We start from the raw sequence: 57,013 nt of genomic DNA on the forward strand, positions 1-57,013 counted from the left end.
GCTACGCCTTCTTCGACAAGTACTTCAAGAAGATCGGCGACTGCACCGGTCCCACCTCCTGCCCCGCCGGCACCGGCAAGGACAGCGCGCACTACCTGCTGTCCTGGTACTACGCCTGGGGCGGCGCCACCGACACCAGCGCCGGCTGGGCCTGGCGGATCGGCAGCAGCCACAACCACTTCGGCTACCAGAACCCGATGACGGCCCACGCCCTGACCACCGTCCCGGAGCTGAAGCCCAAGGGCTCCACCGCGGTGTCGGACTGGGAGAAGAGCCTCCAGCGCCAGGTCGAGTTCTACCGCTGGCTGCAGTCCGACGAGGGCGGCATCGCGGGCGGCGCGACCAACAGCTGGGAGGGCGACTACGGCACCCCGCCGGCCGGCACCCCCACCTTCTACGGCATGTTCTACGACGAGAAGCCCGTCTACCACGACCCGCCGTCCAACCAGTGGTTCGGCATGCAGGCCTGGTCGATGGAGCGCGTCGCCGAGCTCTACCACGAGACCGGCAACGCCACGGCCGGGGAGGTCCTGGACAAGTGGGTCCCGTGGGTCCTGTCCGAGGTGACCGTCAACCCCGACGGCAACTACCAGATCCCGTCGACGCTCCAGTGGTCGGGCAAGCCCGACACCTGGGACCCCGACAACCCCGGTGACAACTCGGACCTGCACGTGACGGTCAGCGACTACTCCACCGACGTCGGCGTCACCGCGGCCCTGGCCAAGACCCTGATGTACTACGCCGCCAAGTCCGGCGACGAGGAGGCCAGGAGCACCGCCAAGGCGCTGATGGACGCCATGTGGGACCACCACCAGGACGCCATGGGCATCGCGGTGGAGGAGACCCGGACCGACTTCGAGCGGTTCGAGAACCCGGTGTACGTCCCCGAGGGCTGGACCGGCACCATGCCCAACGGCGACAGGATCGACTCCGACTCCACCTTCCTGTCGATCCGCTCCTTCTACAGGGACGATCCGCAGTTCAACAAGGTGGAGAGCTACCTGAACGGCGGCGAGGCGCCGACGTTCACCTACCACCGCTTCTGGGCCCAGGCGGACGCCGCTCTCGCCCTGGCCACCTACGCGGACCTCTTCGGCGACGAGTAGCGGCCGAGGAGGGTGAAGCCGGCCCCCCGGTCCGGTCTGGTCGACGGCGGCCGCACCGGGGGGCTTCCAACCCGTACCACCGGCGGCACCGGTACGAGCGGTGCCGCCGGCCGGTGACGAGCCGGAGCGGTGGTCCGTCCGTCCCCGCCTCTCCACCGCCCGGCCGCACCACCCGATGGCCGCGGCCGTCCCGTGCCGGCACCCGGGATCGCACCCGGTGCCGGCACCCGGGACGGCCGCGGCCGCTTTCGGTGCTTCCCGCGGCCCTTCGCCGCCCCCTTCGCCGCCCCCTTCGCCGTCTCTCACCGCCTCACGCCCCTCCCGGCCCGGCGGAACCGGGAGGTGACCGTGTGCCAGACAGGCGGCCGACGGTGGCGCCTGCCGGGTGGTTTAGTCCATTCACCTGTACGGGGATTGTCGCCCGACGGGCCGTCCGGGACCGCAACCGGGCCCGTGGGCAGGCGGGTTCACGCGCCCGGACCCGGACGGTGCTACGCCGTTCGGCGGCCCCGGGCGCGGTCGTGAAGATGCGAGAAGGCTCCGGCTGACGTGTCCTCACATCTATGGCACCGCCGAATGGGAGGTCGAAGCGATGGCTGGACAGGGTGGACGTCGGCAGTGGACGCCGGACCGGCGCGGACTGGTGCTGCGCGGTGCGGCACTGGCGGCACTGGGAAGCGTCCCGTTCCTGGCGGGAAGGACAGGGGGAGCCGGGGGAGGGCGGCCGGGCGGCGACGCCGCCCCGGTGGCCTTCTCGGCCGGGCAGGAGACGGTTTCGGGTCGCTGGTCCCGGCCGGTGATGGGGGACTACCGGGTCTCGGCCGCCTACGGCATCCCCGGGAACTGGCAGGCGGGCCATCACACGGGCATCGACTTCGCGATGCCCGTCGGCACCCCCGTCTACGCGATCGGCGCCGGCTCCGTGGTCTTCGCCGGCGAGGCCGGCGCCTACGGGAAGGCGGTGACGGTCAGGATGGACGACGGCTACTACGCCCTCTACGCCCATCTGTCGCGGATCTCGGTGAACGGCGGGGAGCGGGTGAAGGCGGGCAGCCCGGTGGGCAGCTCGGGGGCCACGGGCCGGGTCACCGGCCCCCACCTCCACTTCGAGGTGCGCAGCAAACGCGGCTACGGCTCGGACGTCGACCCCGTCGCCTATCTCGCCCGGCGCGGAGTGCGGTTGCTGTGACCCCCGCCACGCCCCGGTGCGTGGGCCGGTCGTGTTCCCGTCGTGTTCCCGCGGCCCGGCGGACGACGAAGGCCCGGCCTGCTTCCGCAGACCGGGCCTTGATCGTTCAGGGTGAGTAACGGGACTCGAACCCGCGACATCCTGGACCACAACCAGGTGCTCTACCAGCTGAGCTATACCCACCATGACCGGCGCTCGTGGTGCTTTCCGCACCGGCCGATAAGAGTGTACAGGGTCGTGGACCCTGCCCGCGCACCATTGTCCCGTGTGGCACCGAGCGGCCCCGGGAGGAGCGACCGGGCGGCCCGCGGGGAGCGCCGGGGCGCCTCAGCCCGCGGCCGGCAGCACGTGCCGGGCCGCGATCCTCCGCGCCGTCTCCGAGTCCGGGCCGGGGCCGGGGACGAAGACCGCCTCGCGGTAGTAGCGCAGTTCCGCGATGGACTCCCTGATGTCCGCCAGCGCCCGGTGGTTGCCGCTCTTCTCCGGGCTGTTGTAGTACGCCTTCGGATACCAGCGCCGGGCCAGTTCCTTGACCGAGGAGACGTCGACGATCCGGTAGTGGAGGTAGTCCTCCAGCGTCGGCATGTCGCGCATCAGGAAGCCGCGGTCGGTCCCGACGGAGTTTCCGCACAGCGGGGCCCGTCCGGGCTCGGGGACGTACTTCCTGATGTACTCCAGGACCCGCTGTTCGGCGTCCTCCAGCGTGGTGCCCCCGGCCAGTTCGTCGAGAAGACCGGAGGCGGTGTGCATCTCGCGGACGACGTCGGGCATGGTGTCCAGCGCCTCGGCGGGCGGACGGATCACGATGTCCACCCCGTCACCGAGCACGTTCAGCTCCGAGTCGGTGACCAGCGCGGCCACCTCGACGAGAGCGTCTTCTGACAGCGAGAGCCCGGTCATCTCGCAGTCGATCCACACCATGCGATCGTTCATGCGCTCCAGCCTACGGGGCCCGGCCCGGTGTACGGCCCCGCTGGGAGGGCAGGCGGGGGGTGTAGGTGTCGGATTCCGGTTTGCCGTTTTCGCCCCGTGTGCCACGCTCCGTCCGGTCGGCGTGCTCTCCCCGGCTTCCCCGTTCCCCCTTGTCCCCTCTTTCCCCCCTGTCCGCTCTCTCTCCTCTCTCCGCGCGCACGGAGTGGGCCGCGCCGTGCGCGGTGGGCTCGGCCGAGACCTGGTCGGCGCGTGCCTCGGAGGCGCGCTCCCCGCCGCCCTCCGGTCTGCCGGTGCGCGCCCGGTAGGCCGCCCGGTACGCCGCCGGGGAGGCGCCGAGCTGCCGCCGGAAGTGGCCGCGCAGCGCGACCGGCGAGCGGAAGCCGCAGCGTCCGGCGACCTCGTCGACCGAGTAGTCGGAGGTCTCCAGCAGCCGCTGTGCCTGGAGCACCCGCTGGGTGATCAGCCACTGCAGCGGTGCGCTGCCGGTCAGCGAGCGGAACCGGCGGTCGAAGGTCCGCCGGCTCATGTAGGCCCGCGCGGCGAGCGTCTCCACGTCGAACTGCTCATGGAGGTGTTCCAGGGCCCAGGCCACGACCTCGGCGAGCGGGTCGGTGCCGATCTCCTCGGGTAAAGACCTGTCCAGGTAGCGCTCCTGACCGCCGTTGCCGCGCCGGGGCGGTACGACGAGGCGGCGGGCCAGGGCTCCCGCCGCCTCGGCGCCGTGGTCGGTGCGCACCACGTGCAGGCACAGGTCGATACCCGCCGCCGTGCCGGCGGAGGTGAGGATGTCCCCGTCGTCCACGAACAGCTCGCGCGGGTCGACGTGGACGGCCGGGTACCGCTTGGCCAGTGTCGGCGCGTACATCCAGTGCGTCGTCGCGGGGCGGCCGTCGAGCAGCCCCGCCGCGGCGAGCACGAACGCACCCGTGCACAGGCCTATGATCCGCGCCCCCTCCTCGTGCGCCCGCCGCAGGGCGTCGAGGGCCGCGGAGGGTGGCGGCTGGGTGATGGAACGCCAGGCGGGCACGACGATCGTGCCCGCCCGGGAGAGCGCCTCCAGGCCGTACGGAGCGGTCAACTCCAGGCCTCCCGTGGTACGCAGGGGTCCCTCTTCGCCCGCGCACACCAGAAGGCGGTAGCGGGGAACGCCGGCGTCCTGCCGGTCGATGCCGAAGACGGACAGCGGGATGGAGCTCTCGAAGATCGGGCCGCCGCCGAAGAGCAGTACGGCGACGATCTCGCGGCGGCGGCGCGCGGCCAGCTTGCGCGTCGTCCCAGGGCCGTGCGGTGGCTCCTGGCTCATGGAACTAAGCCCCCCTCAGTCGTCGCGTCCTTCCGGTCCTGCACGTTTCCCCCGCCGTGGTTAGCCAAGATCGAATCTACTGTGTCTGTCGAGGCTGACGGGACAAGTTCACCACTCGCCGCTATGTCGACATGACAACTTGGCGTGAAGCGTTCGATCACGAAGCGTTCCACTCGTCGGCGCCCCTGGGAAGAACGCCTTGCTCCGTGGCCGTCCGTCCGCGGGGTGCACTTGTTCGCCTCGATTCTCCCCGCCCTGGTGGGCGGTGCGGGGTCAGCCTCTGGCAAGTTGTGTACCACGGCTGGAAGTTGGCCGAAAAGCGCGGGGGTCCAGAAAGCGGCGACCGGGGTCCCGGGGGTGTGCGCCGCGCACCGGGGCGGATCAAAGGCGGTGTCTTCTGCTCCCGTGCGCCCCTGTGCGCCCCTGTTCCGGTACGGCCGCGGCGGTCCCGCCCCACCCCGCCCCGCCGCGGGCGCCGGGCGGTCACGGGCGGTCACGGGCAGTCACGGGTGGCCCCGGGCGGTCACGGAGAGGCACCGGGGCGGCACGGAGACGGCGCGGGGGGCCGCGTCGGCATTGCGCAACGCTTTCCGCTCCGGCATGCTGCACCGGCAGTGACCGCAGCCTCTGGGCAAGGGGGGAGTGCCGTCGTACCCTCAGGGGTATGGGCTGAGGAACATGCTTCCAGGACGTATTCCTAGGCACACGTGACGTAACCGATGGCTGGACACGAGATCCCCGACCCCGCGGACCGCAAGCGGCTCGCCGATCCGGAGGCGACACCCCGGGCGGCGGACGAGACGCGCCACTCCTGCGATCCGGCGTTCCGGCACGGGGTCGTGGTGGGATTCGACGGCTCGGTCTCCAGTGAGCGGGCCCTGGCCTACGCCATCGGCATGGCGAGGCGCTCCGACTCCGGGCTGATCATCGTCCATGTCGCCAACCGGCTTCCGACGACCGTGTGGGCGGGCTGCGAGCCGCCGGTCTTCGTCGACGTCCCCGACCACCGCACCGAGGTGCTGGGTCTGGAGCTGGCCTGCGCGGACCATCTGTCCGAGGTCCCCTGGATCCTCGTCGAGCGCGGCGGCGACATCTGCCACGAGCTGGAGGAGGTCGGCTGTGAGTACGAGGCCGACGCCATCGTCGTGGGCTCCACGCACGGCCTCGTCGGCCGGTTCTTCGGCTCGGTCGCGGGCCGCCTCGCCCGCCGCGCGCGGCGCCCGGTCGTCGTCATCCCGTAGCGGCCGCCCCGCCGTTTTCCCCAACTCGCCCCAGGTGGAGGCGAGTCGGTGAATTCCTCCTTGCCCGGAGGTGGATTGCGCGCTTGTGACGGGCATACAGACAGCATCGTGCCGCCGCGCGGGAAGTGACGGTCCCACGCCGGTGGCCCACCGCCGGCGTGATGGGCGACGCCGGCGCAGGGAGGCGGTCCCCTCGTGCGCCCGGTGGCACGCACGGGGGGACCGCCCGCTCCGCCGCCTACTCCACCGTCACGGACTTCGCCAGGTTGCGGGGCTTGTCGATGTCGCGCCCCAGGGCCAGGGCCGTGTGGTAGGCGAGGAGCTGGAGCGGGACGCCCAGCAGGATCGGATCCAGCTCCACCTCGTTGCGCGGCACCACGATCGTGTGCCCGGCCTTCTCCTGCCCGGAGTGCGCCACGGCCAGGATGCGGCCGCCGCGGGCCCGCACCTCCTCCAGCGTGGCGCGGTTCTTCTCCAGCAGCTCGTCCTCGGGCAGCACCGCCACGGTCGGCACGGCGGGCTCGATCAGGGCCAGCGGGCCGTGCTTGAGCTCGGAGGCCGGGTACGCCTCGGCGTGGATGTAGGAGACCTCCTTGAGCTTCAGGGACGCCTCGCGCGCCACCGGGTAGCCGCGCACCCGGCCGACGAACATCATCGACCTCGCGTCCGCGTACTCCTGCGCCAGCCTCGCGATCTCCCCCTCCTTCTCCAGGATCTCGGCGATCTGGCCGGGCAGCCTGCGCAGACCGTCGATGATCCGCCGGCCGTCGGCCACCGACAGGTCGCGGATGCGGCCGAGGTGGAGGGCGAGCAGCGCGAAGGCGACGGCGGTGTTGGTGAAGCACTTGGTGGACACCACGCACACCTCCGGCCCGGCGTGCACGTACACGCCGCCGTCGGTCTCGCGGGCGATGGCCGAGCCGACGACGTTGACCACGCCCAGCACCCGCGCGCCCTTGCGCCGCAGCTCCTGGACGGCGGCCAGGGTGTCGTAGGTCTCCCCGGACTGGCTGACGGCGATGTAGAGGGTGTCGGGGTCCACCACCGGGTTGCGGTAGCGGAACTCGCTGGCGGGCTCGGCGTCGGCGGGCACCCGGGCCAGCTCCTCGATCAGCTGGGCGCCGATCAGGCCCGCGTGGTACGCCGAGCCGCAGCCGAGGATCTTCACCCGGCGCACCCCGCGCGCCTCGCGGGCGTCGAGGTTGAGGCCGTCGAGGCGGACGGTGGCGAAGCGGTCGTCGATCCGGCCGCGCAGCACCCGGTCCACGGCGTCGGGCTGCTCGCAGATCTCCTTGTGCATATAGGTGTCGTGGCCGCCCATGTCGTACGACTGCGCCTCCCACTCCACCGTCGTGGGGACGGCGGAGGTGCGGCTGCCCTCGGTGGTGCAGGTGCGGTAGTCATCGGCCTTGACGGTGGCCATCTCGCCGTCCTCCAGGGTGACCACCTGGCGGGTGTGGGAGACCAGGGCGGCCACGTCGGAGGCGACGAACATCTCGTGCTCGCCGATGCCGAGCACCACCGGGGAGCCGTTGCGGGCCACGACGATGCGGTCGGGGAAGTCGGCGTGCAGGACGGCGATGCCGTAGGTGCCCTCGATGTGGCGCAGCGCCTCGCGGACCCGCTCCTCCAGCGTCGGGGCCTGCGAGCGGCCGACGAGGTGGGCGAGGACCTCGGTGTCGGTCTCGGAGGCGAACTCCACGCCCTCGGAGGCCAGCCTCGCGCGCAGCTCCTCGGCGTTGTCGACGATGCCGTTGTGGACGACGGCCACCCGGCCGGAGGCGTCCCGGTGCGGGTGGGCGTTCTCGTCGCTGGGGGCGCCGTGGGTGGCCCAGCGGGTGTGGGCGATGCCGGTGGTGCCCGCGAAGCGCTCGGGCAGGCGCGACTCCAGCTCGCGTACGCGGCCCTTGGCCTTGACCGTGCGCAGACCCGCGGCCCGGCCGGTGCCGCTGCCGTGGACGGCGATGCCGGCGGAGTCGTAGCCCCGGTACTCCAGGCGCTGGAGGCCCTCCAGCAGGAGCGGGGCGGCCTCGCGCCCGCCGATGTATCCCACGATTCCGCACATACGGGGTCCTCGGTTTCTCGGAAGGTTCTCGGATGGCTCGATTCGGGCGCCCGGTTCTCGGGCGCCCGGCTTCCGGGAGGCCGGGTCCCGGGAGGCCGTCAGCCGTAGACGATGCGGCGCAACTGCCGCAGGGAGAGTCCGGGCGGGGCCACCGCGCGGTGCGGCAGTTCGGCCGTGATCCGCTCGAAGATCTCCTGGTTCGCCATCCCCCGGGACCGCAGCTCGCGGTGACGGCGGCGCACGAACTCCTCGACGGTCTCGTCGAAGTACGCCAGGACGTCCAGGACCACCCGGGCCGCCTCGCCGCGCCGCAGCGGCGTGGAGCGCACGAGGTGGTCCACGAGGTCGTCATGGGCCGAGGGATGTTCGAGCACCCGTAGATACTGAGGCCCGCGCTCGCTCTTGTGCAAGAAATCTGCCCGATATCGGGCAGGGGTGGGCTGAAAGGGGGTGGACTCGACCCCGGGACGGTCCGAGCGCCGCCGGCCGGCCGCCGTCCAGCCGCCCTCCCGCCGACTTCCGCTGTCAGAAGCGGCGCAGCACGGCCTGCTTGGCCGCGGTGAACTCCTCCTCCGTGAGCACTCCCTCCCGGCGCAGCTCACCCAGCTCGCGCAGCCGTCGCAGCAGGGCGTCGTGATCGGTCCCTTCGAAACCGGGCTCTTTCCCGGACCCGGATCCGGACCCGGACCCGGACCCGGATCCGGACCCGGTCTCGGGGCGCGGGCCGCCCGAGGACGGCAGGGCGGGGGCGGACGCGGGGGCCGACGGGTGCGGCAGCCGGGCGGTGACGGCGGCGGCCAGCAGCACCGAGCTGACGTCCTTCGCCTGCCTGCCCCCCCACAGCACCAGGCAGTTGGGATCATGGTCGGGCTTGAGGACGGCGTGGGAGCCCTTGGGGCGGAAGCGCAGGAAGCCGTTCTCCAGCCCGACCGCCGGGGACCACTCCACACCCGCCAGTTCGTGCAGCGCGAGCGTCCGCGGTCCGGCGGAGGACTTGCTCCCCTCGGCCACCCAGTTCCAGTCGATCCGCACCAGGTCCCCGTCGAAGGAGGCCGTCCCGTCGGTGCCCTGCACGGTCAGCGGCACCGGCGGGCCGGGCAGCAGATAGCGGTCGCACGGCTCGGCGACGGGGACCTGCTCCAGCAGCAGGGCGTTGCGCAGCTCGTCCGTGAAGTACTCGGCGACGCCGACGCGGTCCGGCTCCACCTCGAGGCTGTACGGGTCGGCGGCGTCGGGCAGCCGTCCGCCGGCGGCCTGGAGGAGCGGATCGGCGCCGTGCCGCAGCCGCAGTCGCAGCCGCCCGGCCCTGCGGCCGGGCTCGTACGCGATCCCCGAGACCGCCTCCAGCGGCACCGCCACCTCGCCGAGCAGCCTCCGCAGCCTGTGCACGCTCTTGTGGTGCCCCGGCACGACGCGCACCGTGCCGCCGTCGAACGTCCAGTTCCCCGCGCGCTGGAGTATCTCGGTCATGCGGTGATTGTCCCAGCCGCCGCGGTGGACCCCGTCCCTTCCGTCCCGGTGCGCCGACCGCGGTGTCCGTCAGTCCCAGTAGAGGCCGCGCAGACGTGAGGTGATGATGGTCACCGGGGCGTCGTCGTCCGGATCGGTGGGGTAGTAGGCGGCCTCGAAGCGGAGCTTCTCGCTGCGCGCGATGCTGCCGGAGTGGTGGAAGTCGGCGAAGGTCTTCCCCGGGGTGCCGACGCGCTCGATGATCCCGGACTCCCAGCGGGTGCCGTCCGTGCGGAGGTGGTAGAAGCGGCCCTGGATCGTGGATCCGGCCGGCAGGGAGGCGGTGAGATGCGCCATCACCTGATAGCGCGTCGCGCCGGTCAGGATGTCGGTGCCCTTGATGTCGAGGGTCTGCCACCGCCTGGGGGCGAGCTGGATGTCACCGGTCCGGTATTCGCCGATCACCTTGGGCACGTCGTCCTCCTCACCCCGGTCCCAGCCGGGCCTGTGGTTCAGGCGCTCGCGCACGCGAGCGCGCATCGTGTTCATGGAGAAACCGCGCGGGTCGACCTTGCCGGGCTGCCACTCCAGGTGCCCGATCACGGACTCGGCCTTCCAGCCGTGGTGGCGGCAGAGCGCGGCCGCGGCGCGTTCGATGGCGTCCAGCTGGGCCGCGGGCCAGGGGTCGCGGCCGTCGCCGAGGTTCTCGCACTCGAAGCCGTAGAAGTGGCGGTTGCCGTCGGTGTTCGCCTCGTTGTCCGGGGGGAGGGGTCTTTCGGCGATGACGGCGCGCAGGACGTCGTCGTCACCGGCGCCGGCGTGGTTGGCGCGTCCGTGGCCGACCAGATGGACCCGCCCGTCCTTGGTGATCACCCCGTGACACAGCGGGCCCGGAAGCGTCGAGTAGCCCCTGCGGCAGATCTCGACCGTCCGGGCCGACCCGGAGGTCACGGTGTGGTGGACCATCACGCCGTGCACCGGCCCCCAGGGGCCCTTGTGGTTGCGGTTGTGAGTACGCCAACTGCCGACCTCGACGACCCTGAGCCCCTCTTTCCTGAGCGCGGACAGCAGGGCGCTCACACTGATGGGAGTAGCCATGTGTGTTCTCCCGACTACTGCGAGTGTGGGTGTGTGTTCTCTTTCATACCCATCTCGGCGCGGGAGTCCATCGGCCGCCCCATGATTGTTTGGACCACCCCGCCGTACGTGCGCGGGCAGCCCTCTCCGGGAACGCGACCATGGCAAGGAGGTTCGGCGACCGCTTCCGTCCGCGATTCGCGCCATCCGGGCGGAGGCTCCCGGAGTCGCCCGTGTCCGCCCGGAAAAACCCTTGCCGGTTAACCGGGTTGGGAAAAAGCCGGACCGGCGTTCGGGCGCCCCATAAGCTCTTGCGAGTGACGAACACGCCGCATCCCCGCAGGGCAGACCGGTGGCAGCGGAACGGTCTGGTCCGGCTGATCACCCACAGCGATCCCATAGCGCTGGTCGGCATATGCCTGTCCATCGCCCTGGACGTCAACGAGGTCGCGAGCGGAGTCGAGTCGCTGCTCGTCGGTCTGCTGGTCACCGTCCTCTCGCTGGTCCTGGACGCATCGGCCCGGGCCGAACGCCGTTTCCAGCTGCGGCGGGTGATCGGGGCCGCCGACTGGATCGCCGAGTCGGTGACGTCCACGGCCACCACCCTCCGGTGGATCCACGAGAGGTATCCCGGTACCGCGGTCGAGGACGAGACGCGGCGCCGGCTGCGGCGACTGGCCGAGGAACTCGAGCAGTTGGGCCAGGGCCGGGTCGAGCGGCCGAGGGACGACAGCGAGCACCTGCTGGCGGCCACCCGTGAATGCCGGGAGCGGATGGAGGCCGTGACCAACATCGTCGGCGAACCCGTGTGGTGGCGCAGTGACCTCGGTGTCGCCTACTGGCAGGCCAATCTGGACGCGCTGGACCGGGGCGTGCGCATCAGGCGGGTCTTCCTGGTCGACCGGCACACCGCCGAACTGGAGGAACTGCTGGAGTACCAGCGCCGGGCCGGGGTGGAAGTGGTGGTCAAGTACCAGGAAGGACAGACCGGGCAGCTCATCAACTATGTGGTGTGGGACGGCCTGCGAGCCTGGGAAGCCCGGATGGACGCCCGGGGGGAGATCATGGCGCAGCTGTTCACGCTCAACGGGCACGATGTGGAACGACTCCGGGACTCCTTCCGCCGGCTGGTGCCCACGGGGAGCTGAGCGTGCTCTCCCTCCTGGCGGCCGGCGCGGCCGTCACGCTCACGGTGTGGTCCGTCAGCATGATCCGCTCGGTGCGGTGGCGAGCGCTGGTCTACAGCCTGCCGATCCCCATCACGGTGGTGCTGCTCGTCAATCCGGTCCGGGTGGACGGAGGGCAGCTGCTCGGCGTCGTCGCACTGAACGTGTTCTTCGCCGTCATCGCCCTGCTCCACACGCGGTGGGGGTGGCACATCGCGCTCGCCGACCTCGCCGGGGTGCTCGTCTACATCGCACTGGGCAGGGCGATAGCGCTCTTCGGACCGGTGCCCCTGGCACCGGTCCTGGTGGTGGTGTGCGCGGCCTGGGCGGTGGCCGTCGTACTCCTGCCACCGGCCCCGGGCCCGGCTCCGGAGCCTCCCTCCCGCGCCGGGCCGCTGGTGAAGCTGGGCACCGCTGCGGGCGGTTCGATGGTGATGGTGGCGGCGGGCCAGTACCTCAAGGGGCTGGTCGTCACCTTTCCCTACTCGGGTGTCCTGACCGCGATCGAGACGCGCCACGATCTGGTCCGCTTCGCGCGGCACTTCACTCGCAACAGCATCAGTCTGGTCGCCTTCTTCACCGCCTACCAGATGGTGCAGCAGCAGGGCCGGCCCGCCGCGCTGGCGGCGGGCTGGCTGGTCCACGCGGTCTGCGTGCTCGGGCTGCACCTCAGGAGGCCGGGGGCACGGGCGCCGTCGGCCGGCGAGCCCTGACGGGAGATGTCTGCTCGTGCCGGCGCCGGCGCCCCGCCCGCTCAGGAGGCGGCGACGCCCAGCTCGCGGGCGATCAGCATCCGCTGGACCTCGCTGGTGCCCTCGCCGATCTCCAGGATCTTCGAGTCCCGCCACATACGGGCCACCGGGTACTCGTTCATGAAGCCGTAGCCGCCGTGGATCTGGGTGGCCTCGCGGGCGTTGGTGACCGCGATCTCCGAGGAGTACAGCTTGGCGATGGCCGCCTCCTTCTTGAACGGCTCGCCCGCCAGCAGCCGGGAGGCCGCGTCGCGCCAGGCGATACGGGCGGTGTGGGCGCGCATCTCCATGTCGGCCAGCTTGAACTGGATGGCCTGGTTGGCGCCGATGGGACGGCCGAAGGCATGGCGTTCCCCGGCGTACCGCACCGACTCGTCCACACAGCCCTGGGCCAGGCCGGTGGCCAGCGCGGAGATGGCGATGCGGCCCTCGTCCAGGATGCGCAGGAACTGGGCGTAGCCGCGGCCCTCCTCGCCCAGCAGGTTGGCGGCCGGGACCCGGACGTCGGAGAAGGACAGCTCGCGGGTGTCCGAGGCGTTCCAGCCGACCTTGGAGTAGGGCGCGGCGACGGTGAAGCCCGGGGTGCCGGAGGGGACGATGATCGAGGAGATCTCCGGGCGGCCGTCGGGCTTGCGGCCGGTGACGGCGGTGACGGTGACCAGGCCGGTGATGTCGGTGCCGGAGTTGGTGATGAAGCACTTGGTGCCGTTGATCACCCACTCGTCGCCGTCGCGCACGGCGGTGGTGCGGGTGCCGCCCGCGTCCGAGCCGCAGTCGGGCTCGGTCAGGCCGAAGGCGCCGAGCATCTCGCCCGAGCACAGCTTCGGCAGCCACTGGCGCTTCTGCTCCTCGGTGCCGAAGCGGTACACGGGCATGGCGCCCAGCGAGACGGCGGCCTCCAGGGTGATGGCGACCGAGGAGTCCACCCGGGCCAGCTCCTCCAGGGCCAGGCACAGGGCGAGGTAGTCGCCGCCCATGCCGCCGTATTCCTCGGGGAAGGGCAGACCGAACAGGCCCATACGGCCCATCTCGCGGACGATCTCGTAGGGGAACTCGTGGTTCTCGTAGAACTCCCCGATCTTCGGCGCGATGACGTCGTGCGCGAACTCCTCGACGGTGCGGCGCAGTTCCTCGTGCTCGGGGGAGAGGCGGTGGTCAAGGGACATGGGTGTCACTGCTCCTTGTGGGAGTCGCGGGAGTCGCGGGGGACCTGGGAGCCGGGGGTGTCCCGGCCTCCCCGGGAGGAGAGGGCGCGGACGGTGCGGGACGGGCTGGGCCGGCCCAGCCGCTCGGCCATCCACACGCTGGTGGCGGTGAGGCGGCCGAGGTCCACCCCGGTGTCGATGCCGAGGCCGTGCAGCATCCACACCAGGTCCTCGGTGGCGAGGTTGCCCGTGGCGCTCCTGGCGTACGGGCAGCCGCCGAGCCCGCCGGCGGAGGCGTCCACGGTGGTGACGCCGTGCCGGAGGGCGGCCAGGGTGTTGGACAGGGCCTGGCCGTAGGTGTCGTGGAAGTGGACGGCGAGGCGGCCGGTGGGCACGCCCGCGTCGTTCAGAGCCGTCAGCAGGGCGGTGACATGGCCGGGGGTGGCCACGCCGATGGTGTCGCCCAGGCTCAGCTCGTCGCAGCCGAGGTCGAGCAGGCGGCGGCAGACGCCGGCCACCTGGGCGATGGGCACCGGGCCCTCCCAGGGGTCGCCGAAGCACATCGACAGATAGCCGCGCACCCCGGCGCCCGCCTCCCTGGCGCGGGCGACCACCGGTTCGAACATCGCCAGGGCCTCGTCGACCGTGCGGTTGAGGTTGGCCCTGGCGAAGGACTCGGTGGCGCTGCCGAAGACGGCGATCTCACGGACGCCGAGGGCCAGCGCCCGCTCCAGGCCGCGCTCGTTGGGAACCAGCACCGGCAGCCGTACGGCGTCGGCCCCCGCCCGGTCGGCGAGATCGGCCACGGCCGGGAACAGCTCCTCGGCGTCGGCCAGTTGGGGCACCCACTTGGGATGGACGAAACTGGTCGCCTCGATGGTGCGCAGCCCGGCGCCGGCGAGCCGGCGGATGAACTCCGCCTTCACCTCGACGGGCACGGTCGAGGGCTCGTTCTGCAGCCCGTCGCGCGCGCCCACCTCGTGGATGCGGACGCGGTCCGGAAGCCCCTCGGCCGGAACGGCCATGGGCAGACCTTCGATCATCGCGCGGCCCCCTTCCCGGAGTTCCCGGGCTTCTCCGACTCATCCGACGGCGCGGAGTCCTTCGGCTCGACGACGGCGAGCACCTGGTCCATGGCGACCGTGCTGCCCGCGGTGACGTCCAGCTCGGTGACGACCCCGTCGTAAGGGGCGGCGATGACGTGCTCCATCTTCATCGCCTCCACCACCAGCAGGCTCTGACCGGCGGTGACCTCCTCGCCGACGGCCGCCTTGACGACGGTGACCGTGCCGGGCATCGGCGCGGTCAGCGCGTCGGCGCCGTGCGCTCCCGCGCCGCCCCGCAGGGCCGCCTCGACCGGGTCGTGGTCGGCCAGGTGCCAGCTCTGCCCGTCGCGGCCGAGCCAGCGGCTGCCGCCGAAGCGGGCGTGGGCGAAGGAGTGGGTCACCCCGTCCCAGGTCAGCAGCGCGCGGCCGGAGTCCTCACCGGAGCCCTCATCGAGATCCCCCTCGCCCTGCGACCGCAGGACGGCGCTCACCGGATCGGCGTCCCCGATACGGACCTCGGCGCCGTCGGCCCGCCCGCGCACCCGCACGGCCACCGGCTCGTGGCCCGGTATCCGCAGATGGTGGACCGTCCAGGCGGGCTCGCCGCCCAGCCGCCAGCCGGTCGGCGCGGAGAACGGGTCCGTCCAGCCGGACGGGCCGCCGTCGGCGGGGGAGGAGGCGGCGGGCTCCAGGGCGGCGTGCCGCAGCAGCGCCGCCGTCGCGTACACCTCGTCGGGCACGGCCGACGGCAGCAGCGAGGCGGCGTCGCGGTCCACCAGACCGGTGTCCAGCTCCCCGGAGACCACCGCCGGATGGGCCAGCAGGGCACGCAGAAAGGCGGTGTTGGTGTCCACGCCCAGCACGGTCGTCTCCGCCAGCGCCGAGCGCAGCCGCCGCAGCGCGGAGGCCCGGTCCGGGCCGTGGGCGATCACCTTGGCGAGCATCGGGTCGTAGACGGTGCCCACCTCGGTGCCCTGAGCGAGCCCGGAGTCCGTACGGAGGCCCTCGCCCGAGGGCTCCGACAGCAGATGGACGGTGCCGGCCGAGGGCAGGAAGTCCACCTTCTCTCCGGTGGCGCGCGCGGTCTCCGCGCAGATACGGGCCTCCACCGCGTGCCCTTCCAGGCGGACGTCCTCCTGGCCGAAGGCCAGCGGTTCGCCGGCCGCCACCCGGAGCTGCCACTCCACCAGGTCCAGGCCGGTGATCAGCTCCGTCACCGGGTGCTCGACCTGGAGGCGGGTGTTCATCTCCATGAAGAAGTGGGCGGCCGGATCGCCGCCGGGGACGATGAACTCCACCGTCCCCGCGCCCCGGTAGCCGCAGGAGCGGGCGGCGCGTACGGCCGCCTCGCCCATCGCGGCGCGGGTGGCCGGATCCAGCAGCGGGCTGGGCGCCTCCTCGATGATCTTCTGGTGGCGGCGCTGGAGGCTGCACTCGCGCTCGCCCAGGTGCACCACGGTGCCGTGGCCGTCGGCCAGGACCTGGATCTCGATGTGCCGGGGCCGGTCGATCCACCGCTCCACCAGCAGGGTGTCGTCGCCGAAGGCGCCGCGGGCCTCGCGCCGCGCGGCGGCGATCTCCTCGGCCAGCAGTGCCTCGTCGCGCACCAGCCGCATGCCCTTGCCGCCGCCTCCGGCCGAGGGCTTGAGCAGCACCGGAGTGCCGATCTCCAGGGCCGCGGCGGTCAGTTCGGCGTCGGTCAGACCGCTGCCGCTGCTGCCGGGCACCACCGGCACCCCGGCGGCCCGCACCGTCTCCTTGGCGCGGATCTTGTCGCCCATCAGCTCGATGGCGTCGGCGGGCGGGCCGACGAAGACCATCCCGGCCGCCTCCACCGCGCGGGCGAAGGCGGCGTTCTCGGCCAGGAAGCCGTAGCCGGGGTGTACCGCCTGGGCCCCCGTGCGCCGGGCGGCCTCCAGCAGCCTCCCGGCCGACAGATAGCTCTCGGAGGCCACCGCCGGGCCGATCCGCACCGCGGTGTCCGCCTCCCGCACATGGCGTGCGTCGGCGTCCGCGTCGCTGAAGACGGCGACCGAGCGCACGCCCAGCCGCCGCAGCGTGCGGATGACGCGGACGGCGATCTCGCCGCGGTTGGCGACCAGCACCGTGTCGAACATGGAACGCATCCCCCTCACATCCGGAAGACGCCGTAGCCGGGCGCCGCGGGGTCCTTCTCGGGCAGCGGCGCGTTCGCGCACGCGGTGAGCGCGAGGCCGAGCACCGTACGTGTCTCCAGCGGGTCGATCACACCGTCGTCCCACAGCCGCGCGGTGGCGTAGTAGGCGTTGCCCTGGGTCTCGTACTGCTCGCGGACGGGCGCCTTGAAGGCTTCCTCCTCCTGGGCGCTCCACTCCTCGCCGCGCGCCTCCAACTGGTCGCGCTTGACGGTGGCCAGCACCGAGGCGGCCTGCTCGCCGCCCATCACCGAGATCTTGGCGTTGGGCCACATCCACATGAAGCGCGGCGAGTACGCCCGGCCGCACATCGAGTAGTTGCCCGCGCCGTAGGAGCCGCCGACGACGACCGTCAGCTTGGGCACCCGGGTGCAGGCCACGGCCGTCACCATCTTGGCGCCGTGCTTGGCGATGCCGCCGGCCTCGTACTGCCGGCCCACCATGAAGCCGGAGATGTTCTGCAGGAACACCAGCGGTATGCCGCGCTGGTCGCACAGTTCGATGAAGTGCGCGCCCTTCTGGGCGGACTCGGCGAACAGGATGCCGTTGTTGGCGACGATCCCCACCGGGTGGCCGTGGATGCGGGCGAAGCCCGTCACCAGAGTCGTGCCGTACTCGGCCTTGAACTCCGCGAACCGGGAGCCGTCGACGGTGCGGGCGATGACCTCGCGCACGTCGTAGGGGGTGCGCGAGTCCACCGGGACCGCGCCGTAGAGCCCGGCCGGGTCGGCCTTCGGCTCCTCCACCGGCTCCACCGGCCACGGCAGCGGGCCGCGCCGGGGGAGGGTGGACACGATCTGCCGCACGATGCGCAGTGCGTGGGCGTCGTCCTCGGCGAGGTGGTCGGTCACCCCGGAGGTGCGCGAGTGGACCTCGCCGCCGCCCAGCTCCTCGGCCGTGACGACCTCGCCGGTGGCGGCCTTCACCAGCGGTGGACCGCCCAGGAAGATCGTGCCCTGGCCGCGCACGATGACGGCCTCGTCGCTCATAGCCGGCACGTACGCGCCGCCCGCCGTGCAGGAGCCGAGGACGGCGGCGATCTGCGGGATGCCCGCGCCGGACATCCGGGCCTGGTTGTAGAAGATCCGCCCGAAGTGCTCGCGGTCGGGGAAGACCTCGTCCTGCATGGGGAGGAAGGCGCCGCCCGAATCCACCAGGTACAGGCACGGCAGCCGGTTCTCCAGGGCCACCTCCTGCGCGCGCAGGTGCTTCTTGACCGTCATCGGGTAGTACGTGCCGCCCTTGACCGTGGCGTCGTTGGCGACGACCACCACCTCGCGGCCCGACACCCGCCCGATGCCGGCGATCACGCCGGCGGCCGGGGCCTGCCCGTCGTACATCCCGTCCGCCGCGAGCGGGGCCAGCTCCAGGAAGGGCGACCCCGGATCCAGCAGGGTGTCCACCCGGTCCCGCGGCAGCAGTTTGCCGCGCGCGGTGTGCCGCGCCCGGGCCCGCTCGCCGCCGCCCAGCCGTGCCGCGGCGAGCTTCTCGCGCAGCCGCGCGGCCAGCTCGCGGTGCGCGGCCTCGTTCGCCCTCGCCGCCTCTGACGCCGGATCCACGGCGCTGACCAGCGGAGGTGCCTGCTGCATGCCCTTCGAGCCCCCTTGCTCGGTTAGTGAGCGTTAACCTCGCCATCAGGTTAACGCCCGCTAACCCGGCTGTCTACAATTCCCCTATGACGACCAGGACCGACGCCCCCACCCGCCGAGAGCAGATCCTCGGCCAGGCCGCCCGCCTGTTCGCCGAGCGCGGGTTCCACGGCGTCGGCGTGGACGAGATAGGCGCGGCGGTCGGCATCAGCGGCCCCGGCCTCTACCGCCACTTCGCGGGCAAGGACGCGATGCTCGCGGAGTTGCTGGTGGGCATCAGCGAGCGGCTGTACTCCGGCGGGCGCAGGTGTCTGGCGGAGTCCGGCGAGGCGGGGCTCGGGCCGGGGGCGACGCTGGACGCGCTCATCGGCCGCCACATCGACTTCGCCCTCGACGACCGCGCCCTGATCACCCTCCACGACCGCGAGCTGGACCGGCTGCGCGACAGCGACCGCAAGCTGGTGCGCCAGCTCCAGCGCCAGTACGTGGAGCTGTGGGTGGGCGTCGTGCGCCAGGTGCACCCGGAGCTGCCGGAGAAGGAGGCCCGCGCCTCCGTCCACGCCGTCTTCGGCCTGCTGAACTCCACCCCCCACCTGAGCCGCCCCTCCTCCCTGCCGGACCGCGACGCGGCGGCCGCCCTCCTGCACCGGCTGGCCCGCGGCGCCTTCGCCGCCGCGGCGGCGGGCGAGGCCGGGGGCGGTGCGTACGGCGCCGAGGGCGCCCCGGCGGGCGGCGTGTACCGCGTGGACGGCGGTACGGCGGGCGCCGGGCCGCGCGCCGGGGGCTGAGCCCCGGCTCCCCGTCCCCCGGCCCACCCTCCGGGCCCCGCCCGCACCGTCCCCTCCCGTACCCGGTCCGCCCCGGGTACCCGCCCGCCTCCCCTCCCGTGCGTATGACACCGCCCACAGTGGCGGACAACCGCCGGAACACCTCTGGACAGCCGATTCGACCCTTCGGTAGCTTGCGTCTGAGCAAGCGCTTAGTTTTTCCGGCTAGTTTTCCGGCTCCAGGAGGCGATGACGTGCGTCGCACGGTGTTCAACGAGGACCACGAGGCGTTCCGCGAGACCATCCGCGACTTCATCGCCGCCGAGGTCGTGCCCCACTACGAGCAGTGGGAGAAGCAGGGCTACGTCCCCCGCGAGCTCTACCTCAAGCTCGGTGAGCTGGGCGTCTTCGGCATCGAGGTGCCCGAGGAGTACGGCGGCGCGGGCGAGACCAGCTTCAAGTACAGCGCCGTCATCTCCGAGGAGACCGCCCGTGCCGGCGTCAGCTTCGGCGGCTCCGGCGTCCACACCGCGCTGTGCCTGCCCTACCTGCTGAAGTACGCCGACGAGGAGCAGAAGAGGCGCTGGCTGCCGCCCTTCGTCACCGGCGAGATGATGACCGCCATCGCCATGACCGAGCCCGGCGCCGGCTCGGACCTGGCCGGTATGAAGACCACCGCGAAGCTGTCGGAGGACGGCACGCACTACATACTCAACGGCGCCAAGACCTTCATCACCGGCGGCGTCCAGGCCGACCGCGTCCTGGTCTGCTGCCGCACCGCCCCGCCCACCCCCGAGGACCGCCGCGGGGGCATCTCCATCCTGGTGGTGGACACCAAAAGCGAGGGCTACGCCGTCGGCCGCAACCTCGACAAGCTGGGCCTGAAGTCCTCCGACACCGCCGAGCTGTCCTTCACCGATGTCAAGGTCCCCGTCGAGGACCTGCTCGGCGAGGAGGGCAAGGCGTTCTCCTACCTCACCCACAACCTCCCGCAGGAGCGCCTGGGCATCGCCGTCGGCGCCTACGCCCAGTCCGCCGCCGCCGTCCGCTTCGCTCAGGAGTACGTCAGGGACCGCACGGTCTTCGGCAAGCCCGTGGCCTCCTTCCAGAACACCAAGTTCGTGCTCGCCGACTGCCAGGCGGACGTGGACGCCATGCAGGCGGTCGTGGACCGCGCGCTGGACGCCCTGGACGCCGGGGAGCTGACCCCCGCCGACGCCGCCTCCGTCAAGCTGTTCACCACCGAGACCGCCGCCAAGGTCATCGACAAGTGCCTCCAGCTGCACGGCGGTTACGGCTACATGCGGGAGTACCCGATCTCGCGCCTGTACGCAGACACCCGCGTCACCCGCATCTACGGGGGCACCAGCGAGGTCATGCGGTCCATCATCGCCAAGTCGATGGGCCTGTGAGCGGCCCGGCGCGAGACGGCCGGGCACGGAACCGCGCACGGAACCGAGTAGAGGAAACACCCTTTCCATGAGCGACAACGGCACGGACGGGGGCGCCGGCCAGGCACCCCCGTCCGCCCTGCTGGACCTGATCGGCCTGCTCGACCTGGAGCGGATCGACCGCGACATCTTCCGCGGCCAGAGCCGCCCGGCGGTCGTCCCCCGGGTCTTCGGCGGACAGGTGGCAGCGCAGGCGCTCGTCGCGGCCTTCCGCACCGTCCCCGACGACCGGCTCGCGCACTCGCTGCACGCCTACTTCCTGCGCCCCGGCGACCCGGCCGCGCCGATCGTCTACACGGCCGACCGCATCCGCGACGGGCGGTCCTTCACCACCCGCCGGGTCGTCGCCGTCCAGCACGGGCAGCCGATCTTCCACCTGTCGGCCTCCTTCCAGACGGATGAGGACGGGCTGGAGCACCAGGAGCCGATGCCGGCCGCCCCGGACCCGGAGACGCTGCCGAACTCCACCGACCTGCTGCCGCGCCACGCCCATCTGTTCAGCGACCCCGGCGTCGCCGACCGCCTCGCCGAGGCGCGGGCGGCCGTCGACCTGCGCTACGTCACCCAGCCGCCGTACGCGACGGCCGGGCAGCCGCGCGAGCCGCGCTCCCAGGTGTGGTTCCGCACGGCCGGCAAGCTCGACGGCGACCTCGACCGGCCGATGCTCCATCTCTGCCTGGCCGCCTACATCTCCGACATGAGCCTGCTGGAGCCCGTCCTGCTCGCCCACGGCCGCGGCGGCTGGACGGTCGGGGACGTGGTGGGCGCGAGCCTGGACCACGCGATGTGGTTCCACCGCCCCTTCCGGGTGGACGAGTGGCTGCTGTACGACCAGTCCAGCCCCACCTCCCAGGCCGGCCGCGGACTGGGCCACGGCCGGATCTTCACCGCCGACGGGCGGCTGGCGATCACGGTGATGCAGGAGGGCGTGGTGCGGGTTCCGCGCGGCTGAGGCCCGCGTGGCGGGGCGCCCGGCCGGTGCGGTGCTTCCGGGGCCGGGGAGCGTCTCCCGGATCCGTCCGTGAGATCGTCGTGCTCGTGACCGAATCCTGGGTGATCGATGACGGCGGCACCGCCCCCGTGTCGTCCGAGGTGGTGCTGGAGGCACTTCGGGCGAGGGTCGGCAGAGGCCGGCTGGAGACATGGCTGATCAGTTCGTCGGGACGATCGCTGGGCTTCGTGACGAACACCGAACGGGCGATGGTGACGCTACTCGAAGCAGAGGGTGACCCCGGCGAGCATGCCGTGGTGCCGGGAGCCGTGGGATCGAGCAAGGGGTTCGTTCTCTCCGACGGGCAGCACGACGAGTACCCGGACGAAGACACCGTGCCCATCGGTGAGGCGTTCAGGCTCGTGGAGCACATCGTCGGCACGGGAACCTGGCCCGCGGACGCGCGCTGGGTGGCCGATCGCTGAGGCGGCGGCCCCTCTCCGGTCCCGCTTCGCATCAGCGATCACTGATCGGACGGATGCGTCCGGTCAACTGGCCGGCCGATCGAAGGGGCGCGCTCTAGGAGGCGAACGTCCAGAAGAAGACGAGTGAGAGGAAGGCCGCGAGCCCGGTGCCCACGAAGAACCTGAGCACGTCGAACACGTCCACGAGGACCGGCCTGGACTCGCCGTTGACCACTCCCCGGTGCGCCGGGTTCCCGGGACTGTAGGCGACGAGCGCGGTCTCCCCCACCTTCAGCGGGAGGCGGGAAGCGGGAGCGGTGAACGCTTCGCGGCTGCGTCCTTCGGCGTCCTCGTACCGCACCACACCGAACACGCCGCCGTTGACCGTCCACTGGTAGCCGGTGCAGACGCCGACGGTCGTCTCACCGTGCCGCACTCCGTGCCGCTCCCGGACGATGAACACCAGACGCCGGACCCCGCCCTGCAGGAAGTACACGGACAGCGCAGCGGATATCGCACCCAGCAGAAAGAGCATCACCCGAACCTACCAACGGGCCTGAGGGCTTCGGAGTGCTCTTCCGCGGCGAATCCGGGGCCTTGTCGGGGAAGGGAAACCGCCCGATCGCGGCGACGGGGAAACCGCCGCGGTGATGCTCCGGACCGTGTGGGAGAACGGTGGCCGGGGAAGAGCGGGGCGGCTCCTCACCCGGCCGCGCGGGCTCCCGGGCGGAATACCGGCGCCGCCCGCCGCCGCGCTACGCGGGCGTCAGCCCCGCCGCCTCCAGCAGATAGGCGGTCATCGGCTCGTAGTAGCGCGGATTGATCACATGGTCGTCCAGGGGGACGGTGACCGCGAGGGTGCCCTCCGCCTCGCCGAGGAAGAGTGCCGGGTCGTTGCAGTCGGCGAAGCCGACCGTGGTGATGCCGCGCTGCGCCGCGCAGCCCGCCCAGCCGTGGTCGGCGAAGACCAGGTCCGGCAGCGGCTCGCCCTCGCGCCGGAGGGCGTCGAGGATCGCGGTCATCGGCTCGGGGGAGTGGGTGTGCCACAGCGTCGCCCCGCGCTCGTGCATCGCGATGTCCGCGAGCTGCACCACCACGCCCTGGTCCGCGATCAGCCCCAGCGGCACCCGTACGATCTCGCACCCGGCCAGCCGCAGCGCGTTCGCCACCTTGCTGTGCAGATCGATCAGCGCACCCGGATGGCCGGTGGCGAACAGCACCCGGTGGCCGGCCTCCGCGGCCTTGCGCAGCTCGACCGCCGCCCGGTCCAGGGCGGCCACCGTCAGCTCCGGGTCGATGGTGTCCTGGCCCTGGCGGTGCCCGGGATCGTCGACGACCCCGCAGCGCTCGGCCATCACCGCCAGCACGTCCTGCTCGTCGCTCCAGCGGTCGCCCAGCTCCAGGCCCAGCCAGTAGTGCCGGTCGCCGTTGGCGAGCCGGCGGTAGTGGTCCAGGTTGTTCTCGCGGGGAGTGGCGACGTCCCCGGCGATACGGGTGCGGACGAGGTGGTCGATCAGCTCGGAGCGGGAGGGGGCGGCGGTTATCGGCATGGGTGCATTGTCTCCCGAGGGGGCCCGCCGGGCGATCCGCTTGGGCCCGTGGCGCCCCGCCGTACAGCCGCCGCACCCGCACGGTGCCCCGCCGCACCCGCCGCCTGATGTACAGGCCGTCCAAAAGAGAGCGGGCGGCTGTCGGATCCGTACATGTCCGCCGGGGCGGGCCCCTGCCTACCCTCGGCCGCATGAGCAGCGACCAGCAGCAGCCCCGCGGACCCGTCGACTCCTCCCGTATCCCGCGCTTCGCGGGCCCGGCGACCTTCGCCCGCCTGCCCCGCCTGGACGAGGTGGGCCGCGCCGACGTCGCCGTCGTCGGGGTGCCCTTCGACTCGGGCGTCTCCTACCGGCCCGGCGCCCGCTTCGGCTCCAACGCCGTCCGCGAGGCCTCCCGCCTGCTGCGCCCCTACAACCCGGCCCAGGACGCCTCGCCCTTCGCGCTCGCCCAGGTCGCCGACGCGGGCGACATCGCCGCCAACCCCTTCGACATCCACGAGGCCGTCGAGACGGTGGAGCGGGCGGCCGGCGAACTGCTGGACACCGGCGCCCGGCTGATGACGCTCGGCGGCGACCACACCATCGCCCTGCCCCTGCTGCGCGCGGTGGCCCGCAAGCACGGCCCCGTCGCCCTGCTCCACTTCGACGCCCACCTGGACACCTGGGACACCTACTTCGGTGCCGAGTACACCCACGGCACGCCCTTCCGGCGCGCGGTGGAGGAGGGCGTCCTCGACACCTCCGCCCTCTCCCACGTCGGCACCCGCGGCCCGCTGTACGGCAAGAAGGACCTCACCGACGACGCCAAGATGGGCTTCGGCATCGTCACCTCCGCCGACGTGATGCGGCGCGGCGTGGACGAGGTCTCCGACCAGCTCCGCCAGCGCATCGGCGACCGCCCGCTGTACGTCTCCATCGACATCGACTGCCTCGACCCGGCCCACGCCCCCGGCACCGGCACCCCGGAGGCGGGCGGCATGACCTCCCGCGAACTGCTGGAGATCCTGCGCGGGCTGGCCTCCTGCAACCTGGTCTCGGCCGACGTGGTCGAGGTCGCCCCCGCCTACGACCACGCCGAGATCACCTCGGTGGCCGCCTCCCACACCGCCTACGAGCTGACGACGATCATGTCCCGGCAGATCGCGGCGGGCCGGGAGGGCCGGGCGTAGCGGCGGGCGTACGGTGTGACCTGCCCCGACCGTCGCATCGATCACCGGGTCAAGGGGACGGACACCGGCAGGTGTGGATAGCCTGACCGCGTGAGGTGGACGGCATGCTGCTGAGGTTCCGGGTCGCGAACGTGCGGTCCCTGCGAGACGAGCAGGAGCTGTCGTTCGTCGTGCCGCCGGACGGGGACACGGCCGGTGCCCGTGAGGTGGAGCTGGCCGACGGCACCCTCGCGGTGTACCCGCTCGTCGGAATCTTCGGGGCCAACGCATCGGGCAAGTCCAATGTGCTGGCCGCCATGGCGGACATGCGCAGCGCGGTCATGAACTCCTACGCCCGCTGGGCCTCCTACCAGGGCATCCCGCGCGAGGCGTTCGCGCTGGACCCCAGGAGTGGCGCCGAGCCGTCGTTCTTCGAGGTGGATGTCGTCATCGACGGTGTGCGCTGGACGTACGGTTTCGAGTTGGGCCGGGAGAGGATCGAGGCCGAGTGGGTGCACAGCTACCCGCGCGGTCGCCGCCAGGAGTGGATGGACCGTGACGCCTCCCGGCCCGAGGTCTACCGCTGGCCCGGTAACAGGGTGAGGGACCGTAACCACCTCGCCCAGCGCACCCGCCCCAACGCCCTGCTGCTGTCCACCGCCGGCACCGACAACCACCCTCAGCTCTCCCCGCTCTTCCACTGGTTCCGAAGGAACCTGTGGCAGGTCGGCCCGGAGACCGAGCACGAGCGTGACGCACGGCAGAGCTTCACCGCTCGTCGGCTCCTGGAAGGTCAGGGGGAACGCATCCGTGAACTGCTGCGCGTGGCCGACCTGGGTATCACCGGCGCCGAGGCCGAGTGGGGGAAGGCGGGCGAGGAGGTATCGCCGACCGTGCGGCTGCTGCACAGATCCGCCTCGGGGGAGAGCGTACCGTTCGAGTGGGAGCGGGAGTCCTACGGAACCCGCTCCTGGTTCGCGCTCCTCGGGCCCATGCTGCTGGCTCTGGACGAGGGCGCCGTCCTCCTCGTCGACGAACTGGACGCCAGCCTCCACCCCCGGTTCGCCGCCGAGGTCATCCGCGTCTTCCACGACCCGGACGCCAACCCGCGAGGCGCCCAGCTCGTCTTCACCTCGCATGACGCGACCGTGCTGAGCAGCCCCAGCGGTGAGCGGCTGTTGGAGCCCGGCCAGGTGTGGCTGACCGAGAAGGACGATGCGGGCGCCACTGAGCTCTATCCGCTCAGCGCCGTCTCGCCGGGCGAGCAGGAGGATCTGATGCGCTCCTATCTGGCCGGGGTGTTCGGTGGAGTCCCCTCCTTGATGGAGGGACAGATCGCCCGGCGTCTGATGACCATCCGGGGCAGCGGCGCGGAGGAGCGGGAACGGGTCTGATGGCGAAGACCAGAGGGAAGAGCTCCTTCGCGCCCGTCACGCGACGCGGCAGGGGGCGCAGCCGCGCGGTGTACGTCTTCACCGAGGGCAAGGTGACCGAGCCGGACTACATCAGGATCGTCCACAGGCACGGCACCCCGGCCGACCCCGCCCTCACCGTCGAGGTGCACATCGCCAACGCCAAGGACGACGGTTCGCGCCGGATGCCGATGGACCTGGTCGAGCGTGCCGTCGTCCTGCGGCGGGAGAAGCAGCGGGAAGACCGGAAGGCGGGCGTCAAGGGCAAGCTGAGCACGCAGGTCTGGTGCCTGTTCGACCACGACAACCATCCTGACGTGGAGGCCGCCCTGGCCCACGCGAAGAAGCACGGTCTTCCGGTCGCCTTCTCCCATCCCTGCTTCGAGGTCTGGCGCCTGCTGCACCACAAGGCCGTCAGCGGCACCTTCGGCGGAGTCTGCGGCGAGGCCGCCGAGCGGCTGCCGGGCGAGTTCCGGAATGCGCCGGGCGGAGGTAAGGCCGTTCTGGGTGAGCAGATCCTGAGCGGGTACGCGGAGGCCAGGAAGCGTGCCCTGACGATGAACGCCCAGCACGGCGACCACCTCCCGCTGCACAAGCGCGACCCGTACACGGACGTGTACGCGTTCGTGGAGGAGGGCCTGGGGGTCAGCTCGTACTGATCCCCGGCCCCCGGTCCGAAGCCGTACCGCCGGCTCTCCCGGTCACCGCAGGTCAGAAGTGCTTCCCGCGCTTTCCGGAATACCCCGGCCTCTCCTTCCGGAGGTGTGGGACCGGCCGCCCGCGCGGTGACCACGGGGGCCGCCGAGGCAGGCTTCGCAGGGCTTGGTGGGCGGCTGTGGTGTCAGTGCGCGGGAGAGGACGACGCCGGTGACGGCGACACCGGTGGTGAAGGCCAGCAGGCCGAGGAGCACGGCGCCCATCACGTCGTCCGGCCGGTGCGTGTGCCGCGCAGTTCGAACCACACGCTCTTGCCGGAGTGTTGCAGCCCGCCGTGCCACACCGTTCCCCAGGCGGCGGCGAGTTCCCGGACCAGGAGGAGGCCGCGGCCGTGCTCGGCCTCGGGCGGGACGCCGGCTCCAGGGGACGAGGGGGCGCCTGTGGTGTCGTCGTCCTGGACGGACACCCGGATCCGGTCTCCTCCGACCGTCGCCTCCAGGGTGAGCAGCGGCACCTTCGTGTGGAGGTGGACGTTCGAGACGACTTCGGAGACCAGTAGCCGGGCCGTCTCCGCCAGTGCCGAGTGGCCGCTGGCGTCGAGCAGTCCGGCCACCATGTCACGCGCGACCTTCACGGTCTCCGGGATGTTCGGGGCACGCAGCTCGTAAGTGCGGGCCCGCTGAAGCGCGTTGACGAGCACGGTGGCGGGTGTCGGGTCGGTCATGTTGCCCCCTGTGAACGGATACGGTCGCCGCTCGCGCTCGCCACCGTGGCTCTGTCGTCCCCCGAGCACGCCCGTGGACAGGCGCGTACGGACGACCGCACTGCGGATTTACCGGCATGCGTAGCGGTACGGGTACGGACAGTAGGGCGCAAGCTTGCTTCGGCGCAAGGTTGCCACCAAAAGTCACTCCGTCGAGTGGGGCTGTGGTACTGCTACGCAGAGACTCCGCCGAACCACGGAAGGACAGGCCGCTCATGCCCGCACGGGACAACCCCACCGTTCGACAGGTGCGCCTGGGCGCCGAGTTGCGCAAGCTGCGGGAGCGGGCAGGGAAGACAGCGCGCGAAGCGGCAGGCTTGCTCGGCACCGACCAGGGCAAGGTCAGTCACATCGAATCCGGGCGCATCGGTGTCAGCGAAGAGCGTGTTCGGAGACTCGCGTCCTACTACTCCTGTGGGGATGGCGAGTTGATCGATGCGCTGTGCGCCATCGCGCGTGAGCGCAGGGGGCGGCACTGGTGGGAAGAGTACAGGGGCATTCTTGCCCCTGGATTCCTGGATCTTGCGGAGCTTGAGTACCACGCCACCTGCCTGCGCTCGATGCAGACGGTTTCCCTTCCCGGGCTCTTCCAGACGGAGGACTACGCGAGGGCCTTGTTCAGCGGGGCGACTCCCAAGCTGCCGGCCAGTGAGATCGAGGCACGCGTCGAGCATCGCATGCGGCGGCGCATGATCTTCGAGCGTGATGGACCCCCGGTGGTCGTCGCGATCATTCACGAGGCTGCACTGCGCATGCGTTTCGGCGGTCGCCAAGTTGTGCGGGCGCAGCTGGAGAAGCTGTTGGAGGTTACCGAGTGGCCCAGCGTGACGGTGCGCGTCGTGCCGTTCACCAACGAGAGCTTCATCGAGGTCACGCAGCCGGTTCTCTACGCCAGCGGGGTGGTGCCTCAACTGGATACGTTGCAGATGGACACCCCGTTCGGTGGGCGGTACCTGCACGCCGAGGCCGTCCTGCACAGCTACCGGCAGTTGCTCGACATCGCGGAGGACGGTTCGCTCACCGCAGAGGAGTCGCGGCAGCTCATCCACCACATCGCGAGAGAACTGTGAGGCGCATAGGCGTGAGTGCACCGATCCAGTGGCAGAAGTCCTCCTTCTCCGGCGGCGGCGGGGAGAACTGCGTGGAGGTCGCGCGGCGGGGCGACGACGTGCTCATACGGGAGAGTGACGAGCCGGGGCTCGTCCTCGCCGCGAGCCGGGCGGACCTGGCCGCGTTCATCGCGGGGATCAAGGCCGGGGAGTTCGACCACTTCGCGCGCTGACCACCTCGCGCCGAGGGGTGCCGTCCGCAGGCACCCCTCGGCGCGGTGGTTCCACGGTGGCCGAGGCCCGCGCCGGACGTACGCCCGCCGGGCGGGGATCAGCGGGGCCTGAGGCCGTGCAGCAGGTGGTGGATCAGGTCGTCGGTCATGCCGAGGGCCTCGGCCGGGTCGAGCATGCCGCCCGCCGTGAAGCCGGCGATGCCGTGGAGGGCGGCGCCGGTGAAGAGGGTGAGGCGTTCCGGGTCGGCCTCGACGATCTCGCCGCGCCGCTGGGCGTCCGCGATCACCCGCTCGAAGGCGCCCACCGTCCGGTCGACCCCGGCGGCCATCTGCTCGGCGGCCCCGGGCTCGTGCTTGCGGGCGTACATGAGGGTCAGGAGTTCGGCGTTCTCGGCGGCGAAGGCGAGGTAGGCGCGGGCGAGGGCGGTCAGGCGGGGCTGGAGCGGGAGCGTGGGCTCGTCGGCGCCCTCCAGGGCTCTGCCCAGCCGGTCGTAGCCGGCCAGGGCCAGGGCGTCGAGCAGGGCCTGCTTGTCCTTGAAGTGGCGGCCGGGCGCGGCGTGGCTGACGCCGGTCTCGCGGGCCAGTTCGCGCAGGGACAGGGAGGCGACCCCCTTCTCCCGCAGGGTGCGCTCGGCGCTCTCCAGGAGGGCGGCGCGCAGGTCGCCGTGGTGGTAGGGGCGGCTCCGGGACATGCGGGCCATCGTATCCCGATGTTGACGGCGGCATCTTTGTTGTCGTTGCCATCATTGTTGTCATCGTCTACTTTGAAGTCATGGCAATCGACCAGAACAAGCGATGGAACACCGGCCTCCTCCCCGATCTCGCCGGCCGCACGGCCGTCGTCACGGGCGCCAACAGCGGCATCGGGCTCACCGCGGCGGACGCACTGGCCCGCGCGGGCGCGCACGTGGTGTTCGCCGTGCGGGACGTGGAGCGGGGGCGTGCGGCGGCGGCGACGGTGGACGGCAGCACGGAGGTGCTCCGCCTGGACCTGGCGGACCTGTCCTCCGTGCGCGGTTTCGCGGAGGGCTGGCAGGACCGCCCCCTGGACCTGCTGATCAACAACGCCGGTGTGATGATGATCCCGCGGCGGCACACGCGGGACGGCTTCGAGATGCAGTTCGGCACCAACCACCTCGGTCACTTCGCGCTGACGAACCTGCTTCTGCCGTACGTCACCGACCGCGTCGTCACACTGGCCTCCGCCGCGCACCGCTGGGGCGACGCGAGGATCCGGTTCGACGACCCGAACCTGGAGACGGGCTACTCCCCGCGAGGGGCCTACGCCCAGTCCAAGCTGGCGAACCTGCTGTTCACCCTGGAGCTCCAGCGCCGCCTGGCGGAGTCGGGTTCCCCGGTCCGCGCCCTGGCCGCCCATCCCGGGTACGCGGCCACCAACCTCCAGAGCCATGCGGCGAACCCCGTGGCCCGCGCCGTCATGCGGTTCGGCAACAGGTTCCTCGCCCAGGACGACAGGGCCGGCGCCCTGCCGACCCTGTACGCGGCGACGGCGGACCTGCCCGGCGCGAGCTACGTCGGCCCGGACGGGGTGATGGAGGCGCGGGGCGGGCCGACGCTGGTGGGGCGCAGCGCGGCGGCGAGCGATCCGGTGGCGGCGCGGCGGCTGTGGGAGCTGTCGGAGGAGATGACCGGGGTCGGCTTCCCGGCGGTGCCCGCAGGGCACTGAGGGGCATGCCCGGCCGGGCGTGTCCGGCCGGGCGGGGGTGGTCGCGGCGGTTATTGCGGCTGCAATCGCTTCCCGAGGTGGGGGCGCGGTGTGCCGCCGCGCGCTTTCCACCGGCTGTGACCCTCTGCTTTTCGGTCACGTTTGGAACGTTGCGTATCCGGACGTATGCACAGCGTTTCGAGACCCGCGAGGGCGATCGATCACAACGTCGCTGGTGATCGGTGTACCGGCCCTGTACCCCCGGGGGTTACGGCAGGCTACTCATTTAATACGCAACGTTACTCGAAATGATCGTCGAAGGTGCGTCCGGCGCCGCTACCCGACAGACTCACGTTCGCTATCCGTTACACCCCGACGGAAGGACGCGCCATGCGGAACGCGGTGAAGTGCGCCCTGGTGAGCGGCCTGCTGGCCGCGGGCACGCTCGCCCCGCTGTGCGGTGCGGCGCTCGCGGCGCCGGCGCCCCACGCGCCCTCGGCGCTGGTGCTCGCCGCCGTGCCGGAGCGCACGGGGGAGGCGGGCGGCGCGGGCGCGCCGGTCTGCGCCCCCGAGGACTCCGGAAGCGCCGAGGGCCCGGGGGACTCCGGGAACCGTTCCGCGCCGGAGATCCTCTGTGCGTGGCCGGACGGCGCGAAGGGGGACGGCGCGGAGGTGTTCGCCATCTGACCGAACCTTCCGGCGGAAACCGGGGTCCGCACCACCTGGGACCCCACTGAAGCGGCCGGTCGCCGTGCACGCCCCGGACAGGCGGCGCGAGCGGGCCGGCGGGCCTCGCGGTCACCTCCTCACCGCGGGGCGGGCCGATCGAGCGGACGGGCGGAGAGCCGGTCCTGTGGGGGGTGCTGGCACGCACCGCCCGTCCACGCCGCGGCCCACCAAGGGCGCGGTCCGGAGAGAATGCCTGGCTCTCCGGGCCGCGCCCCCTGTTGTTCACCGCTCGTCGCCGACGGGGCCGACGCGGTCCTCACCACCGGGGAACCGGTCCGTCTTCCCTCCAGCGGGATGAAATACGGTCGCACGCGCGTTGGTCCACTGGTGCAGTGGACACACAGGGCGACACACGGTCGCACACGGCGACGCACGGCCAGCGGGAGGTAACCGGAAGTGGCGGGTACGCAGGCGGGGGAGACCGGGGAGACCGGGAAAGCCGGAGACGCGGGGGAGGCCGAGGACGCGCGGCGGCCGGGCTGGGCACGGCGGCTGACCGCGTACTGCTGGCGCTACCGCCGCAACGTGCTGCTGTCGCTGGGCGCCTCGCTCGCCGGTATGGCCGTGATGGCGCTCGTCCCCCTGGTCACCAAGGTGGTCATCGACGACATCGTCATAGGCGGCGGGGGCGGGCTCGGCCTGTGGATCGGGCTGCTGGTCGCCGCCGCGGTGGCGGTGTACGGGCTGACGTACGTGCGCCGCTACTACGGCGGCAGACTCGCGCTCGACGTCCAGCACGACCTGCGCACCGAGATGTACGACTCCATCGCCCGCCTCGACGGGCGGCGGCAGGACGAGCTGTCCACCGGCCAGGTTGTCGGGCGCGGCACCAGCGACCTTCAGCTCATCCAGGGCCTGCTGTTCATGACGCCGATGATGATCGGCAACATCCTGCTCTTCGTCATCTCGCTGGTCGTGATGGTCTCGCTCTCGCCGCTGCTGACGCTGGTGGCGCTGGCCGTAGCGCCCGCCCTGACGTTCATCGCCCGGCGCAGCCGCGACCGGCTGTTCCCCGCGAGCTGGTACGCCCAGGCCCAGGCCGGCGCGGTGGCGGGCGTGGTGGACGGGGCCGTCGGCGGTGTGCGCGTGGTCAAGGGCTTCGGCCAGGAGGAGCAGGAGACCGGCAAGCTGCGCTCGGCCGGCCGCGAGCTGTTCGCCGCCCGGCTGCGCACGGTGAAGCTGAACGCGCGCTACACCCCCGCGCTGCAGGCCGTACCCGCCCTCGGCCAGGTCGCGATGCTCGCCTTCGGCGGCTGGATGGCCACCCGCGGCCAGATCACCCTGGGCACCTTCGTCGCCTTCTCCACCTACCTCGCCCAGCTCGTCGGGCCGGTGCGGATGCTGACCATGATGCTGACGGTCGGCCAGCAGGCGCGGGCGGGCGTCGAGCGCGTCCTGGAGCTGATCGACACCGAGCCGGCCATCCGCGAGAGCGAGGACGCCCGCGAGCTGCCCGCCGACGCCCCGGCCACCGTCGAGTTCGACCGCGTCGGCTTCGCCTACGACACCGGCCCCGACGCCCGGCCGGTGCTGGAGGACTTCTCGCTGAGCATCCGGCCCGGCGAGACCGTCGCCGTCGTCGGCACCTCCGGCAGCGGCAAGTCCACCGTCTCGCTGCTGCTGCCGCGCTTCTACGACGTGACCTCGGGCGCGGTGCGGGTCGGCGGCCACGACGTGCGCGAGCTGACCTCCGCCTCGCTGCGCGAGGCCATCGGCCTGGTGCCCGAGCACAGCTTCCTGTTCTCCGACACCGTCCGCGCCAACATCGCCTACGGCCACCCCGACGCCACCGACGAGCAGGTACGGGCCGCCGCGCGCGCCGCCCAGGCCGACGGCTTCGTCTCCGATCTGCCCGACGGCTACGACACAGCCGTCGGCGAGCAGGGACTGACCCTCTCCGGCGGTCAGCGCCAGCGCATCGCCCTGGCCCGCGCCATCCTGTCCGACCCCAGGCTGCTGGTGCTGGACGACGCGACCTCCGCCGTGGACGCCCGGGTGGAGCACGAGATCCACGAGGCGCTGCGCGGGGTGATGGCCGGCCGCACCACCCTGCTGATCGCCCACCGCCGCTCCACCCTCTCCCTGGCCGACCGCATCGCCGTGCTCGACGGCGGGCGGCTGGTGGACGCCGGCACCGACGCCGAGCTCCAGGAGCGCTGCGAGCTGTACCGCAGGCTGCTCAGCGACCCCGACGAGCTGGGCGGCGTCGAACGCGACCCGGCCGGGCAGGCCGCCGCGGCCCGGAAGGCGTCCGGTGAGGCGTCCGGTGAGGCGTCCGGGGATGTGGCGCGGGACGGCGGGTCCGACGGCCGGGTCGACGGCGTCACCCCCGACCTGTGGATCAGGGAGGGGGACCCGGAGGACACCTCCGCCACCACCCCCGGCGCGCCCGCCCCCGCCACCGGCGGGCCGGGCTTCGCGGGAGCCCTGGCCGGGGTCCCGGCCACCCCCGAGATGCTCGACAAGGTCGCCGCCCTGCCCCCGGCCGACGACACCCCCGGCATCGACGAGGAGCGCGCCGAGTCCGCCGAGTCCGCCTACGGGCTGCGGCACCTGCTGCGCGGCTTCCGCGGACCGCTGCTGCTGAGCCTGCTGCTGGTCGTGATCGACGCGGTCGCCGGACTGCTGCTGCCGGTCCTGGTGCGGCACGGCATCGACGAGGGCGTCCAGCGGGCGGCGCTCGGGGCGGTCTGGGCCGCCTCCGCGCTGGCGCTGGTCGTCGTCCTGGTGCAGTGGGCCGCGCAGACCGGTGAGACCCGGGCCATCGGCCGCACCGGCGAACGGATCCTCTACACCCTCCGCGTCAAGATCTTCGCCCAGCTCCAGCGCCTCGGGCTCGACTACTACGAGCGCGAGCTGACCGGGAAGATCATGACCCGAATGACCACCGACGTGGACGCCCTGACGACCTTCCTCCAGACCGGGCTGGTCCAGGCGATCGTCGCGGTGCTGACCTTCTTCGGCATCATGGTCGCCCTCGTCGTCATCGACGCGGGGCTGGCGCTGGTGGTCCTGGCGACCCTGCCGCCGCTGGTGATCGGCACGGTCTTCTTCCGCCGCCAGAGCATCAAGGCCTACGAGCTGGCGCGCGAGCGCGTCAGCGGAGTCAACGCCGCCCTCCAGGAGGGTGTCGCCGGTCTGCGGATCGTGCAGGCGTTCCGCCGCGAGGAGCGCGACGCGCGCCGCTTCGCCGAACTCAGCGACGGCTACCGTCAGGCGCGGGTGCGCGGCCAGTGGCTGATCTCGGTGTACTTCCCCTTCATCCAGTTCCTCGCCTCCCTGGCGACCGCCGCCGTGCTGATCGTCGGGGCGAACCGGGTGGGCGACGGCACGCTGACGGCGGGCGCGCTGGTGGCCTACCTGCTCTACATCGAGCTGTTCTTCGCCCCCGTGCAGCAGCTCTCGCAGGTCTTCGACGGCTACCAGCAGGCGGTCGTCTCCCTGGGCCGCGTCCAGGAGCTGCTGCGCGAGCGGACGACGACGCCGCTGCCGGACAGGCCGCGCGAGGTGGGCCCGCTGCGCGGCGAGATCGTCTTCGAGGACGTCGCCTTCCGGTACAACGCCGGCAGCGCCGGCAGCGACGGCAGCGACGGGAACGGGGACGCGAGCGGGACCGGGGAGGGCGGCGAGAACGCGCTGTCCGGCATCGACCTGAGGATCCCCGCCGGGCAGACGGTCGCCTTCGTCGGCGAGACGGGAGCGGGCAAGTCCACGCTGGTCAAGCTGGTCGCCCGGTTCTACGACCCGACCTCGGGCACCGTCCGGGTGGACGGAGTCGACCTGCGCGAACTGGACCTGGCCGGCTACCGCCACCGGCTCGGGGTGGTGCCGCAGGAGTCGTTCCTCTTCCCCGGCACGGTGCGCGACGCCATCGCCTACGGCCGTCCCGAGGCCACCGACGCCGAGGTGGAGGCCGCCGCGCGGGCGGTCGGCGCGCACGACATGATCGCCACGCTCTCCGGCGGCTATCTGCACCCGGTCGCCGAGAAGGGGCGCAACCTCTCGGCCGGGCAGCGGCAGCTGATCGCCCTGGCCCGCGCGGAGCTGGTGGGCCCGGACATCCTGCTGCTGGACGAGGCCACCGCGGCCCTGGACCTGGCCACCGAGGCGCTGGTCAACCAGGCCACCGACCGCCTGGCGGGCCGCCGCACCACCCTGGTCGTCGCCCACCGCCTCACCACGGCCGCCCGCGCGGACCGGGTGGTGGTCCTGGACCACGGCCGGGTGGTGGAGGACGGCACCCACGCGGAGCTGCTGGAGCGCGGCGGGCGGTACGCGGAGCTGTGGCGCACCTACGCGGGCGTGCCCGCGGGCGCGGGGGTGTGAGCGCGGGGTGTGAGCGCGCCGCCGAGCGCTCCACCGCCGCTGAGCACGCCCCTGCCGGAGTCTCCGGCGCGGGGGCGCGCTCAGCGGCGGTTGCGCGGGTGGTCGCGGGCCGTGCGCTCGTTGCCGCGCCGGTAGTTCCCCGTCCAGCGGGCCATCACCAGTTGCGGATCGTCCGATTCCGCCTCCACCAGGAAGCGCCGGGCGCGCTCACCGCGCAGAGTGGTGACCGGGCGGCCGTGGTGGGCGACGGTCACCGTGCCGTCGCCGTACACGTCACAGGAGAAACCTCTGGGTGCGGGCATGGGGCCGACCGTACGGGTCAGGGGCGGCAGAGCGCAGCCAGATATTCGTCCACCGTCTGCACCACCCCGCCCTCCAGCGGCTCGGAACCCTCCCTCCAGTGGACGGCGGCGATCTCCTCGCAGGGGGTGAACGGCGCCTGTGCGTCCGCCTCGGCGGTGAACAGGGCGCCGTACATCATCCGGCGCTCGGTGCCCGCACCGTGCCCGGCCCCGAGCACGGTGCGGGCGAAACCGGCGAACCGCAGCCGCTCCGGGGTCACCTCCTGGCCGGTCTCCTCGCGCAGTTCGCGCACCGCCGCCTGCCGGGGCGTCTCCCCGGTCTCGATCTTGCCGCCCGTTCTCTAGGCTACTCTCGGTTGTCGCTTCGTTACTCTTCTATTCCGGAGCCGCGCACGTGAACGTCCTGGAACACTGGACCGTCGACTTCTATGACTTCCACTCCCCGCCTCCCGACACGGAAGCCATGGGTCTCTCCGACTTCGGAGACCTGCACGCCCGCGCCGCCCGTAACGGAGCCCGGCACGGCTCCCCCGTCATCCTGTCGCCGTCGGGCCGTCCCGACTCCCGGATCAACCTCTTCTTCCGAGAGGGCCGCATGGCGACGTCCCAGCCCGGAACCTGGCGGCGCTACGCGTACACGCTCGTGGTGTGGCTGGACTTCCTGGACGCCATCGGCACTTCCTGGGACAGGGCCACGGTCCGGGACGTCGAGGCGTTCAAGGACTGGCGCATCACCGACGGCCGGAACTCGGAGCGGGTACGGCCGGCATCCTTCGACACCGACCGGGCCGGACTCAACAGCTTCTACGGCTGGGCAAGCTCCAGGTTCGGCATCACGAATCCGGTCACGACCGTACGCACCGACGACGAGGCAGCAACACGGCAGGCGTACAGCCGAGGGCGCCGTGATCCACTGCGTCCGGCCGGTTCAACCAGTCGCCAAGTGAAGTGGCTGCTCCGAGACGCATTGGAACAGTGGCGTGACATCGGGTTGCGCGGATACGGGTTCGACGGGCTGCGACGCGCGGGGCGGCAGACCGGTGGATTCAACGAGGACCGGGACACCGCCTTCGTCGACGGTCTTTACGGGACCGGGCTGCGGCTGCGCGAGTGGGCGAGCGTCCTCGATGTCGAGCTTCCCGGATCGGGCGGCGAGCGGATGGGGACGGCGTGGCTCGCGGCCAAGTGCGTCAAGGGCGGGCGCGAGGGCCGGACGTACTGGATTCCTCGGCAGGTGCTGCGGTCGGTCGAGGGATATCTGGACCCGCTGGAGGGTTCCCGGGCCGAGGTGATCAGCAGGGCGCAGCGGGAGAGACGGTACGACCGGCTCACCGGCGTACGCATCGTCACCGGCCACGATCCCCGCGCCCGCACGCTGCGCGTGGCCGCTGCGGACGGTCCGGAAGCGGTGGCCTTGGACGAGCTCGCGCCGGACGAACGCCGCCTGTTGTTCCGGCGGACGCCGCGGGGCCTGGAGCCGCTGTGGGTGTGGCTGTCGGTCAACGGCCTGCCGAAGAAGCCGCACAGTTGGGAGGACACCTTCGATGCCGCGAACCGGCGAGTGGCCGAGGCGTGGCTGCGCAGGACCGATCCCGGCGGCCGGCTGGGCGAGGAGCAGCGGGAGCAGGTGCGGCGCGAGTGTCCTTTGTGGATGACACCCCACATGTGCCGCCATTCCTTCGCCCTGAAGTGGTTCTCGATCCTCTCGCTCCTGGAGGAGCGCCGCCTGGAGGGCTTCTCCCCCGACGAGATCGAGGACTTCCGCGACCAGCTCGGCGACATCTGGTTGCAGCTGGCCGTGCTGCTCGGGCACCGGCATCCCGACACCACCCGGGAGTACTACCTGGAGCCCTTCACCGGCCTTCAGGTCTCGTACCTGATGGCGCTCCTGGACGACGACGAGCGGTCGGGAGTGGACACGCTGGTGCGGATCTTCGCGCGTCACGGCGGCTCGGTCGTGGGGCCGGTCATCGCGGCTGGGGCGCCACGGTGAGGGGCGGGCGCAGGGCGGCGCTTCCGCCGTCCGGCTGGGCTCCGCCCGAGCGACTGCCCGGCGGGGTGTCGGGTGCGGTGGTGCTGTTTCACGAGGAGAGCACCGGGCGGACCGTCCGGTTCGACTGTTCCGACCTGCCGGTGTCGGAGCCGGTACGGGACTGGCTGGTCCGGCGGCTGGCCGAGCGCGCGGGTGCCCGCAGCGGAGTGAAGCGCGCGAAGTCCTTTCGCACCGGCTACCAGGTCGTTCGGGACTTCGCTCGGTCCCTTGCGGAGTGCGAACCGTCGCCGGCGTACCCGTCGGACATCACGGCCGAGCACATCCGGGCCTTCGCGTCCCGCTACGAGGATCCGCAGACCCGTCGGACCTGCGTGACCCGCCTGCGGATCGCACTGCGCGGCTGCACGGAGCTCCCGGAACCGGCGCGGCGTGAGCTGTTCCAGACACGGTTGCCCGTGAAGCAGGCTTCCGTGCAGATCACGGCGTACTCCGAGGCCGAATGGCAGAAGATCATGACCGCGCTGCGGCGGGATGTCCGGCTGTGCCGGGACCGGATCCGGGGCGGTATGCGGCTCCTGGAACAGTTCCGCGCGGGCGAACTGGAAGTGGGCAGCGCTGAGGCCGAACTCGGCGGTCTGCTGGACAGCTTCGCGACGAGCGGTGATCTGCCACGCGCTCGTGACGGAGAGGGAACCGCCGAGGTCAAACGGCACGGCGGTGTGGTGTCGGTGATGCGCATGCTGTCGTTGTCCCAGCAGGAGGCCGGCGCCTTCGCCCTGCTTCTGGCCGCGCTGACCGCCGAGAACCTCGGCACGGTGGCGAAATGGCCCGCCGTGCACCGCCGGACGGACGGTGGGACAGGAGCCTCGTCCGTGGCCCTGGTGGAACAGCGCAAACCTCGCCGTGGCCCTGAACGGGAACACCGGGTGGCCGCCGTCGAGGACCTCCCCGCGTCCCTCAGCTCCGTCCTTGAGCAGGCATCCGGTGACGAGACGCTGTTCCACTCCCCGTTGCGGCTGTATGCCCTGTTGCTCGAACTGACCGCTCCCGCCCGGTGGATCACGGGCAGCACCGGGGCGTTCATCAACCGTCGCGCCAGCGACCGGGGCGGACAGGGCTCCTGCTGGTCGGACGAGATCCGGATCGAGCGGTGGGCCAGGTCCCGAGGCTTCCCGCCGGTCACCCGCGACGGCGAGAACGGACTACCGGGAATCGACGTACGCCGCATCCGTCAGACGGCACTGGAGATCCAGCGCCGCCCGGTGTCGCACAGCCGGAACACTCTGCGGGACCACTACCTCCGGCGCGGCGAGACGGTGCGCGAGCAGAGCCGGAAGGTGGTGGCCGAGGCGCTGGAGGAGCAGGTGGCGAAGGCCCGCACCGCGGCTGAGGTCGCTGTGCTCTCCCCTCGGCTGCTCTCGCTCGCCACCCAGGATCCGGACGCGGCGGCCACCGAGGCCGGGCTCGCTCCGGAGGTGCTGAAAAGCATGGCCTCCGGGGAACGGGACACCGGCGTTGTCGCCTGCCGAGACCATCGAGAGAGCCCTCATGCCCCAGTCGGCGAGGCCTGCCCTGCCTCGTTCCTGAACGGCTGCCTGAGCTGCGCCAACGCCCGTGCCCTGCCGCACCAATTGCCCGTACAGATCGCGTTGCACGACCGGCTGGCGGCGCTCCGACCGAACCTCGATCCCCAGACCTGGCAGGCCCGGTACGCGCTGCCCCTGGCGAGGCTGCGGAGCATCCTAGGCCACTACAGCGCCGCCGAGCAGACTGCCGCGCGCGCCGCCGTCACAGCCCGGCACGCGACTCTGATCGACACGCTCCTGAGTGGACGGACCGACCTGCGATGACCATCCTCGCGCACTCCTCCCCTATCCCTGCGGCCGTATCGGCGCCCTGGCCGGCCGACCATGCGGCCGTTCTTCGCAACCGGCCCGTCCGGCTCGGCACGGACACCGCCGGCCTTTCCCGCTTCGGCGACGACATCTGGCACATCCGTCCTGCTCATCCCGACCCGCACACCAAGGTCGGCAACATCAGCTTCCTTCCGTTTCCGGAGCCACTGCGACGCCAGTTCCGTGCAGTACTCCTGGCTGCCCTTGACCATCCCCAGCCGGTCGAGCCCGGCGGCCGACAGTCAGCGGCCGCGCTGATCGGAATCGGCTCGCTCCCCGTCCTCGCCGCAGACCTCCAGCTGTTCGCCCACTGGATGTCGGAGCGCTCACTCGCCCGTATCGCCGACGTGACCGAGCAGGACCTCGCCGAGTACCTCAGCCACGTGCTGCGCCTCGCCAAGTCGCCCGCGCGCAAGGCGGACGCCGTGTGCGCGGTACGCACCCTGTGGCTCTTCCGCGACCTGGTGCCCGAACCCTGCCGCCTGAACACCGAGTACCCCTGGAAGGACCTGACCGCCAATGCCCTTGTCGGTCTGAGGGCCGCGAAGGGGGAGAACAAGAGACCCCGCATCCAGGACGAAACGATGGAGCCACTCCTGGCCTGGGCTCTGCTGATGGTCGAGCAGATCGGTCCGGACATCTGCGCCGCGTGGCGCGAGTACACCGAGCTGAGACTGGGCGAGCATCCTTCTCAGGCGGCTTACTCCGGCCCCGTGGGTGATCGCCTGATCGCGTATGTGGACCACTGCCGCCGCACGGGAACGCCCCTTCCCGGGCTCCCTGGATCAAGCCCTCACCAGGTCAACTACAACCATGTCCAGCGCCTCGTCGGGTTGCCCTGCGAGGGAGGTCTGAGCACCGCACAGCAGCGCCTGATCTCAGAACAGCAGCTGCCCGTCGCGTCCGACAGTTTCGTGGGTACGATCACCGGTCGGATCCAGGGACGTCCCTGGCGGGACACTCCCCTCGCCGTCCACGAACTTCCCAGGTTGTGTCGGCTCCTGAGCGGCGCCCTGTTCATCGTGGTGTGCTACCTGTCCGGCATGAGGCCCGGGGAAGCGCTCTCCCTGCGCCGCGGCTGCCGGAGCACGGACGAGGCGACCGGGCAACTCCTCGTCAACGGTCGACGGGGCAAGGGCTACGACCGCTCCCCCGACGCGCCGGAGGCAGCCGAACCCCTGCGCCCCTGGGTCGTGGTCGCCCCCGTACACGACGCCATCGCTCTGCTCGAATCCCTGCACGACAAGCCCTACCTGTTTCCCGCCCAGCTCCACAACGGCACCCGTCGCGCCTCGGACGCCCGGGCACGCACCTGCGACTCGATCAACCGCGCCATCACCGACTTCGCGAGCTGGGTGAACGAGACCTTTCGCCGCGCCGACGGAACCGATCCGATTCCTGCAGACCCGGCAGGGAATCTCAACTCCAGCCGCTTCAGGCGCACCCTGGCCCGCTTCATCGTCCGCCGCCCGCGCGGCCTGATCGCTGCAGCCCTCCAGTACGGTCATGTGGACACCAAGGTGACGCTCAACTACGCGGGCGCGCCGGACACCGACTGGCTTCAGGACATCGCGGTCGAGAAGCTCGAACTCGTCCTGGAGCAGATCAGCGACGACGCCCAGCGGCTCGCGGCAGGCGAGCACGTCAGCGGGCCCTCCGCCGAGGAATACCGCCGTCGGGTCACCGGCTCGGCCGACTTCCCGGGCCGTACGGTCATCAGCCCCCGCAGCGCCGCGCGGCTCTTGGCCGGCACGGACCCCCAGGTGCACCACGGAGAGGGCATGACCTGCGTCTGGCGCCCCGAAACAGCCGCCTGCCGCGCCGCCCGCCTCGCCCAGGGCCTGCCCGAGCCGACTGGCCCGGACGAGAGCGAGTGCCGGTCCAGCTGCACCAATCTCGCGTTCACCGACCGGGACATCGCCCACCGCAAGCAGGCCCTCCGCGACTGGGAAGCGGCAGCGTCCGACCCGCTGGCGCCCCAGCCTTTGCGCGACAGGGCCGCGGCACAGGCCGAACGCATCACCTCGCTCATCCACCATCACGAGCAGAACCGCACCGAAGGAGCCCCGGCATGACCACCCGCCGCCCCCGCGACCTCAGCGCCGAACGCTCCGCGCTCCGAGCCGCGGCCGACCGCCTTCTGAAAGGCACCCCCCTGCACTCGGAGACCTGTCGTCTCACCGTCACCGAGCTACTTCGTGAGTCCGGCCTGCGCCGAGACGTCGTCTACGGCGACCACAAGGACCTTGCCGAGGAGTTCCAGGCCCGCGTACGAGCCCAACAGCGAACGCCTGCGATCTCACAGTCACTGGCTGACGAAAACGCCGAGCTGAAGCAGAAGCTGTCGGACACAGCAGCCGCCCTGGCGAAGGAACGCCAGATCACTGCGGCTCTACGCCGCCTCGTCGCCGAACTTGACCTGGAACTCAATGCCATGCGGGAAAATGCTGGTGCGGCCCGCGTCACCGCCCTGCCGCCCCGGCGACGGATGGGCCGTAACGGGTGAGCGCCGGCCCCGCTCCCCAGTTCGTCGGAGGGCCCACATGATTCCAGTCCTCCGTCAAGGCCAGGCTTACCGATATGGAGGGCATCGGCATGAGCTACATGTTGAATCTGTGGCGTCAGACGCTCGACGAGGTGGACGAGTCGGTCTGGCTGCGAACCGAGCTCAGCGTGCTGATCCTCGCGGAGACAGGGATCACCTCGCTGTCACCGGAGATCGGAAGACTGCATAAGCTGAGGACCCTGGATCTGGGCCACAACGCGCTCACCTCGGTGCCTGACGAGCTCGGTGACCTGTCCGGGCTCTGCGACTGCCTCTACCTGCACGACAACCGTTTGACACAGTTGCCGCAGACGCTGGGACGGCTGACACGGCTGCGCTACCTCAACATCGGCGAGAACCAGCTGACCGCGCTGCCTGACGCCATCGGCGGAATGGCAGAACTCATCGAGCTGCGAGCACAGCACAACCGGCTGCGCACGCTGCCCGCCTCGATCGCTGAACTCGGCAACCTGCGCGAGCTCTGGCTCCGCGGAAACTCCATCGAGTGCCTGCCGTCATCCGTCGGCGAACTCCGCGAACTGCGGCACCTGGACCTTCGCGAGAACAGGCTCTCCGAGCTGCCCCAGACACTGGCCGGCCTCCCCCTCCTCCGCCAGATCGACCTTCGGAGCAACCGAATCAGCCGTCTGCCGGACTGGCTGACCCAGATGCCCTCCTTGGAGAAACTGGATCTGCGCTGGAACGAGATCGATCTCCCTCAGCCGTTCCTGACCGAGCTGGAGAATCGGGGGTGCGTGGTCCTGGTATGAACACGTTTCGCCTGCCGACCAACGCTCACGCCAAGTCGCCACGGGACTTCAGGTCATCGAAGAGCGCCTGGTCAACAGGGGGTACGTCCGCCCGGTCCGCATACGAGAACCAAGCCACTTCCTCGATCTCGCTGCTCGGGGCCAGCTCGCCCCGGTAGTCGCCCGAGTAGCAGGCCATGCGCACCACCACACCCTCCGGTGAGCCGGGTGTCTCCGCCTCGTACGTGCCCACATGGTTGACGGTCCCCGGGTCGAGCAGGACCGTCAGCTCTTCCTTGATCTCACGCACCAGGGTCTCCAGGTCGCTCTCCACGCCCTCACGCTTGCCGCCAGGGATGTAGAAGACGTCCTTGCCTCGCGGACGGGCGCACAGGATCCGACCGTCCTCGATCCTCACCCAGGCGACCGTGTCGATCAGCACTGGCAGCACCCTCAGTTCTCTCGGTCCGAACATGGCCGAGAGAGACCCTACCGAGGCGGAGTGAACCGGCGAGCTTGGCCGACACTCCGCCGACAAACCCCGTCCCGACAACCGACTTGCCTAATGAACGCCCGGCAGCTCCCAGCAGTCGCGCCCGCGCACCCGCACCATCAGCAGCCGCCCCCGGTGCCACAGGGCCACCAGGGCGTAGCCCACGCGCGCGTCGTCGAAGACCGCGTCCTCCGGCTCCCGGTGGAAGTCCAGCAGTTCCATCCCCAGCGGACCGCGGGCCAGCGGGGCCTGCCCGTTCGCCATGGAGTCCGTCGCGGTGCTCGCCTCGGTGCTCGCCTCGGCGTTCGTCGCGGTGTTCGGTGCGGAGTTCGGTGCGGAGTTCGGTGCGGTGTTCGGCGTGGCGTTCGTCATGGCGGCGAGCGTATGTCCGCGGGCGGCGGCCGCGGTACCGGACAGAGGGCGGGCCGTCGGCGCGGGTGGCGCGGGTGGTGCGGGTGTCGTCAGCCGGCCGGGACCGGGCCGAGCCTGGTCCAGGGATTGTCCGGGTCGCTCGCGTCGGGCGTGTTGCCCTTGGTCCAGTACTTGGCCTTCCAGTAGTAGCCGCCGTGGGAGACGACGGTGCGGGTGATGCCGCCGGGGTCACCGGCGACGGCGTGCGTACCGGCGGTGTTGCCGCTGTTGAGCGGCTCGGCGACGAAGTCGGACGACGGGCCGGTGGTGTCGTCGTGGGTGATCAGCGTGTAGGAGGTGCCGTGCTGCGGGGCGTCGGCGGGGTTGCCGTCGGCGTCCAGCAGCCGCCACCGCTGGCCGCCGGCGCTGCCGCAGTCGCGGACGGTCAGCGACGCCAGTTTCCTCTGGGCCCCCAGACACTGCTCCTCGCCGCTGCTGTCGTTGGTGATGCGGAACACCCCGTCGCCGCCGTCCGGTTCGATGTTCCACAGCTGGTGGACGTTGTCCCGCGACGGGTAGAGGTGGGCCCGGTCCCAGCCGGCCGGGTGGTCCAGGAGGTTGCCGCTGTTGACGTCCTCGATCTTCCACTGTTCGCCGGTCTGCCACAGGGTGAACGGTGCCCAGGCCGGGTTGTAGGTGCGCGAGGCGTCCCAGGCCTCGGCCCTGCACGCGGTGCCGCCGCCGGAGGCGTCGGGTTCCACGGTGATGGTGCCCTTGCGGTGGTCCTGGACCAGTCCGTACTCCTCTCCGCCGATGGCGAGTTTGAAGTTGGCGGGCCCGGTGATCGGCAGGTAGTACTTCAGCGCGATGTCGCGTGAGGCGCCCGGGGCGATGTCCTCGCAGTAGCCGAGTCTGAGCGTCACCCGGTGGAAGTCCCCGTCGAGGCCGCCGGCGCTGGGCCCGGTGTGGCCGGGTTCGACGGCGTCCTCCATCTCCTGCCACGCCTCGTCCTTCAGCAGGGGCGGGGTGGAGGTGGGGATGTCGAAGGAGAGCTCGGTGCCCTCCGGCAGGGTGGTGTCGGTGTTGTTGGTGATGCGCAGCTTGGGCTGCTGGGGCCACATCTGCGCGGTGTCGGTGGGGTAGTCGGTCAGTTCGGCGGTCACGTCGACCACCTCGGTGGGCAGTTCGGTCCCGCCGTTGCGGGTGTTGCCGTAGGGGCCGGCGTCGCGCAGGGCGTTGTCCAGCGCCTTGGTCAGGGTGTAGCCGGGGACGCACTCCCGGTCCTGCGGGCAGTTGTAGTCACCGGCCAGCTCCCAGACCATCGCGCCGCCCGCACCGGTGTCGGCGATGTAGTCGGCCTTGGCCGCGATGTCCTGCTCGTCCTGGGTGGAGAGGAAGACCTTCTTGTCCCCGTTCCACAGCCAGGACGCCTTGAGGGTGTCGTCCCAGTGCCGTTCGTAGCCGCCGACCTGGTTGGCCGGGTCGGAGGCGCTCAGTCCGAACTGCTCCCGGTAGGAGGGCGGAATGCCCCTCTCCAGGTTCTTGGCGTGCCACATCGGGTTCGACCCGGCCGCGACCTCCTTGCCCCGGTCGGTGTCGTGCCAGAGGTTGTCGATGCCGGTGGCGCCGGCGCCGCAGGCCGTGGTGCTGCCGTTGGGGCCGGTGCCGTCGGGGCACTGGCTCTGGTCGGTCAGCTCCGACGTGCCCCACAGCCCGTTCTCGCCGCCGGTGACGTTCTTCCAGCCGCGTGTGTAGTACGGGATGCCGAGGTTGATGCGCCCGGACTGCAGCGCGCCGCGCAGGTAGTGGTAGGACCAGTCGGCGTTGAAGTACCCCATCTTCTGGTACTCGGGGTTCGTCTCCTCGTCGTAGATCCCGGCCGCCGCCAGCTCGGCGTCCTTCCCGTCGTCGTACAGCGGGGACTGCGGGCCGACGTAGGAGTTCCACGTGCCGTGGAAGTCGTACGTCATGGTGTTGGCGAAGTCCAGGTACTGCAGGGCGCGGAAGTCCTCCTGGCCGCGCAGCAGGTACCCGGACGCCGACACGGCGGCGGTGAGCTGGTAGTAGCGGTCGTCCTCGGCCGAGGCCCGGTCCAGCTTCTCGCGCAGCGTCTTCATCAGCGCCGTGTAACCGGCGTTGAGTCCCTTGCGGCGCGGGTTGGCGACGGGCCAGTCGGCCGGGTTGCCGGCGTCCGCCAGGGCGGTGGGGTACTCGTAGTCGATGTCCACGCCGTCGAAGCCGTAGGTCCTGATGAAGTCCACGGCGGAGTCGGCGAAGGTGTCGATGGCGGGCTGGTTGACGCTGCCGTCGGCGTTGGTGGCCAGGGTGTAGAAGCCGCCGTCGGCGATCCGGTTGCCGTCCGCGTCGAAGTGCCCGCCGGTCTCGGCCCAGCCGCCGACCGAGATCAGCGTCCTCACCCGCGGGTGCTGCTTCTTGTACTTGTTCAGCAGGTTGAAGTTGCCCTTGTACGGCAGGTCGGGATCCATCTCGGCGCCGGGAACGCCCGGCCAGGTCATACCGGTGGCCGGGTTGGCCGGGTCGGAGGTGTCGCCGACCGAGACCCGGTTGTCCTCGATGTGCGCGAAGGCGTAGTTGACGTGGGTGACCTGGCCCCAGGGGATGCTTCCGGGCAGGTACATCGGCTCGCCGTTCCCCCCGGTGCGCCAGCCGGTGAAGTAGCCGACCAGCCGCCGCGGATGCCGCTCGCCCATCCGCTCCCGGCCCCTGTCGTCGTAGAGCAGGCAGTACGGGGTGTTGACCCCCTCGGTGGGCGTCATGCCGTCGGGACGGCATTTGGGCTGGTCGGCGGCCTCCGTGGACCACGGTCCCGGTCCCTCGGGTTCGGGGTCCTCCGGCGGCTGGGGCCCGGACATCAGGGCCTGCCGCTGGACCACCAGCGGGGGCGGCCGCTCCTGGAGCCAGTCCAGCTCCCGCAGGGAGGGCCACATCTCGGTGAGGGACATGGGGCCCTTGACGACGGTGGTCCTGGACAGGTCGGACCGGTCCACGTTCAGCATCACCGCCTGGTCGCCCGAGACGAGGACGGTCAGGCTTCCCTGCAGGGTGATCGCGCTGTCGACGTGCTGGTCGAAGCCGGTGCCCGCCAGGACGGGCATCGCGGTGGCGATGGTGGCCGGCTCCTTGATCCAGCTGTCGTTGTTCTGCTCCAGGGTCATGTTCAGCAGCCCCACCAGGTCACCGCGGAACATCAGCACACCGCCGCCGGTGTGGTCGTTGGCGGCGGCGTCGATGCCCTCCTCGAACGGGGTGCCCCGCAGGACGTGGAAGAAGTCCCCGATCGGTCCCGGGCCCTTGACCACCTCGTTCTGCGCGCTGCCGATCGGTCTTTGGACCCGGACGTACTGGTCCCCGCGGATCAGGATGAGCTGGAAGTACGTCTGGAAGCCGCAGCAGTACGACGAGAAGGCGGTGTCGACGCCGTTCTCGAACGGGGTGCCCTGCAGACTGCCCAGCTCCTCGGTCAGGGAGCCCTGTCCGAGGAGCCGCCCCTCGGCCTCGTTGTAGGCGGCGGAGGAGCCGTCCTGGTTCACGGTGGGGTCGAGGCGGGCGTGCTTGCCCCCCTTGAACAGGTAGTGGTCCTCGTACACATGGCCCTGGTCGTCGTCGCCGTACCGGCCGGTCCACACCGAGGCGTCGACCAGGGTCTTGACGGGGGAGACGGTGGTGTCGTCCGGGGAGCGCGAGGCGGAGCCGGAGCACCGGAAGGTCTGGTCGGTGTCGCTGAGCAGGTTGGCCGCCTTGCTCAGGCAGGCGCCCATGGCCCGCTGGCCGTAGGCGTTGGGGTGGATGGCCTCCTGCTGGTCGCCCTGCGACTCCCAGGGCACGTCCTTCGTCCCGTCCAGGAGGTAGGGGACCCAGCGGATCCACTCGGCGTCGGCGGCGGGCAGCCGGTTGTCCGGGCTGTTGGAGTCCGTCGCCTGCCGGGCGGTCCTCGCGCACAGCTCATGGCCGGCGAAGGCGTTCTGGAGGTCGAGGAAGACCGCGCCGCTCGCCTTGGCGGCCCGGCCGATCATCGCGCTGATCCGGGGCACCACGGAACTGTGCGCCCAGTCCGCGTCGACGTCCCGGAAGGGGCAGCCGCCGTTGCGGTAGCGGCTGTAGTCGACCAGGTCCTGCGGGTACTCGAAGTCCGCGCCGCGCGGCAGCGGGTTGGGGTAGGACTGCAGCACGATGCGGTAGCCGGCGTCGGACTGGCCGGCGTCGCGCAGCGTCTCGCGGATCTTCCGGACGGTGTCGGTGACCTCCTGCTCCACGTCGTCGAGGGCGGCCGCGAACGCCTCCTCCTGGGTGTCCTTGCACGGGGTGCCGCCGGGGATCATGTACGACTTCGCACAGGCGGCGATCAGGTCGGAGAAGTTCAGGTCGTTGCCGCCGATGGAGAGCGCCACCAGGGAGACGTGATGGTCCTCGGCGATCTCCGCGAGCTGTTCCACCTGGGGTTTGCGGCCCTTGAACTCCTCCTCGACGACATGCCGGGTCTCCGACCCCGAGCAGGCGATGTTGAACCGGTACTCCTCGGAGACGCCGAGTTCGGCCGACATGATCGGCGCGGTGTCCGAGCGGTCGCACCGGTCGCCGCCCTCCGCGTAGGAGGTGTCGCCGTAGACCCGGGTCAGATCGTGGTCGCAGTCGTCGGCCGTGGAGCAGTTCACGGCGGCCCGGTCGGTGCCCCACACATGGCCGCTCGCCGAGGTGTTGGCGTTGCCCGCCCAGCGGCCTCCCTCGCCGGAGATGAAGCTGTCGCCCATGGAGACGACGGCGGACGGCCGCGAGTCGTAGCCCTCGCACGCCGCGCCGTCCTCGTCGGCCACGCTGTTCCCGGCGGCCGGTGACGAGGGGGCCTGCGGCACGGGGGTCCGCTGTAGGTCCCGCAGCATGAGGTTCGACGGGAAGTAGACCGTCACGAACTCCCAGATCCCGCAGATCAGCGCGTCCCCGTCGGCGAAGAGCGCCGGGTAGTGATCCGAGCCGCCGTTCGAGCCCAGTCGCACGGTGTAGTCGGCGATCTGCTCGTCGGCCACCATGAAGTCCAGCGCGGAGCCCGACTTCTGGGTGGGGGCAGGCTCCCCGTTGCTCTTCTTCGCGTAGTAGACGTGGCCGCCCGCCGTGTCGGTGAACGTGTTCGGCACGCTGTTGAAGTCGCCCAGGATGCGCCAGTGCTCGCCCGCGGGCACGCTGTCCGCCACGGCGCTCACCAGATCCCTGGCGTGCCCGTTCTGCGCGTCACCGGACCGCCTGGACTCCGTGTGGATGTCGAAGAACCAGGTGTCGCCGAACTTCAGCCCGAGCGCCGGGCGCGAGCGCAGGTAGTGCGTGGCGGCGCTGGGGGAGTCGGCCGCCCGGACGACCATCGCGTCGTCCGGGCGGACGGCGCTCCAGACCGCCAGCGACTTGCCGGAGTTGCCGTTCAGGTCCACCGGCTCCCCGGCGTCCTGGAGGTTGTACACCTTCAGGTAGTACAGGTAGCCGACGTCCGGGTTCGCCCGGGGCTGCCCCCACCTCAGCTCGTGCAGGCTGTACTTGAGGCTGGGCAGGCCGGTCGGGGTGGTGTCCAGGTCGCCGAGGTTGTCGTGGATCCGGTTGGCGGCGGTGAGCTCCGTGGTGCCGGGCGGGGTCTGCGCCTCCTGGAGCGCCACCAGATCGGCCTTGCCGATCAGGTTCTGCACCGGTGAGGACCACTTGAGGCCGCCGCCCTGCATGTTGAAGGTGATGGCCCGTGTGGGCACGGGCGCCACGGCGGCGGCCGGTCTCGCGGGCGTCAGGGCCGCCAGCAGTCCGGCCAGCAGGGCCAGGGCCAGCAGGGCGGGGAGGGGTAAGGGCCGGGACCGGGTCCGGCGCCGGACGGTGGGGGGTCTGCCCATGGAAGGCGATCTCTCTTCTCTTGTCGGGGCCGCGCGGGCGGCGCGGAACGGCACCGGGACGGGCGTCGGGGTGCCGTGGAATTTTTGCAAACGCCGGTAACAAACCGGTGAACTCCCCCCGGGCGCCGGCCAAAACGGTGCGCGGAGCGGTACGGGACGGGCGCGGTCTCCGGGGTTCCGGCGCCAACCCGCCCTGGCGGGTGAGGTGTTGCGCCGGATAGGTTCGCCGCGTTCACGGACAAGCCCACGGGAGGGCACACATGCGCAAGGCGCTCAGAGCGCTGCTGACCCTGCTGGTGCTCATCGGCACCGTCAGCGTCGGCAGCGCGTCGGCGGGGGCCGCCACCGCGGCCGGGACCGACATCGAGGACCGCATCCTCGCGATACCGGGGATGCGTCTGATCGAGGAGAAGCCGGTCGACGGCTACCGCTTCCTCGTGCTGGGCTACCGGCAGCCCGTCGACCACCGCAGGCCCTGGAAGGGCAGTTTCGAGCAGCGCCTGACGGTGCTGCACAGGGGCGAGGACCGGCCCACCGTCTTCTACACCTCCGGCTACGGGCTGCGCACCACGCCCTCGCGCAGCGAGCCGACGCGGATGACCGACGGCAACCAGGTCTCCATGGAGTACCGCTTCTTCACCCCGTCACGGCCCCGGCCCGCCGACTGGTCCAAGCTCGACATCTGGCAGGCGGCCAGCGACCAGCACCGTGTCTTCCGCGCCCTGCACCGGATCTACGACGAGGAGTGGATCTCCACCGGCGGCAGCAAGGGCGGGATGACGGCCACGTACTACCGCCGCTTCTACCCGCACGACATGGACGGCACGGTCGCCTACGTCGCGCCCAACGACGTCAACGACAAGGAGGACTCGGCCTACGACGAGTTCTTCGCCACCGTCTCCACCGCCGAGTGCCGCGAGCGGCTGAACGCCGTGCAGCGCGAGGTCTTCGTGCGCCGCGACGAGATCGTGGCCCGCTACGAGGCGTGGGCGAAGCGGGAGGGCTACACCTTCGAGGTCGTCGGCAGCGCCGACAAGGCCTTCGAGAACGTCGGCCTGGACCTGGTGTGGGCCTGGTGGCAGTACGGCTCGGAGTCCGATTGCGGCCAGGTGCCCGGGGCGGACGCGACCACCGACGAGCTGTACGGCTTCGTCGATCAGGTGGCGGGCTTCTCCTTCTACACCGACCAGGGCCTGGAGTACTACACGCCGTACTACTACCAGGCCGGCACCCAGCTCGGCGCGCCGAGCTTCGACACCCCGCACCTGGACGGGCTGCTGCGCTACCCGGGCATCTACGACCCGCGCTCCTACGTCCCGCGCGAGATCCCGATGAGCTTCGACAGGAAGGCGATGCGCGACATCGACAAGTGGGTGCGCAAGGACGCCGAGCGGATGCTGTTCGTCTACGGCGAGAACGACCCGTGGGGAGCGGAGCCCTTCCGGCCGGGCCGCGGCAGTGAGGACTCCTACGTCCTGACCGCGCCCGGCGCCAACCACGGCGCGAACATCGCCGCTCTGGAGGAGGACGACAGGGCCCTGGCCACCGACGCCCTGATGCGGTGGGCCGGCCTGGACGCCGACGCCGACGCCGACGCCTCCGCGAAGCGGAAGGCGGCGCCGCTCGCGCCGTACGACGCGAAGCTGGACCGGGCCGACAAGGCCGACCGGCGGATGCTGCGCCCGTAAGGCACGCCCCGCGGGAGGAAACGGTGGGCGCGACCGGACCTCCGGTCGCGCCCACCGTTTCCGTGTACGGGCCGTGTGTACGGGCCGTGTGCCCGGACGGGGTGCCCGGACGGGGTGTCAGCCGCGCGGGTGGAACACGAACAGCAGCCCGCCGCCGTCCGCCATCGGCGAGAAGCCGCCCGCCTTCGGCAGCGACAGGAACGGCACCTCGGTGTCCTGGGGCAGCGCCTCCGGCTCGCCCGTGGAGAGGGAGACGGCGACGGGCGTGCTTTCGGTCGTCCCGTCGCCCCCGGCGAAGCCGTAGGCGGTGCCGTCGTCGCCGACGGACAGCAGCCGGACGCCCTTGCGCCGGTCGGTCTCCCCGAAGCAGTGGGCCCTGCCGCGTTCGAAGTCGAGGGCGAGGGCGCCGATGACGGCGTAGCGGCCGTTCGCGGACAGCACCGGCCGGGGCGGTGCGTCGGCCGACCGCTCCACCGTGCGGCACGGGGCGGACATCTCCAGCTTCCCGGTACTCAGGTCGTGCACGGCCCACACCGGCCGGCCCAGGGGGTCGTCCTCGGCGGTCCAGGAGGAGATGACGTGGTCGCCGGCGGTCGTCCACAGCCGGCCGTCCTTGTACCTCTCGTACTCCTCCGTGTCGACGCCCGGCGGAACGGCGTCGCTCGCCTGCCAGCCCCCGTCGACGCCGAAGCCGCGGGTGGAGAGCGCGATCACCGGGCCGGCGGAGGACAGCGCGCCCACCTCACCGCTGCCGCAGCCCACCTTCCGGCAGTAGACGGGCAGTTTCTGGTCGGCCCGGTACGTCTCGAACCGGCCCGTGGAGACGTCGACCGCCGCCGCGTTCCAGCCGAGGTCCTTCCAGCGGACCAGGAGCCCGTCCCCGCCGTCGCGCACCTCGACGTCCCCGGAGCGGGTGTCGGCCGGGACGGTGACGGTGTGGGCGGGGGCGACCTTCTCCCCGGACGAGCCGGCCGGGTAGAGGGCCAGGGAGATCACCTTCTCGCCCTTGCTGAGCGCGTCCTCGCCCTGGAGGCCGTGCGCCCAGACGACGACGTACTCGCGCCCCTTCTCGTGCACGACGAGGAGCCGGGGGATCCGCGGCGCCCGCATGGACAGGCCTCCGTCGTCCTCCGCGGCCGGCGGCTCCCACGGCTCGCCCTTCCAGCGCAGGGCGCCGGTGACCGCGTCACGGGCCTCGACGGTGTAGGCCCCGCCGTCGCGCTGGAGGAAGGCGACGACCCCCGCTTCGGGCGCGGCGTCCACCGGCGCGGTCCGGGCGCCCTCCGGCAGCCAGGTGACGGTCTCCTGCCAGCCCTTGGAGGTGTCGAAGCCCTCCGGGGCCTTCACCGGGGTCCTGAGCGGCTTCTCGGCTCCGATGGGCGGCTTGCCGGAGCCGCCGGCGGCGGACCCGGACCCGCCCGTGCCGTCCTCGTCGCCGCTCCCGCCGCATGCGGCCAGCAGCCCCGCGGCCACCACGGCCGCGAGCGCCTTCCTCACGGTTGTCACCGCGCGCCTCCTCGGGCAGGGGGCGGCGTTCCCTGCCGACTCCCCCCGTAGCATCGATCAGGTCATCCGAAGACTACCGATCGTCCATGGCGGCCGGCGCGGGCGGCTCGGGCGGCTCGGGCGAAAGGGCCGTCAACCAACCCGTGGAGCAGGTCGGTCGGCGCGCGGGGCCGCGGTCGAGGCACGGACCATCAGCTCGGTGCGGACGGTCGCCACGCCTCCGGGGGGAGCCGACTCCCGGCCCAGCGCCAGCCGTCCGGCGCGGGCGCCCGCGTCGTGGAGCGGGATGCGGACGGTGGTCAGGGCGGGGGAGGCGTCCGCGCTGAAGGGCAGGTCGTCGAAGCCGGCCACGGACACGTCCCCGGGGATGCCCAGGCCCGCCTCGCGCAGTGCGGCGCAGACGCCGAGGGCGACGGTGTCGTTGGCGGCCAGCACGGCCGTCAGGCCCGGCTCGCGGCGCAGCAGCTCCAGGGTGCCGTCGTAGCCGGAGGAGCGGTCGTACGCGCCGTGCACGGTGAGGCGTCCGGCCTCCGCGAGCAGGTCATGACCGTGATCGCGGTCGTGGTCGGCCAGGGCGGCCCGGTGGCCCTCCAGCCGGTGCCGGGTGGTGGTGCGCTCGGCCGGGCCCGCGACATAGCCGATGCGGCGGTGGCCGAGGGCGAGCAGATGCTCGGTCAGGCGGCGGGCGCCGCCGCGGTTGTCGAAGGCCACGGTGAGCGGCACACCCCCGTCCGGGGGGCCGTCGCCGTCCGCCTCCGGCAGCGGCGGCCTGCCGCACAGCACCACCCGGGTGCCGGCGGCGGCCAGCCGGCGCAGCCGGGCGGACAGCGCCTCGGCGTGCTCCGGGTCCTCCACCGCGCTGCCGGTGAGGACGACGGCGGCGGCGCGCTGGCGCTGGAGGAGCGTGAGGTAGGTCAGTTCGCGCTGGGGGGAGCCGCCGGTGTTGCACACCACCGCCAGTTTCCCGCCGGCCTTATCCGGTTCCATCTCCGACTGGACGGCGCTTGCCATGATCCCGAAGAACGGGTCGGCGATGTCGTTGACGAGGACGCCGACGAGATCGGAGCTGGCGGCGGCCAGGGAGCTGGCCGGCCCGTTCACGACGTACTCCAGCTCCTCCACCGCGCGCAGCACCCGGCTGCGGGTGGCCCCGGCCACCGGATAGTTGCCGCTCAGTACGCGCGAGACGGTGGCCGCCGAGACCCCGGCCCGGGCCGCCACGTCCGCCAGCGTCACTGCCATCGATTCCTCCGGTGCGGTTCTTCCGCGGGTGTCGTCTGCGGGTCTTGTCGTGAGTGCTGTGGGCAGGCTAGCTTGCCATGGGATAGAAAGCGCTTTCTAAAGCGAGAGGGAAGCTCATGACACGCAGGGTCGTACGGATCGCCATGAACGGCGTCACCGGCCGGATGGGATACCGCCAGCATCTGGTCCGCTCCATCCTCGCCATCCGCGAGCAGGGCGGACTGGAGCTGGGCGACGGCGATGTGCTGTGGCCCGAACCGGTCCTCGTCGGGCGCCGCGAGCACGCGCTGAGGGCGCTCGCCGAGCGCCACGGCCTCGACCCCGACGCCGTGAGCTGCGACCTCGACGCCGTACTGGCCGACGAGAGCGTCGAGATCTACTTCGACGCCCAGGTCACCTCCGCCCGCGAGGCCGCCATCCGCAAGGCGATCGCCGCCGGCAAGCACGTCTACACCGAGAAGCCCACCGCCACCGGCCTCGACGGCGCGCTGGAACTGGCCCGGCTGGCCCGCACCGCCGGCGTCAAGCACGGCGTGGTGCAGGACAAGCTCTTTCTGCCGGGGCTGCTCAAGCTCAAGCGACTGATCGACGGCGGCTTCTTCGGCCGCATCCTGTCGGTGCGCGGCGAGTTCGGCTACTGGGTCTTCGAGGGCGACTGGCAGCCCGCCCAGCGCCCCTCGTGGAACTACCGGGCCGAGGACGGCGGCGGCATCGTCGTCGACATGTTCCCGCACTGGGAGTACGTCCTGCACGAGCTGTTCGGCCGGGTGCGCACCGTCCAGGCCGTCACCGCCACCCACGTCCCGCAGCGCTGGGACGAGCTGGGCAAGCCGTACCAGGCCACCGCCGACGACGCCGCCTACGGCATCTTCCAGCTCGACGGCGGGATCGTCGCACAGATCAACTCCTCCTGGACCGTGCGGGTGAACCGCGACGAACTGGTGGAGTTCCAGGTCGACGGCACCGAGGGGTCGGCCGTCGCCGGACTGCGCACCTGCCGCGTCCAGCACCGCTCCGCCACCCCGAAGCCGGTGTGGAACCCCGACCTGCCGGTGACCGAGTCCTTCCGCGACCAGTGGCAGGAAGTGCCCGACAACCACCCCGAGGGCGGGGAGTTCGACAATGGCTTCAAAGCGCAGTGGGAGCTCTTCCTGCGCCATGTGGCGCTGGACGAGCCCTACACCTGGGATCTGCTGGCCGGCGCCCGCGGCGTCCAGCTCGCCGAACTCGGCCTGGCCTCGGCCGCCGAGGGCCGCCGCCTCGACGTACCGGAGCTGAGCCTGTGATCCGCCTGCCCGACGCCTGCGGCGTCCTGCGCGAGTACGCCCCCCGCACCGAGCCCGCGGTGCCCGCCGTCCCCGCCGCCGGGAGCCCGCCGCCGGCCTCCCGCACGGTGTTCTCCGCCGCCCACGTCGTCGCCGACCCGTTCGCCGACGTGACGCCCGACGGCCCGGCCGCCGTCGACTGGGACGCCACGCTCGCCTTCCGCCGCCACCTGTGGTCCCACGGGCTCGGGGTCGCCGAGGCCATGGACACCGCCCAGCGCGGCATGGGCCTGGACTGGGCCGCGGCCGCCGAGCTGATCCGCCGCTCCGCCGCCGAGGCCGCCGCCTGCCGGGGCCGCATCGCCTGCGGGGTGGGCACCGACCAGCTCACCGCTCCCGCCGCCTCCCTGGACGAGGTCCGCGCCGCCTACGAGGAACAGCTCGCCGTGGTGGAGGAGGCCGGCGCCCAGGCGATCGTGATGGCCTCCCGCGCCATGGCCGCCCTCGCCCGGGGTCCCGAGGACTACCTGGAGCTCTACGGGCACCTGCTGCGCCAGGCGTCCGAGCCGGTGATCCTGCACTGGCTCGGCCCGATGTTCGACCCGGCGCTCACCGGCTACTGGGGCAGCGAGGACCTGGACGCCGCCACCGAGACCTTCCTCGCCGTCATCGCCGAGCACCCCGACAAGGTCGACGGCGTCAAGATCTCCCTGCTGGACGCGGGCCGCGAGGTCGCGCTGCGCCGCCGACTGCCGGGCGGGGTGCGCTGCTACACCGGCGACGACTTCAACTACCCCGAGCTGATCGCGGGCGAGGACCCCGCGGCCGGCGGGCGCTTCAGCCACGCCCTGCTGGGCGTCTTCGACCCGCTGGCTCCGCTGGCGGCCGAGGCCGTGCGGGTGCTGGACACCGGGGACCCGGTGGGCTTCCGCAAGCTGCTGGACCCCACCGTCGAGCTGTCCCGCCACCTGTTCCAGGCCCCGACCCGCTACTACAAGACCGGCGTGGTCCTCCTCGCCTGGCTGGCCGGGCACCAGGAGCACTTCGTCATGGTCGGCGGGGCGCAGTCCGCGCGCTCGCTGCCGCACCTGGCGCGGGCGTACGAACTGGCCGACTCCCTGGGGCTGTTCCCCGACCCGGCACTGGCCGAGGCGCGGATGCGGCACCTGCTGGCGGTGTACGGGGTGGCGGCGTGAACGAGTTTCCCGAAGCCCCCGGGACCCCTGGCTCCGGCGGCCCCGCCGGCCCCGGCGGTCCCGGTGGTCCCGGCGGTTTCTCCATCAACCAGGAGACCGTCCGGCAGCTCTCCCTGCCCGAACTGGTGAAGGCGTGCGCCTCGCTGGGCGTCGGCGGCGTCGGCCTGTGGCGGGCACCGGTGCGGAAGTACGGGGTGGAGGCCACCGCCCGTCTGGTGCGGGACGCGGGCCTGACCGTCACCAGTCTGTGCCGCGGCGGCTTCCTCACCGCCGCCGACCCCGCCGCGCGCCGCACGGCGCTGGAGGACAACCGGGCGGCGGTCGACGAGGCGGCCGGGATCGGCACCGACACCCTGGTCCTGGTCTGCGGCGGGCTGCCCGAGGGCGACCGCGACCTGCACGGCGCCCGCGAGCGGATCGCCGACGCGCTGGCCGAACTGGCCCCCTACGCGGCCGGGCGCGGGGTGCGGCTGGCCATCGAGCCGCTGCACCCGATGTTCGCCTCGGACCGCTGCGTGGTCTCCA

At 71.8% G+C, this 57,013-nt stretch carries 46 protein-coding genes, 1 tRNA gene and 1 pseudogene (2 of these 48 cut by a window edge); 26 read left to right on the plus strand and 22 right to left on the minus strand.

Annotated elements, in window-relative coordinates; translation table 11 throughout:
- Together CUT83_RS05330 and CUT83_RS05335 are read left to right on the plus strand one after the other, a co-directional pair.
- Positions 1 to 1,106: the end of a glycoside hydrolase family 48 protein gene (locus tag CUT83_RS05330; protein ID WP_101254687.1), read on the plus strand. 1,855 nt of this gene lie to the left of the window's left edge; 1,106 of the gene's 2,961 nt are visible here — the last part of the coding sequence; its start codon lies beyond the left edge, outside the window; it ends in the stop codon at positions 1,104 to 1,106.
- 592 nt (positions 1,107 to 1,698) lie between these two features.
- The gene (locus CUT83_RS05335) at positions 1,699 to 2,295 is read left to right on the plus strand and encodes a M23 family metallopeptidase (RefSeq protein ID WP_101254688.1); all 597 of its coding nucleotides are present in this window, start codon (positions 1,699 to 1,701) and stop codon (positions 2,293 to 2,295) included.
- Between the two features lie 110 nt (positions 2,296 to 2,405).
- Here CUT83_RS05335 and CUT83_RS05340 read toward each other — a convergent pair.
- The 3 genes from CUT83_RS05340 to CUT83_RS05350 form a co-directional block, all read right to left on the minus strand.
- A tRNA-His gene (locus tag CUT83_RS05340) sits at positions 2,406 to 2,478 on the minus strand.
- 144 nt (positions 2,479 to 2,622) lie between these two features.
- On the minus strand, positions 2,623 to 3,228 hold the full coding sequence (gene orn, locus CUT83_RS05345; RefSeq protein WP_101254689.1) for an oligoribonuclease: 606 nt from the start codon (positions 3,226 to 3,228) through the stop codon (positions 2,623 to 2,625).
- Positions 3,229 to 3,238: 10 nt separating this feature from the next.
- Complete coding sequence (locus tag CUT83_RS05350; RefSeq protein WP_101254690.1) at positions 3,239 to 4,531, minus strand: helix-turn-helix domain-containing protein; 1,293 nt, start codon at positions 4,529 to 4,531, stop codon at positions 3,239 to 3,241.
- A gap of 719 nt (positions 4,532 to 5,250) precedes the next feature.
- Between CUT83_RS05350 and CUT83_RS05355 the strand changes: the two genes are divergently transcribed.
- Positions 5,251 to 5,772, plus strand: a complete 522-nt coding sequence (locus CUT83_RS05355; RefSeq protein ID WP_093849957.1) for a universal stress protein — start codon at positions 5,251 to 5,253, stop codon at positions 5,770 to 5,772.
- 238 nt (positions 5,773 to 6,010) lie between these two features.
- Here the strand turns inward: CUT83_RS05355 and glmS are convergent, their stop codons facing one another.
- The 4 genes and pseudogenes from glmS to CUT83_RS31495 all read right to left on the minus strand — a co-directional run.
- Positions 6,011 to 7,837 (minus strand): glutamine--fructose-6-phosphate transaminase (isomerizing), encoded by a 1,827-nt coding sequence (gene glmS, locus CUT83_RS05360; RefSeq protein ID WP_101254691.1) that lies wholly within the window; start codon positions 7,835 to 7,837, stop codon positions 6,011 to 6,013.
- 98 nt (positions 7,838 to 7,935) lie between these two features.
- Positions 7,936 to 8,211, minus strand: coding sequence for a hypothetical protein (locus CUT83_RS05365; protein WP_093849959.1), 276 nt, complete (start codon positions 8,209 to 8,211; stop codon positions 7,936 to 7,938).
- 151 nt (positions 8,212 to 8,362) lie between these two features.
- Positions 8,363 to 9,307: a DUF4429 domain-containing protein gene (locus CUT83_RS05370; RefSeq protein WP_101254692.1), complete on the minus strand. Its 945-nt coding sequence runs from the start codon at positions 9,305 to 9,307 to the stop codon at positions 8,363 to 8,365.
- A 492-nt stretch (positions 9,308 to 9,799) separates the two neighbouring features.
- A pseudogene (locus tag CUT83_RS31495) lies at positions 9,800 to 10,372 on the minus strand (N-acetylmuramoyl-L-alanine amidase); the annotation flags it as partial.
- A gap of 308 nt (positions 10,373 to 10,680) precedes the next feature.
- On the opposite strand from CUT83_RS31495, the gene CUT83_RS05380 reads away from it, so the two are divergent.
- Positions 10,681 to 11,511: a hypothetical protein gene (locus CUT83_RS05380; RefSeq protein ID WP_101254694.1), complete on the plus strand. Its 831-nt coding sequence runs from the start codon at positions 10,681 to 10,683 to the stop codon at positions 11,509 to 11,511.
- Positions 11,512 to 11,513: 2 nt separating this feature from the next.
- Positions 11,514 to 12,242: a hypothetical protein gene (locus CUT83_RS05385; protein WP_101254695.1), complete on the plus strand. Its 729-nt coding sequence runs from the start codon at positions 11,514 to 11,516 to the stop codon at positions 12,240 to 12,242.
- Positions 12,243 to 12,283: 41 nt separating this feature from the next.
- Here CUT83_RS05385 and CUT83_RS05390 read toward each other — a convergent pair whose 3' ends face one another.
- The 4 genes from CUT83_RS05390 to CUT83_RS05405 are packed head-to-tail and all read right to left on the minus strand — an operon-like array spanning position 12,284 to position 18,235.
- Entirely contained in the window at positions 12,284 to 13,447 is a 1,164-nt protein-coding gene (locus tag CUT83_RS05390) for an acyl-CoA dehydrogenase family protein (RefSeq protein ID WP_101254696.1), read from the minus strand.
- A gap of 5 nt (positions 13,448 to 13,452) precedes the next feature.
- Entirely contained in the window at positions 13,453 to 14,469 is a 1,017-nt protein-coding gene (locus CUT83_RS05395; RefSeq protein ID WP_101254697.1) for a hydroxymethylglutaryl-CoA lyase, read from the minus strand.
- Positions 14,466 to 16,589 carry an acetyl/propionyl/methylcrotonyl-CoA carboxylase subunit alpha gene (locus CUT83_RS05400; protein WP_101254698.1) on the minus strand — a complete coding sequence of 708 codons (2,124 nt, stop codon included), beginning with the start codon at positions 16,587 to 16,589 and terminating at the stop codon, positions 14,466 to 14,468. Before CUT83_RS05400 ends, CUT83_RS05395 begins: the two co-directional genes overlap by 4 nt.
- A gap of 14 nt (positions 16,590 to 16,603) precedes the next feature.
- Positions 16,604 to 18,235, minus strand: coding sequence for a carboxyl transferase domain-containing protein (locus CUT83_RS05405; RefSeq protein ID WP_101254699.1), 1,632 nt, complete (start codon positions 18,233 to 18,235; stop codon positions 16,604 to 16,606).
- A gap of 86 nt (positions 18,236 to 18,321) precedes the next feature.
- Between CUT83_RS05405 and CUT83_RS05410 the strand changes: the two genes are divergently transcribed.
- From CUT83_RS05410 to CUT83_RS05425, 4 genes are all read left to right on the plus strand, one after another.
- On the plus strand, positions 18,322 to 19,023 hold the full coding sequence (locus CUT83_RS05410; protein ID WP_101254700.1) for an SACE_7040 family transcriptional regulator: 702 nt from the start codon (positions 18,322 to 18,324) through the stop codon (positions 19,021 to 19,023).
- Positions 19,024 to 19,256: 233 nt separating this feature from the next.
- Entirely contained in the window at positions 19,257 to 20,414 is a 1,158-nt protein-coding gene (locus CUT83_RS05415) for an acyl-CoA dehydrogenase family protein (protein WP_093849968.1), read from the plus strand.
- Between the two features lie 67 nt (positions 20,415 to 20,481).
- A complete protein-coding gene (locus CUT83_RS05420) occupies positions 20,482 to 21,405 on the plus strand; it encodes an acyl-CoA thioesterase (protein ID WP_101254701.1) in 924 nt (307 codons plus the stop codon).
- Between the two features lie 86 nt (positions 21,406 to 21,491).
- Positions 21,492 to 21,869, plus strand: coding sequence for a hypothetical protein (locus tag CUT83_RS05425; protein WP_101254756.1), 378 nt, complete (start codon positions 21,492 to 21,494; stop codon positions 21,867 to 21,869).
- Positions 21,870 to 21,963: 94 nt separating this feature from the next.
- On the opposite strand, the gene CUT83_RS05430 is transcribed toward CUT83_RS05425, so the two are convergent.
- Positions 21,964 to 22,383 carry a DUF3592 domain-containing protein gene (locus CUT83_RS05430; RefSeq protein ID WP_101254702.1) on the minus strand — a complete coding sequence of 140 codons (420 nt, stop codon included), beginning with the start codon at positions 22,381 to 22,383 and terminating at the stop codon, positions 21,964 to 21,966.
- Between the two features lie 220 nt (positions 22,384 to 22,603).
- A complete protein-coding gene (locus CUT83_RS05435) occupies positions 22,604 to 23,398 on the minus strand; it encodes a phosphatase (protein WP_101254703.1) in 795 nt (264 codons plus the stop codon).
- Positions 23,399 to 23,589: 191 nt separating this feature from the next.
- On the opposite strand from CUT83_RS05435, the gene speB reads away from it, so the two are divergent.
- The 3 genes from speB to CUT83_RS05450 all read left to right on the plus strand — a co-directional run bounded on the left by speB (position 23,590) and on the right by CUT83_RS05450 (position 26,617).
- A complete protein-coding gene (gene speB, locus CUT83_RS05440; RefSeq protein WP_101254704.1) occupies positions 23,590 to 24,567 on the plus strand; it encodes an agmatinase in 978 nt (325 codons plus the stop codon).
- A gap of 104 nt (positions 24,568 to 24,671) precedes the next feature.
- Positions 24,672 to 25,940: an AAA family ATPase gene (locus CUT83_RS05445; RefSeq protein WP_101254757.1), complete on the plus strand. Its 1,269-nt coding sequence runs from the start codon at positions 24,672 to 24,674 to the stop codon at positions 25,938 to 25,940.
- Positions 25,940 to 26,617 (plus strand): RloB family protein, encoded by a 678-nt coding sequence (locus tag CUT83_RS05450; RefSeq protein WP_101254705.1) that lies wholly within the window; start codon positions 25,940 to 25,942, stop codon positions 26,615 to 26,617. Before CUT83_RS05445 ends, CUT83_RS05450 begins: the two co-directional genes overlap by 1 nt.
- Positions 26,618 to 26,877: 260 nt before the next feature.
- On the opposite strand, the gene CUT83_RS05455 is transcribed toward CUT83_RS05450, so the two are convergent.
- Entirely contained in the window at positions 26,878 to 27,339 is a 462-nt protein-coding gene (locus tag CUT83_RS05455) for an ATP-binding protein (RefSeq protein WP_101254706.1), read from the minus strand.
- A gap of 254 nt (positions 27,340 to 27,593) precedes the next feature.
- Here CUT83_RS05455 and CUT83_RS05460 point away from each other — a divergent pair, with 254 nt between their 5' ends.
- Both CUT83_RS05460 and CUT83_RS05465 read left to right on the plus strand, forming a co-directional pair.
- Positions 27,594 to 28,448 carry a helix-turn-helix domain-containing protein gene (locus CUT83_RS05460; RefSeq protein WP_101254707.1) on the plus strand — a complete coding sequence of 285 codons (855 nt, stop codon included), beginning with the start codon at positions 27,594 to 27,596 and terminating at the stop codon, positions 28,446 to 28,448.
- 11 nt (positions 28,449 to 28,459) lie between these two features.
- Positions 28,460 to 28,660 (plus strand): DUF397 domain-containing protein, encoded by a 201-nt coding sequence (locus tag CUT83_RS05465; protein WP_240957676.1) that lies wholly within the window; start codon positions 28,460 to 28,462, stop codon positions 28,658 to 28,660.
- Between the two features lie 98 nt (positions 28,661 to 28,758).
- On the opposite strand, the gene CUT83_RS05470 is transcribed toward CUT83_RS05465, so the two are convergent.
- A complete protein-coding gene (locus CUT83_RS05470) occupies positions 28,759 to 29,361 on the minus strand; it encodes a TetR/AcrR family transcriptional regulator (protein WP_101254708.1) in 603 nt (200 codons plus the stop codon).
- Positions 29,362 to 29,432: 71 nt separating this feature from the next.
- Between CUT83_RS05470 and CUT83_RS05475 the strand changes: the two genes are divergently transcribed.
- The 3 genes from CUT83_RS05475 (at position 29,433) to CUT83_RS05485 (ending at position 35,381) form a co-directional block, all read left to right on the plus strand.
- Positions 29,433 to 30,347 (plus strand): oxidoreductase, encoded by a 915-nt coding sequence (locus tag CUT83_RS05475; RefSeq protein WP_101254709.1) that lies wholly within the window; start codon positions 29,433 to 29,435, stop codon positions 30,345 to 30,347.
- A 369-nt stretch (positions 30,348 to 30,716) separates the two neighbouring features.
- Positions 30,717 to 31,013, plus strand: coding sequence for a hypothetical protein (locus CUT83_RS05480; protein ID WP_101254710.1), 297 nt, complete (start codon positions 30,717 to 30,719; stop codon positions 31,011 to 31,013).
- Positions 31,014 to 31,547: 534 nt separating this feature from the next.
- The gene (locus tag CUT83_RS05485; RefSeq protein WP_240957699.1) at positions 31,548 to 35,381 is read left to right on the plus strand and encodes an ABC transporter ATP-binding protein; all 3,834 of its coding nucleotides are present in this window, start codon (positions 31,548 to 31,550) and stop codon (positions 35,379 to 35,381) included.
- An 80-nt stretch (positions 35,382 to 35,461) separates the two neighbouring features.
- Here CUT83_RS05485 and CUT83_RS05490 read toward each other — a convergent pair whose 3' ends face one another.
- Together CUT83_RS05490 and CUT83_RS05495 are read right to left on the minus strand one after the other, a co-directional pair.
- Complete coding sequence (locus CUT83_RS05490) at positions 35,462 to 35,683, minus strand: hypothetical protein (RefSeq protein WP_101254712.1); 222 nt, start codon at positions 35,681 to 35,683, stop codon at positions 35,462 to 35,464.
- Between the two features lie 17 nt (positions 35,684 to 35,700).
- Positions 35,701 to 35,976, minus strand: a complete 276-nt coding sequence (locus tag CUT83_RS05495) for an NUDIX hydrolase (RefSeq protein ID WP_240957675.1) — start codon at positions 35,974 to 35,976, stop codon at positions 35,701 to 35,703.
- A 101-nt stretch (positions 35,977 to 36,077) separates the two neighbouring features.
- Between CUT83_RS05495 and CUT83_RS05500 the strand changes: the two genes are divergently transcribed.
- From CUT83_RS05500 to CUT83_RS05520, 5 genes are all read left to right on the plus strand, one after another.
- Positions 36,078 to 37,676 carry a site-specific integrase gene (locus CUT83_RS05500; protein ID WP_240957674.1) on the plus strand — a complete coding sequence of 533 codons (1,599 nt, stop codon included), beginning with the start codon at positions 36,078 to 36,080 and terminating at the stop codon, positions 37,674 to 37,676.
- A gap of 80 nt (positions 37,677 to 37,756) precedes the next feature.
- Positions 37,757 to 39,526 carry a site-specific integrase gene (locus CUT83_RS05505; RefSeq protein ID WP_101254760.1) on the plus strand — a complete coding sequence of 590 codons (1,770 nt, stop codon included), beginning with the start codon at positions 37,757 to 37,759 and terminating at the stop codon, positions 39,524 to 39,526.
- Positions 39,523 to 41,646 carry an integrase gene (locus tag CUT83_RS05510; RefSeq protein WP_240957673.1) on the plus strand — a complete coding sequence of 708 codons (2,124 nt, stop codon included), beginning with the start codon at positions 39,523 to 39,525 and terminating at the stop codon, positions 41,644 to 41,646. The genes CUT83_RS05505 and CUT83_RS05510 overlap by 4 nt, the downstream gene beginning before the upstream one ends.
- The gene (locus CUT83_RS05515; protein WP_101254714.1) at positions 41,643 to 42,077 is read left to right on the plus strand and encodes a hypothetical protein; all 435 of its coding nucleotides are present in this window, start codon (positions 41,643 to 41,645) and stop codon (positions 42,075 to 42,077) included. Before CUT83_RS05510 ends, CUT83_RS05515 begins: the two co-directional genes overlap by 4 nt.
- Positions 42,078 to 42,151: 74 nt before the next feature.
- A complete protein-coding gene (locus tag CUT83_RS05520) occupies positions 42,152 to 42,886 on the plus strand; it encodes a leucine-rich repeat domain-containing protein (protein WP_240957672.1) in 735 nt (244 codons plus the stop codon).
- 25 nt (positions 42,887 to 42,911) lie between these two features.
- On the opposite strand, the gene CUT83_RS05525 is transcribed toward CUT83_RS05520, so the two are convergent.
- From CUT83_RS05525 to CUT83_RS30030, 3 genes are all read right to left on the minus strand, one after another.
- The gene (locus CUT83_RS05525) at positions 42,912 to 43,340 is read right to left on the minus strand and encodes an NUDIX hydrolase (protein WP_101254715.1); all 429 of its coding nucleotides are present in this window, start codon (positions 43,338 to 43,340) and stop codon (positions 42,912 to 42,914) included.
- Positions 43,341 to 43,427: 87 nt separating this feature from the next.
- On the minus strand, positions 43,428 to 43,730 hold the full coding sequence (locus CUT83_RS05530) for an NUDIX hydrolase (RefSeq protein ID WP_101254716.1): 303 nt from the start codon (positions 43,728 to 43,730) through the stop codon (positions 43,428 to 43,430).
- A gap of 89 nt (positions 43,731 to 43,819) precedes the next feature.
- Positions 43,820 to 49,591, minus strand: coding sequence for a glycosyl hydrolase family 18 protein (locus CUT83_RS30030; protein ID WP_158238969.1), 5,772 nt, complete (start codon positions 49,589 to 49,591; stop codon positions 43,820 to 43,822).
- Between the two features lie 260 nt (positions 49,592 to 49,851).
- Here CUT83_RS30030 and CUT83_RS05550 point away from each other — a divergent pair, with 260 nt between their 5' ends.
- Positions 49,852 to 51,279, plus strand: a complete 1,428-nt coding sequence (locus tag CUT83_RS05550) for a S28 family serine protease (RefSeq protein ID WP_101254717.1) — start codon at positions 49,852 to 49,854, stop codon at positions 51,277 to 51,279.
- A gap of 117 nt (positions 51,280 to 51,396) precedes the next feature.
- On the opposite strand, the gene CUT83_RS05555 is transcribed toward CUT83_RS05550, so the two are convergent.
- Together CUT83_RS05555 and CUT83_RS05560 are read right to left on the minus strand one after the other, a co-directional pair.
- Positions 51,397 to 52,785 (minus strand): hypothetical protein, encoded by a 1,389-nt coding sequence (locus tag CUT83_RS05555; protein ID WP_143688497.1) that lies wholly within the window; start codon positions 52,783 to 52,785, stop codon positions 51,397 to 51,399.
- A 132-nt stretch (positions 52,786 to 52,917) separates the two neighbouring features.
- Positions 52,918 to 54,027, minus strand: coding sequence for a LacI family DNA-binding transcriptional regulator (locus CUT83_RS05560; RefSeq protein WP_101254719.1), 1,110 nt, complete (start codon positions 54,025 to 54,027; stop codon positions 52,918 to 52,920).
- A gap of 116 nt (positions 54,028 to 54,143) precedes the next feature.
- On the opposite strand from CUT83_RS05560, the gene CUT83_RS05565 reads away from it, so the two are divergent.
- From CUT83_RS05565 to CUT83_RS05575, 3 genes are all read left to right on the plus strand, one after another.
- Positions 54,144 to 55,313: a Gfo/Idh/MocA family protein gene (locus tag CUT83_RS05565; RefSeq protein WP_101254720.1), complete on the plus strand. Its 1,170-nt coding sequence runs from the start codon at positions 54,144 to 54,146 to the stop codon at positions 55,311 to 55,313.
- The gene (locus tag CUT83_RS05570; RefSeq protein ID WP_101254721.1) at positions 55,310 to 56,488 is read left to right on the plus strand and encodes a dihydrodipicolinate synthase family protein; all 1,179 of its coding nucleotides are present in this window, start codon (positions 55,310 to 55,312) and stop codon (positions 56,486 to 56,488) included. The genes CUT83_RS05565 and CUT83_RS05570 overlap by 4 nt, the downstream gene beginning before the upstream one ends.
- Positions 56,489 to 56,571: 83 nt before the next feature.
- Positions 56,572 to 57,013, plus strand: the 5' portion of a protein-coding gene (locus CUT83_RS05575; RefSeq protein ID WP_240957698.1) for a sugar phosphate isomerase/epimerase family protein. 365 nt of this gene lie beyond the right edge of the window; 442 of the gene's 807 nt are visible here — the first part of the coding sequence; it begins with the start codon at positions 56,572 to 56,574; the stop codon falls past the right edge of the window.

The organism is Streptomyces barkulensis, assembly GCF_002843305.1.
In the GTDB taxonomy this organism is placed as follows: domain Bacteria; phylum Actinomycetota; class Actinomycetes; order Streptomycetales; family Streptomycetaceae; genus Streptomyces; species Streptomyces barkulensis.

What these genes read in the sequence shown, in the direction of transcription:
- CUT83_RS05335 (WP_101254688.1), top strand. Translation starts at nt 1,699, where the DNA reads ATGGCTGGACAGGGTGGACGTCGGCAGTGGACGCCGGACCGGCGCGGA.
- orn (WP_101254689.1), bottom strand. Translation starts at nt 3,228, where the DNA reads ATGAACGATCGCATGGTGTGGATCGACTGCGAGATGACCGGGCTCTCG.
- CUT83_RS05350 (WP_101254690.1), bottom strand. Translation starts at nt 4,531, where the DNA reads ATGAGCCAGGAGCCACCGCACGGCCCTGGGACGACGCGCAAGCTGGCC.
- CUT83_RS05355 (WP_093849957.1), top strand. Translation starts at nt 5,251, where the DNA reads ATGGCTGGACACGAGATCCCCGACCCCGCGGACCGCAAGCGGCTCGCC.
- glmS (WP_101254691.1), bottom strand. Translation starts at nt 7,837, where the DNA reads ATGTGCGGAATCGTGGGATACATCGGCGGGCGCGAGGCCGCCCCGCTC.
- CUT83_RS05370 (WP_101254692.1), bottom strand. Translation starts at nt 9,307, where the DNA reads ATGACCGAGATACTCCAGCGCGCGGGGAACTGGACGTTCGACGGCGGC.
- CUT83_RS05390 (WP_101254696.1), bottom strand. Translation starts at nt 13,447, where the DNA reads ATGTCCCTTGACCACCGCCTCTCCCCCGAGCACGAGGAACTGCGCCGC.
- CUT83_RS05395 (WP_101254697.1), bottom strand. Translation starts at nt 14,469, where the DNA reads ATGATCGAAGGTCTGCCCATGGCCGTTCCGGCCGAGGGGCTTCCGGAC.
- CUT83_RS05400 (WP_101254698.1), bottom strand. Translation starts at nt 16,589, where the DNA reads ATGTTCGACACGGTGCTGGTCGCCAACCGCGGCGAGATCGCCGTCCGC.
- CUT83_RS05405 (WP_101254699.1), bottom strand. Translation starts at nt 18,235, where the DNA reads ATGCAGCAGGCACCTCCGCTGGTCAGCGCCGTGGATCCGGCGTCAGAG.
- CUT83_RS05410 (WP_101254700.1), top strand. Translation starts at nt 18,322, where the DNA reads ATGACGACCAGGACCGACGCCCCCACCCGCCGAGAGCAGATCCTCGGC.
- CUT83_RS05420 (WP_101254701.1), top strand. Translation starts at nt 20,482, where the DNA reads ATGAGCGACAACGGCACGGACGGGGGCGCCGGCCAGGCACCCCCGTCC.
- CUT83_RS05430 (WP_101254702.1), bottom strand. Translation starts at nt 22,383, where the DNA reads ATGCTCTTTCTGCTGGGTGCGATATCCGCTGCGCTGTCCGTGTACTTC.
- CUT83_RS05435 (WP_101254703.1), bottom strand. Translation starts at nt 23,398, where the DNA reads ATGCCGATAACCGCCGCCCCCTCCCGCTCCGAGCTGATCGACCACCTC.
- speB (WP_101254704.1), top strand. Translation starts at nt 23,590, where the DNA reads ATGAGCAGCGACCAGCAGCAGCCCCGCGGACCCGTCGACTCCTCCCGT.
- CUT83_RS05445 (WP_101254757.1), top strand. Translation starts at nt 24,672, where the DNA reads ATGCTGCTGAGGTTCCGGGTCGCGAACGTGCGGTCCCTGCGAGACGAG.
- CUT83_RS05450 (WP_101254705.1), top strand. Translation starts at nt 25,940, where the DNA reads ATGGCGAAGACCAGAGGGAAGAGCTCCTTCGCGCCCGTCACGCGACGC.
- CUT83_RS05455 (WP_101254706.1), bottom strand. Translation starts at nt 27,339, where the DNA reads ATGACCGACCCGACACCCGCCACCGTGCTCGTCAACGCGCTTCAGCGG.
- CUT83_RS05460 (WP_101254707.1), top strand. Translation starts at nt 27,594, where the DNA reads ATGCCCGCACGGGACAACCCCACCGTTCGACAGGTGCGCCTGGGCGCC.
- CUT83_RS05470 (WP_101254708.1), bottom strand. Translation starts at nt 29,361, where the DNA reads ATGGCCCGCATGTCCCGGAGCCGCCCCTACCACCACGGCGACCTGCGC.
- CUT83_RS05475 (WP_101254709.1), top strand. Translation starts at nt 29,433, where the DNA reads ATGGCAATCGACCAGAACAAGCGATGGAACACCGGCCTCCTCCCCGAT.
- CUT83_RS05480 (WP_101254710.1), top strand. Translation starts at nt 30,717, where the DNA reads ATGCGGAACGCGGTGAAGTGCGCCCTGGTGAGCGGCCTGCTGGCCGCG.
- CUT83_RS05490 (WP_101254712.1), bottom strand. Translation starts at nt 35,683, where the DNA reads ATGCCCGCACCCAGAGGTTTCTCCTGTGACGTGTACGGCGACGGCACG.
- CUT83_RS05510 (WP_240957673.1), top strand. Translation starts at nt 39,523, where the DNA reads ATGACCATCCTCGCGCACTCCTCCCCTATCCCTGCGGCCGTATCGGCG.
- CUT83_RS05515 (WP_101254714.1), top strand. Translation starts at nt 41,643, where the DNA reads ATGACCACCCGCCGCCCCCGCGACCTCAGCGCCGAACGCTCCGCGCTC.
- CUT83_RS05520 (WP_240957672.1), top strand. Translation starts at nt 42,152, where the DNA reads ATGGAGGGCATCGGCATGAGCTACATGTTGAATCTGTGGCGTCAGACG.
- CUT83_RS05525 (WP_101254715.1), bottom strand. Translation starts at nt 43,340, where the DNA reads ATGTTCGGACCGAGAGAACTGAGGGTGCTGCCAGTGCTGATCGACACG.
- CUT83_RS05530 (WP_101254716.1), bottom strand. Translation starts at nt 43,730, where the DNA reads ATGACGAACGCCACGCCGAACACCGCACCGAACTCCGCACCGAACTCC.
- CUT83_RS30030 (WP_158238969.1), bottom strand. Translation starts at nt 49,591, where the DNA reads ATGGGCAGACCCCCCACCGTCCGGCGCCGGACCCGGTCCCGGCCCTTA.
- CUT83_RS05550 (WP_101254717.1), top strand. Translation starts at nt 49,852, where the DNA reads ATGCGCAAGGCGCTCAGAGCGCTGCTGACCCTGCTGGTGCTCATCGGC.
- CUT83_RS05560 (WP_101254719.1), bottom strand. Translation starts at nt 54,027, where the DNA reads ATGGCAGTGACGCTGGCGGACGTGGCGGCCCGGGCCGGGGTCTCGGCG.
- CUT83_RS05565 (WP_101254720.1), top strand. Translation starts at nt 54,144, where the DNA reads ATGACACGCAGGGTCGTACGGATCGCCATGAACGGCGTCACCGGCCGG.